We start from the raw sequence: 57671 nt of genomic DNA, 5'->3' as shown, positions 1-57671 counted from the left end.
ATATAACTATTTAACCCGCCATCAGATCAATCAAGAGTTTTCATTTAGCGGCGGTATTGAATGGCTATTAGATGATATTCGGCATACAACCAGTGACTATGCGTTAAAACAGCGAGAGTCGAAAAGTGCGCAAATAGGCTTTAACTATATTGGTGAGCTATGGTTGGCTGATTTAGCGGTACGTTATGATGATATTCAGCGAGTTAATAGTGAAACCAGTGTGAATTTTGGCATCGGTTTTCGCATCGCCGATAACCATTTGCTTAGCATCAATTACGCCGAAGGCTTTAAAGCGCCTACTTTTAATGATTTATATTATCCTTACGGGGGTAATCCTGAATTGAATTTTGAGCTATCTGACAATATCGAACTGGTATATAAAGGCGATATTTTCGGTGGACGCTTAACGGTTAGTGTTTATGAGTCAGAAATTGAAAATTTGATTCAGTGGACACCCGATAGTGAAGGCGCGTGGACACCACAAAATGTTGGGGAAGCTGAAATTTCTGGTGTTGATTTGACCTATAAATTAACACACGGGAATTGGTCACATCAATTGACTGCCAGTCACACAAAAGCAGAAAATACCACTACCAAGCAACAATTATTAAGACGAGCTAAAGAACAGGCGGGTTATCAGTTGAGTTATGCTGAGCAACAGTTGGATTGGTTTGCACAAATTCAATATGTTGGCGAACGTCCTGATAATGATTTCCAGACCTATAGTCCGATGATGCTTGACAGCTATGTTCGCCTGAATTTAGGGGTTGCTTATGAATTGAATACTAATTGGAAATTCCAGTTAAAAGTCAATGATGCATTAGATGAAGCGCCTACTCAGGTATCGGGATATTATCCGGTTGAACGCGAGTTTTATTTTACTGTGAGCTATCAAACGAATTAGTGATTATTGCTGATCGTTTTTGCTTTTTGTTTGTGCTTTAAACTTAGAGCCTTGCCAATTTGATAGTTGGTAGGGTTCTAGGGGATGTTAAATCTAATCAAATTAAAACCGGTAATACCGCTGAAAGGTTTATTGTGAAAATCATTCTTGCGCGCCACGGCGAAACTCAATGGAATAAACTTAAGAAACTTCAAGGACGGCTCGATAGCCCATTGACGGATGAAGGGATTTTGCAAGCCCATTCGCTGGCAGAAAAATTAAAAACAGCTCAGGTAAAGTTAATTATTTCATCTCCGCTAAAACGGGCTGAACATACCGCACAGATCTGTGAAAAAGTTCTTAATGTTGAACGACAACTTGATGCTCAATTAGTTGAGCGGGATTTCGGTTTGTGGCAGGCTGAGTATTTTTCGGAATTAAAAAGTGAAAAATATTTTACAGATGTTTTTTACAAGGTTAATCATCAGGGACCGCCTGATGGAGAAACTGGAATTGCTTGTGCGCAAAGAATTCAACAAGCGTTACTCAACATTGCAAGAACGCAATTGAATGGTATAAAAAGTCATCTGCCTTTATCTAATCGAAGATTGTCTAATCAATTGCAATCTAACGAATTGCCTGTAGAGGGTTGCCTGTTAGTGATTACACATGGAGATGCAATTCGTTGTTTACTTTCTCTGTTAAGCGTACAAGGTCAGGTTGATGCTTATAGCCAGTATGGTAATGGAAAAACTTTTCCATTGTATTATCATGCTGAACTTGATGAGCTTCAAGTTTTGGTTGAATAAAAGCGAGCTTCAACTTGAATGATTGGTTATTAACAAGCCTGGTTTTAATCGGTGCATATGCGATCGACCGTTTGTTTGGTGAACCGGGACGATTTCACCCATTAGTCGGCTTTGGCAATCTTGCTGCACGACTTGAGCGGCAACTGAATAAAAACTTATTTTCTGTACAAACTAGTCGCTTGTTTGGCGCACTGGCATGGGGAGTGATGGTTTTGCCTTTACCTCTAGGTCTTTGGTGGTGGCAAAACCATTGGTTAGGGTGGCCTAATATGGTCGTATGGTGCGATTTATTTCTCGTTTATATTTGTCTGGGTAATCAGAGTCTACGGCAGCATGCATACGCAATTTATCAGCCTTTAACAACGGGGGATATTCAATCAGCTCGCCAAGCTGTACAAATGATAGTGAGTCGGCGTACTGATAGCATGGATGAGTCTCAAATCAATCGTGCCACGGTTGAATCGGTTTTAGAAAATGGTCATGATGCGGTAATTGCCACTTTATTTTGGTACATGATTGGTGGTGCGCCTTTGGTGGTTTTACATCGTCTGGTCAATACTTTAGATGCCATGTGGGGTTATAAAAACGCACGATTTACTCACTTTGGTTGGCTGGCAGCAAAATCTGATGACTGGTTAGGATGGCTGTCGGCAAAAGTGACCGGTGTTTTGTATTGGTTGAGCCAATCCTGGCATCCTCCCTTGGGATGGCAAATGTTAAAAACAGCACTTTATCAAAGTCGTCAATATAAAAGTTTAAATGGTGGTTGGGTGATGGCCATAGGTGCGTTTGTGCTTCAGATAAAACTGGGTGGAAAGGCGCAGTACGAACAACAATGGTTTGTTTCGGTTGAGCTCGGCGAAGGGGAGCCACCAACCGCTCAACACATTGTGCGTGCGGTTAGCTTGGTCAATCGCGCCTTTATGCTTTTCGTTAGCGGGATAGCAATTATTGGCATGATAGAATGGATAGCTGCCAGATAGTGCCTATCAAATCATTGTTTTTATGCTAAATAATGTAATCAGTTATTTTTTAGTAAGTCTGTTTTTAAGTAAGTCCGTTTGTAAGTGAGTCTATGAAAGAAATTACGCTACCTGTTGTTCATGGAGGTCAGTTGAGCCAAGTGGCAGCAAAATTTGGACTGGATGACCAAGGTTGGCTGGATTTATCAACCGGTATTAGTCCAATTAGCTATCCGGTGCCAGAAGTTCCTGTCGAATATTGGCAAAAGTTACCTCATGTCAGTGAGCAGCTGCTGCAACTGGCACAAAGCTATTATCGAGCGGATAATGTGCTGATTAGTCACGGTTCGCAAAGTATTATTCAGTGTTTACCTAAAATTATACAGACTGATTTAACTTTCAACTCAGTGCTTGACGGTAAGCAACCGTTGCGAGTGTGGATTCCTGCCTCGGGTTATCGTGAGCATCGATATTGTTGGCAAAAGCAGCAAGCGAGTATTATTGAATACCAACAACTACCTTTGAATACACAAATAAAGACGGGTGATATTGTGGTTGTCATAAACCCAAATAATCCAACGGGAGAATTATATCAACCGTCGTTCATTCATCAGTTGGCACAGCAATTGGCGCAAAAACAAGGCTGGCTGATTATTGATGAAGCCTTTATGGATGTTTGTGCACCCGAATACTGGTATCGGCCTGCTCAACTAATGACAAGATGCATTGTGTTGCGCTCGACAGGTAAGTTTTTTGGGTTGGCAGGTATTAGAGCGGGATGTGTCATTGCCAATGATAACCTGCTAACTCAAATCGCTACAGAACTTGGACCCTGGCATGTGAATGGCGTAGCCCTTTGGGCAATGGAACAGGCATTGGCCGACACTCAGTGGCAACTTGCTCAGCGCCAGCGGCTTGCTCAATATGCCAATGCGCTACTCACTATGTTAACTCGGCATTTCCCTGGTGAAAAAATATCAGGGACGGACTTATTTAAAACGGTTTATCTAGCAAATTCGCAAGACTGCTTTGAGCAACTTTGTCAGCAAAAAGTTTATGTGCGATTGTGTGATGAAAAGAATGCCTTACGCTTTGGTATTCCCTTGCCTGATGATCTGGACAGGCTGGACCAAGCCTTATTACAGCTTAAAGCGTATCACTAAAAGACAAGTGAGAATCGATGAGTTAAAGTCGATAAACTGAAATCGATAAGTTAAATCATTGAATGTTAATATATGAAAATAAAATGATAAAAAATATAGCATTAAAGTTTGCAACCTATGTTGTGGTTGATGATTTCTCGTGTGAAAAACTTTAACCTTTAACTGCATCTTTAGAATTAGAGAAAGAGCAATGAAAGTATTAGATTACCAATGGCTATCTGAAAAAGGTCTGAATTTGCAGGCATTACTCGATCTTGATTCAATACCAACTGATATTTATCAGACCTTAAAGTCGCCAACTTACGAGCTTGCCGATTATCAACAAATTTTGATTATTGGTCATGCCGGGCGTTTATTGTGGCAACGCCTTCAACAAGCGGTTTCATCGCAAGCTCTTAATCCCTGGTGCCATCAACATCCTATCGATGAATACTCTCATCAAATGCTTGAACGGTTTTTAAACAATCATCAGGTGGAAGACTTTCAACTTATTTATCCTGGCGGTACATTTAGCGGGTTACAGCAATTAGGCAAGGTGATTGGTTGGCACCATAGTGCACCATTTCGTATTGGTATTAATCAGCAGTGGGGGAGCTGGTTTGCTTATCGTGCCGTGGCTTTAATGAAAGGGCGATACGATAAAAAAGGCTCAACTATCATGCCTTCACAAAACCATTCGCCTTGTGATACTTGTGAAACTAAAATCTGTATTCAGGCCTGTCCTGCTAATGCACTGCAAAATGATGCGCTTGACTTGACTCGTTGTCTAACTTATCGACAGCAGCCGGATTCACTATGTGCTGATCGCTGTATTGCTCGAATGAGCTGCCCCGTAGCGCCTGAACATCAATACGATATTTCACAAATCAACTATCATTATATTCAATCGCTACGATTTATTCGGCAGCACGACTAACTTGAGTGAAATGATTTTTAGTCGCTTTTAAGTCGACAATAAAAAAGTTAATCGGCTACTCTTTAAAAAAGGAGTCTGAGCGGCTATGATACGGTCAGATTTTTTTGCGTCATAATTAAGAGATAAAAATGCCAAAAGCAAGCGAATTAAAACGGGGAATGGCAGTCGAGTACAACGGTAAAATGTTGTTAGTGAAACATGTCGATGTGCATAGTCCAAGTGCCAGAGGCGCTGCGACCTTGTACAAAACACGCTTTAATGAAATTCCGTCGCACAGCAAGGTAGAGCATACCTTTAAAGGTGAAGATATGCTGACTCTGGTTGAGTTGAATCGTCGAGCGGTCAGTTTTTCTTATATAGACGGAGATGATTATATTTTTATGGATAGCGAAGATTTCACCCAATATGCATTTAAACTAGCTGATATCGAAGAAGAAATGCTGTTTATTAATGAATCGACAGAGGGACTGATAGTCTTGACCGTTGATGGTAAAACTGTTGGGCTTGAGCTTCCTCAATCTGTTGAAATGGAAATTACCGAGACTGATCCTTCAATTAAAGGTGCTTCGGCTTCTGCCAGAACAAAACCAGCCAGATTTGCTACAGGGCTGACAATTCAAGTACCTGAATATATCTCGCAAGGTGAAAAGGTTAAAATTAATACAGCTGAAAGAAAATTTATGGGGCGGGCGGATTAGTAAATATGGCTTTGGCGACAAGCACAATACCATTTATTCAAACTTTAAAAACGATTTCTGTTGCCGCGGACAATATTCAGATCCTGTCCACCACTAAAGACTTTAAGCAACAACTTTTATCTCTTATTCGAAGTGCACGCCAGCGTATTTATCTGGCGGCACTTTACCTTCAGGACGACGAAGCTGGTAGAGAAATATTAGAAGCCATTTATCAGGCAAAACAAGCAAACCCCCAATTAGATGTAAAAATATTTGTTGATTTTCTCCGTGCTCAACGAGGCTTAATGGGGCAGGCAAAAAGTATTGGCAATGTCAGGCTGTATCGCGAAATGGCGGAAAAATATTCACATTCTATCGATATTTTAGGTGTGCCGGTAAAAAGCAAAGAAGTTTTCGGTGTATTTCATTTAAAAGGTTTTATATTTGATAATACCTTACTTTACAGTGGCGCCAGTATTAATAATGTTTACCTGCACCAGGCTGAAAGATACCGCTATGATCGTTATCATTTAATAAAAAGTCCAATTCTTTGTAACAGCTTTGCTGAATTTTTAAAGCATGAAATTGCAGAGTTTTCTGCCGTAACCCCGCTTACCGGATATGATATTCCAGAGCGAAAAAAGTTACTGCCCATTATTAAGCGATTTAAAAAACTGTTGCGCGCCAGTCGTTATCATTTTGTTCCTTCGGTCGATTGTGCCGCCGAAGGTGAAGTGAGCTTAACGCCGTTACTAGGGTATGGTGGGCGTCGCAACCAATTAAATAATACCATTTTTGATATTATTCGTCAGACACAAAATCATTTGATTGTTTACACCCCATACTTTAATTTTCCTTTAAAAATTAATCGCGCCATTCGCGGGTTGTTACGTCGTGGTGTAAAAGTTGATATTGTCGTTGGTGATAAAACCGCTAATGATTTTTATATTGCTGAACCTGAGGCATTTAATAAAATTGGTATTGTCCCGTATGTTTATGAAATGAATTTACGACGATTTGTTAAAAAGAATCAGCGCTATATTGATAAAGGATTACTTAATTTAAATTTGTGGCTCGATAATGGAAATACATTTCACTTGAAGGGAATTTGTTCAGATTACCAAAGTTATTTAATTACCGGACACAACTTGAATCCTCGCGCTTGTAAACTCGATTTAGAAAATGGCGTGCTCATTCAAGATAATCAAAAGCTGCTTCAAGAAAAATTTGAAAACGAATTTGCAACTATTATTACTCATACAACGCAGATTAAGCATTTTGAAGAGATTGAAGATGTGAATGATTATCCGGAAGCGCCCAAAAAATTGATGCGCTCTGTTCGACGAGCCAAGCTCGATAGTATTTTAAATCGTTTGCTTTGATTTGAAATACTCACAATTAGAAAAATATTTTTATGGCGATAGCCTACTCTGTAAGCAGATCTAATCATAACCACCTGCACTTATCTAATTCTGAACCCGATTAAATATGTCAGGGTTTTCAGAATTAAAGACTTAACTTAAGATCGGCCTATAAAGCCTGAAAGGCTTGTTACAATTTTTTACGAACACTTGCACACTACACGGTAAAGGAATTAGAAAACGAAGCTATTGGAGCATCGATGAGTTCGTTGGTAAGAATGGTGTAAAGAGCTTGAATCTTATGATAGTGACCCGTATTAAATAAGAATAATAAATACTACTAATAGCAAAATAAATTATATTAGCTCAAATTCCATCTGACTGTTATCTTTTATAAATATAAAAATTTTTAAATTTAAGTTGTCCCGGTTCAGTTTATTTTGAATGATAAGAAGATTTTAACTCTGATTTATTTTACGCTCATAAAAGGAAATTAATATTTCCTTTTATGAGACAATTTAAATGAAATATAACAATAAATCTATTTTGTTGATTCTATTTTTAATGTTACATCTGAAGCCGCTTCTGCACCATAAATATCCAAGTACCAAGTTCCTGAATCAGGATAATTAAAAGTACAGAATTCATTACTACCAGTCTTATAAGGTCGGCAGTCAAATACTGAGCCTGTAGATTTTTGAGCTTTAGTTACATAAAGATCAGCATCGCCATTATTACCTGATATAGAAACCGTCATCGAAGCTAATCCAACAGGAAGCTTATAGGTATATCGCAACCATTTGCTTTTTGGCACGTTAATATTTTCTGCACTAGCCGTAACAGTATCAATGCCACCTGTGTAACTTGCTTTTAAGCTAACATCAGAAAATGCATTGTAAGCATTTATTCTGATATAATATGTACCTCTGGTAGAAGTCATATTACAGGTTTCATTATTGCCTTCTTTAAAAGGGCGACAATCCCAAGAAGTACTCGTTGATGGCGTATTAAACTTCACATATAAATCTGCATCACCAGTTCCTCCACTCATTTCAAACTTAATATCTGTTGCTCCGTAAGGCACATCAATTTTGTAAAAATAATCGGTTCCTTTGTTAGGGTTGGATATACCAACCCAAGGCACTCCATTGCTTATAACATTAACGATTGGATCACCTCGAAATGCCGCAATTTTTGCAGCTGTATTGGGCAATACTCTAGCATTGTTGCTTTTTTCTATCGTTCCCATTGCACGTCCATCTCTTCTCTGATATGGATTTGACCACCAGTTAATTCGTGAGCAACTTGGCGAACAGTTGTAGGCCATGATAGTACGCCACTTTTTATCAGTATCTTGATAACCATGCCCATAAGCATAAGGCGTTGTTGTACTATCTCTCTCAGGATTATGTCGTGCGCCAAACAAGTGACCTAACTCATGACCAAAAGAATAATATCCGGTTGCACAACTTTGTATAGTAACCGCAAACCCACTACTAGCCGACGTTGCGCCGATAGCAGCTGCTTTCCCACAATATTGTTCTTTCGGAGTAAGCAGCATCACAACATCAGCACTATATTTATTTCTTAAAGTATGCGCACTATCCATGTAGCCATCATTCGTTGCTTTAAGCCGATCAAGATCTTTAGACACACCAACGGCATCGTAGTTAATACTCGATAAATGAGCCAGTTCTACCTTTAAATTGATATGGCTGTTAATATACCCCTGATTTGTTTCAGCAATAGCTAAATCCACCAATGCAGGAATGTCATTAACTTCTGTGGGAACACCGTTTGAGTAAAGTACTAGAACGCGAATAACCGGTGTTGAGGCCGCCGCTAACAGGCCATTATTTGTCATAAGAGATAAGTCAGAATATTCATGGTGTCCCATTTCTAATCCTGCATGCTCCAATTCCTGCTCTGCCGATCTGTTTTCTGGCTCAGCGTCAATTTCAGACTCCACTTGCTCCATTTCTCCCGGAGGATGATCCGGTTGCATATTATTTTCATCAATTTCAATCACCAAGTGTTGTCCACTGGCTAAAGGTTGAATTTTAAATAAACGTCCATCGACTCTAACTGTCCCTGTAACTCTTCCTTCACGCATAACTAAAATAGCATTGTTACTTGCCAAGTCTATTTCAGAAGTTAAACGATTGTTTGTATTTTTAACAGAGGAGTTGCCTTGCCAAATTAAACTTCCTGATGCGCCTTCATCTACCGTGGTTTTATTAAATTTTACCGAAATATCGGGTGTTAAATTTAAAGTTAGCTTATCTGTATTAGCCGATAATACACCAGGCTTAGTATTATAAATGAAAAAGTTTTTTATACTTTGATCATTTGCTTTTAGTCGCTCAACTTCAGAGATAGACGACTGTTTAACATTTTTAGATGCTGCACTATGATTATCCCAACTAAATAATGACTCAGCATTAACAACACTATTTGAAAGAAAAAAAATGCTTATCGTCGATATTATTTTATATTTAAGTCTCATACTGCTTCTCCTATAACGAATAATAATTTTATTGATTTATATTTTTTGGCCGCTTTGACATTTTTAAAAAGCTGAATGTCAAAGTGATGATATAAGGAACAGTTATAAGTGAAAATGGAATTATTTACATCGTATGCTATTGCTGCTTAAGCTGTTTTTGGTGAAAAAAAATAAAAAAATAAAAAAAAATAAGAAGGTTTGGCAAAAATAAATTAAAAAAATAATGCAAAAGCTTTTATAATTTTTTATTCAGTCAAGAAAGAGTAAAAACAAAGTGGGGTGATAGAATTTTCTTTTTGTTAAGTAGTTGACATATTCTCATTGATTGAACTGAAGAAGCGTCGATTTAGAGTGTCCGTGTTCTTAATTAAGCTGAAATTTTAATAGAAGAAAAGGTTGGGTAAGGAAATCAAGATGAAATACAGTGTCAGCAAAATGTCTTGACTTGTAAGATGAGGATTACAGAAAAATATCAAAATAGTTAAATGAAAGGAAACTCAAAAAAGCTGAGGTAAACAAAAAGATGCAAGCGAATGAGAGCCGCTGTAATTTATGCTAAAATTTTTTAGATTTGACAAAACTATAGGATTTATTTTAGCCGTATGCTTAATAATATTAAATGACCAAACCTGTTTGATATAAATGATAATTTGTCTGTGTAGCGTGAGAACTTGTGGGAAACTTTAAGTTTAAATTTCAATTAAATGAATAAAAATCAAAAAAATTTTGGCAGTCTTACCGAGCCAAAGTTCATCAATGCTTGATGAAAGGTGCGGTTAATAATGTAGATATTAGTTAGGCTAAATAAATGAGCATTTAAAATTGACTCACCGGAAGCGCAAATATGTCTGCTAATCTGCCGGTCGATTGGTTATGTTTATTACTGTACTGGCACTCACTAGTGAGTGCTTTTTTAAGCGGGTAAAAAATTCTAATTCGCTTATTCGTTGGCGATTAATTGAAAGTTAATCTGTGACTGATTTTTCAAGTTGTAATGATGATGATTCTGGCGATCGGCGCTGACAATCTTTTAAGGCATCTTTAAAAAATCCACGCAGATGCTTTTTTAAATGGCGCGCCACTTGACGATATTCAATTGATTTTAAATGACAAAATAATGCTAATGCGTAAGTTGCTTCTTGCTCACTCAAAATAACTTCACGCACAGGTGACTGTCCACCACCACAGCCGCCACAACCACCTGCACGAGCAATAATTGCGCTATTGGCAAACATAATGCCGAATCCCATAAAAATTCCGGTAATTTCTCCTGCCATGGGTAAATAGCTTTCGCCGCCAGGGGGCTGGGTTTTGGCTGTACCTGCCAAATGATGAGATAAACCATGTGCAAAATAGGCAATGATACCTTCTGGACTTTTGAGCTGTTGAGGATGATAGCCAAAAGCAATGTAACTGTTCTGGCTGATTTGTGGCTGTGGAAAGCTACTCATAGGCATAGATGAAAGTGGCATCGCTTGTTGCGTACCGTTTAATAACGGATTCGGCTGTGCAGCGTTGGGAGAAGCTTTTACTTGGGCATTTTTGCCTCGCAGGTCACCGTTGATAAAGACTGTTTGACTGTTATCAATGGCCGGCTGAACCGTTAAATCGAACAGCCGTGTTGGCCAATGTGCCATGCCAGCATAATTTTTAACCTGCTCAAATATTAAATTTGCCATGCCGTTTGCAGTTGTTTCTTTACCGGGAAAATGCTTATTGTCTGGAATAACAAGTTGTGTCTCATTGAAGAAAACGTCTTGGTCAAACTCTTTGAGAGTCCAAGAGAAGCAGGCAAATATCCATTCGATAATTTCTTCATCGAGTAATTGTTTATGGCGATTAAATAAATTTAGCATGCGTATTCTTTTTATGACAGATTAAATTACGTGACGTGTAAAGCCTGTTTTAAAGAGGTTATCTAATAAAATAACGCGATAGATAAATAAGGGTTACTCACCGCAATTAATCAGACTATCTATCGAGTATTATCCAGAATTGTTACACTATTCGCCGAATAATGCTATGGCAAGATTACCTTGTATTAAGGACGTATTATATTAAGGACGTATTATATTGAGGATGTATGGTAAAGAGGAATAAGTATATCAAGGGCGTATTGATTAGTTAGCTGATGTGCGCTTGTCTGATAGCAAGTGCTCTTGATAAAAATGTGACTTGATTAGAGTTGAGGTTATCTACTAAATGTATGAAGTAAAAGCTGTTCTCGTAGGGCAAAAATTATTAGAGAAATCCGTTTAAGGCTAAAGGAGTGTGTGATTAGAAGAAAATACGGTGCCAAATTTTATCGCTGGATAATTTAAGTAAATCGATAAAAATGGCACCCTGACGGTTGGTATTGACTGTTATTATTATTTTTATTTTCTTCTTCTTATTATTGGTTTTCCTCCGAATAATCTCTTACTAAGATGTTTTTATTTTATCTTTATTTTATCTCTGTTATATATCCATATCGCCAAGTGCTAATTTTATTGATATTGGTTTTATTAGTATTTTGCATTAACTAGGCGAATATTTAAGCTCAATGAGAATGGCTTTACTTTATATGCTCATTTATATGCTCAAAATTCCCAATATCCTTATTCATCATTGCATGCGACAATCTGCCGCAAAGGCGTTATATTCGAGTAAAACACATTCAAAAATATTGATCTGAATCAAGTATCGCAGTTGTAATCAGAATATGTTATATATTCTAGCTGGCGGCAAAATGAGCTCGCAATATTTAATCAACATTCATCTACACTTTGCGATACAACAAGGCGATATAAAAAAATATCGCCTTTCAACCAACTATTAAGACAGCTTTATGACTAATAATATTCACAATTCTCCGGCAACTGGCGTACTGCTTACAATGGCCTCTCTGGTAATTGTTATTGCTGGATTAAAAGTTGCTGCACCATTGATTGCACAATTTTTGATGGCGCTGTTTATTGCCGTTGTTTGTACACCGTCAATCCGCTGGATGGAACGCAAAAACATTCCGCGTAGTGTCGCGATAGTTTTAGTTTTGCTGTTTATTTTAGCTTTTGTATATTTAGTTGTTTTATTGGTCGGTGACTCGATACAGTCATTTAAAATGAACAAGGATTTATATGTTCAGCAATTAAAAGTACAGTTAACAGCTTTGACTCAGTGGCTTATCTCAGTTGGCATACCTGCGCAAGGTATGGAAATTTCCTCTTTGATTGAAAAAGCTGATTTAATGTCGTTGGTTACACGTCTGGTTGGTGGTTTAGGTGTTATTTTTGGTGATTTTTTTGTCATATTTTTAAGTGTCATTTTTATTCTGGCTGAAACCACCAGCTTTCCTTCCAAGTTTGAAAAAGCCTTTGTAAACAGCCATGATAAAATGGTGCATATCAATAATATACTTGAAAAAATCCGGCATTATCTGGCAATCAAAACTGCTTCTAGTTTATTAACCGGTGGGCTGGTTTCAGTATTGCTTTTATTCATAGGGGTCGATTATCCATTTTTATGGGGAATGCTTGCATTTTTATTAAATTATATTCCAAATATTGGTTCGATTATTGCGGCAATTCCAGCTTTGATTTTATCGTTAATTCAACTCGGTCCAATGGCTATGTTATGGACTGCGATAAGCTTTTTTGCGGTCAATAACTTTGTGGGTAATTACCTTGAACCCAAGTTTATGGGCAAAATGCTCGGCTTGTCGACTTTTGTGGTATTTATGTCTTTAATCTTTTGGGGATGGATATTTGGATCAGTAGGTATGTTTTTATCGATTCCATTAACAATGACAATTAAAATAATATTAGAGGCAAATGAGAGTAGTCGCTGGCTGGGAATATTATTAGGGCCAGAAGATTAGCCGTGATTATCCACGATTAAAATTGTGACTGTCTGTTAGTTGCAATGTCACATCAGTTGTTACAAAAAGACAAACACTTCAATGTAATTTCAAGATAAACTCGACTTCAAGTTGGCCAAGTGATTGTTACAATCACTTGGGCTAATCGATAATGCCAATGAGAGTATTCTGGATAGTAATATGCGAAAAATAATAATTACCATTGTCGGGTTATTTATAACGTTAGTTGGAGTGGTTCTTTTTATCCTTCCGGGGCCTGCATTTTTATTGATTCCGGTTGGTTTGGCCATACTGGCATTAGAATATCCTTGGGCAAGAAAGTGGCTACGCCAATTTCAAAGGTGGATGACGGCCGCAGCACAAAAAGCCGATTTATTTGTCGCACGAAAATTTAAAAGAAAATCCTCTTAGGCTATTTAATCTAATGATTAAGTGAGGGGAGTCTGATAATAACGCTCATTATATCTGTTATTGCGCCCCTTTTTCATTACTCGCTCGTCTTTCTTAGAGTCGTTCCTGGCTACTTTTTCACGTTTGACTTTTCTACAATCCTATACATTTGACAAACAAAGCTTAGACAATTTCTAGCAGTCTTTATGGTTTGTTTTGGTTACCATTGTTTTATTAAAAAATAAAACAAGGTCAATTGTTAATGGCAACCTTAGCACAAATCAATCAAGTGCTGGCTGATATATTAAGTATCAATACCGACAGTTTTTCTGATGAGACAAGTTTATTGGGAAGCTTGCCCGAACTCGATTCAATGGCTGTCATGATGTTAATTTTGGCGTTAGAAAATCAGTTTCAAATTGTATTTGACAATGATGAAGTTGAAGCTGAAAACTTTGAATCTGTCGGTAAGTTGTTAAAGCTGATAAATGACAAACAGTGTTATTTTTGTTGAATTTGAGTTTGCAATACTGATTGTGATGAATGTGCTGATGAAAGTAATAATAAATGTAGTAATGAATGTTGCCGAGTAATTTCAATAAAGAATAATCATCGTTGTTAGTTTTTAAAAGAAAACATTATGCCTTTTTTTATCCGATTAATTATCAAAACTATCCATTGGTTAAATGAACCGAAACGCATGCAAGTTGCGCAATCAATCATTGGTTTTATATTTAAGCGATCAGGCAAAACTTTTAATCGCACCGTTAATAATATTCAACAAGCGATGCCGGATAGTGTGCATCAACAAGCTGAACAATTGGCAATAAAATCATATCAACAAATTGCTTACGGTGTTTTAGAAATGTTTTGGTTGAACGAGTTGGCTGTCGAAGTAGTCTGCTCATCTGAAGTAAGCGAAATCATACATCAGCAGCGCGGTGCAGTAATTGCAACACTGCATATGAACTGTTATGACGTTGTTCCACTAGCAGTTCAAAAAATTTCTGGACGTTCAACCACTTTGTCAAAAATTCCTCAATTTTATCCACAGGCAATACAAATCTATCAAGACGTTGGTATTCGATGTATTAATAAATCGGATAAAAATGTTATTTTTCAATTGGTCAGTGAAGCAAAAAATGGACAACTCGTTTCGTTGCATGCCGATCATTATGCCACAGATGTCGCTATTGAGTTTTTTAATCGAGCCACTCGAGCGGCTAGCGGGGTTGCGCTAATTTCTGCAATGGCACAGGTGCCGCTACTCTTAGGGTACGCCGTGAAGCAGGGCGAGGGAAAATACCAGGTGATTTTAGAGGTGTTGCAAGCACAACCCCTTGCTCGTGATATTAGCCAAATTGAACAGGCAATAAAGCAAATGTACCAACGCTTTGAAAAAATTATTTTACAGTATCCTGAGCAATGGTACTGGTCATATAATCGATGGCGTTAAGTATGTTATTTTTAGAACCACAGACTTTGCAGGTTGTTAAGCGGCTATGGTGCTATTTTGTGTGCTATAAAGCGGCTATTACTTTAATGATTTTTGCATTAATCGCTTTTAGTCTTATTGATGGCGGGATGCTTTATTTGATAAAACCTTTAATTGATGAAGGGGTTACTGCTAGTAATGGAAAAAATTTGGTTACCGGCGGCTTTATTCTCATTGGATTATTCTTTTTGCGCGGCGTAACCAGCTTCGTTGCTGATTACTTAACTGGCTGGATTAGTTTAAGTGTTATTCAAACATTGCGCCAAACTTTATTTAAGCATTATATTCAGCTGCCTCAAGCTTATTTTGATCAGCAAAAAAGCGGGCGCTTAATTGCTAAAATAACGTTTGATATTGAGCAAATTAGTCAAGCTACCACGGACACCTTGGTTGTTTTGATTCGCGAATCCATTACCTTATTAGTGTTATTGGGTTTAATGCTTTATGCCAGTTGGCAACTGTCTGTTTTACTATTTTTAATTGGGCCGATAATTGCTTTTATTATGACTCAAGTGTCATCTCAGTTCAGACAAAAGAGTCGCAATTTGCAGGATAGTATGGGAGAGGTCACACGCATTGCTGAACAGCTCATGCGAAATCATCGTGATATTTTAACATTAACAACTCAAGATTATGAGCAGTTTCGATTTTCTGAAGCGAACCGTAAAAGCCGTCAGCGTGCGATGAAGCTTACTTTAATTACTGCGGCCTGTAACCCTGTTATTCAAATGATTGCTGCAGTTGCAACAGCCATTATTCTTTGGTTAGCCAGTGTGCCAGAAATTATTAATCAATTGTCAACAGGAGCATTTACTTTAACGCTTGTAGCGATGGGTTCCTTATTAAAACCACTAAAGCAACTTTCAAAAATTAATGAAAAACTGCAACGTGGATTAGCGGCCGCCCAAAGTGTATTTGAGGTGCTTGATTATCCTGTTGAAGCTGATTATGGGATGAAAAACCCTCAAGGAATTCTTGGGAAGATTCAGGTGAATGAGCTGAACTTTGCTTATCTAGATGATCAAAAAAATGTGTTAAAGTCGATTAACTTATCGATTAACCCCGGCGAGTCAGTGGCATTAGTCGGAGAGTCGGGCTGTGGCAAATCGACACTGGTTCATTTGCTTTTAAGGCTTTATGATTGCCCTGTGAATCATGTTTTTATTGATGGCCATGAGATTAACAGTTTATCGTTAAATTCTTTGCGAGGTTGTATTGCCTATGTTTCTCAGCAGGTTCAACTGATTGATGGTAGTATTGCCGAAAATATTGCTTATGGAAATATTAATTATTATCACACAGAAAAAATCAGACATGCAGCAATTGTTGCCGGGTTAAGTAAGCTAATAGATTCATTAGCGCAAGGATTAGATACACCAATTGGTGAAAATGGCTGTCAACTTTCTGGTGGACAACGTCAACGCATTGCGATTGCTCGGGCAATTTATCGAGATGCACCGATTATGATTCTTGATGAAGCAACTTCTGCGCTGGATAATCAAAGTGAACAGATGATTAAACGTACTTTAAATCAATTCAGAGGGAACAAAACGCTTATTGTTATTGCTCATCGTTTATCCGCAATTGAAATGGTTGACCGAATTATTGTACTGAATGCGGGGACAATAGTTGAACAAGGCAGCCATCATGAATTACTCTTGAATAATGGATATTATTCTCAGCTATATCATGGCCAAGCTATTAATCATTAATTTTTACGAGTTGAAATATCGACTGCTTGTATTCCGTGGTCAATTTTATTTTCGTAATGTCAGACCAAATAATTAGTTATGTTTAATGTTATCAATTACAGGTTACAGGTTTGGTAAGCTGTACTATACTAGCCCGCTTTCGTTACGCTGCTTTTTGTGGCATTGATGCTCGATCGACTGCAATAAATTTAATTTATGCTGATGAACTTGAATTAAACTGTTTTTTAATACTATTCATTTTAAGTTTCAGTCGTTATCGACTTTAGTGACTTTAAATTGCGGTAACAATAGTCAATAAACATATAATTTGTGATGGTTGTTTTGATTGCCGTCGTATAAGAAATCAAGTTATCATTTGGTTATTGCCAGATGGAATTCTTAATGAAATCAATCTCATCAGATTTAGTCATCTTCCGGGGAGAGAAATGACTCAGTCGATTGAAACTTTTAAAGGCGGGCCTGATTTAGCTCGATGCCATGAATTATCTGCAAGCTTCGATAAATATCAATTAAATTTTTTGTATCCAAAAATTAAAGTTGAAAAAATTCATGCTGTGGAATTGCAATTTCCAATTTATCAGCGCGGTTGGTTTGAATCTCAGTTAACCCAATATCTACAACACCGATTTGTTCCTGTTGCGGAGTTTTTCTGGGATTATTATTCGGCAACGCAATCAGGTTTTCTTGGACAATTAATGTTGTCTGTTGAGTTAAAACGTACTGTTTTGAATCAACCAATATTGCGCTTAAATCAATTAGGATTTTATTTGTTAAGTGAATATGAGCATCACTTTAATGCGCCTGGATATGATAACTCGGGTAGTTATTATGGTTTTAATAGTCAAATAAACCATGAAGACCATGCTTTAAAATTTGAGCCATTAAGTGGGTATCGATTGCTTGCATTTAAGCAGCATCAATTTGTATTTTATACTGCCAATATTCGACCTGGTAAAGAAGGTTATCAAAATCGGATCTATTGCTTGCCAATTGATAAGTTTTATTTTTTGCAGTTTCGATTTATTTACAATGTTGAATGTCATGATCCTGCATCATTGCTCTGGATGAACCATAGCTATTTAACAGAGAGTGAAATTTTAGACTCTGTTCACCTTTTTACTTGAGCCGTTTTAAGTTGAAGAAATTGTTTGCCTAACTAATGAAAAATTTGTGAGAGAAAAAAATCCCGAAAATTTACGGGATTTTTGAGGGTCTTACGATTACATGTTGCGGCGATATTGCCCACCAACCTGGTAGAGTGTTTGAGAAATAGTACCAAGCGAACAATACTTTGTTGCTTCCATCAAAACTTCAAAAATATTCTGATTTTGTAAAGCCGCCTCTTGAATGGCTTGAGTTTGTTGCTGAATTTGCACCTCATAGCATTGTTTCAATCGGGTTAGCATTTCAATCTGATAGTCCTTTTCTTCTTGAGTTGAACGGATAACTTCACCAGGAATAACCGTAGGTGAGCCTTCTGATGATAAGAATGTATTAACGCCAATAATTGGGTATTCACCAGTATGTTTAAGCATTTCATAGTGCATGGATTCTTCTTGTATCTTTGAGCGTTGATACATGGTCTCCATTGCTCCTAAAACGCCACCTCGCTCACTGATTCGCTCAAATTCGAGTAGCACCGCTTCTTCTACCAAATCGGTTAGCTCTTCAATGATAAATGAACCTTGCAGGGGATTTTGATTTTTATTGAGTCCGAGCTCGCGATTAATAATTAATTGAATCGCCATCGCTCGTCTGACTGATGCTTCTGTTGGTGTTGTGATCGCCTCGTCATAAGCATTAGTATGTAGTGAGTTACAGTTATCATAAATGGCATAAAGCGCTTGTAAGGTAGTACGAATATCATTAAAGTCAATTTCTTGCGCATGCAATGAGCGACCAGAAGTTTGAATGTGGTACTTGAGCATTTGCGCGCGTGGGCTGGCATGATATTTATGCTTTAATGCTTTTGCCCAGATACGTCGAGCCACTCGGCCAATCACTGCGTATTCGGGGTCAACACCATTTGAAAAGAAATAACTGAAGTTTGGTGCAAATTTGTCAATATCCATGCCCCGTGCAAGATAATATTCAACGAAGGTAAATCCATTGGCAAGTGTAAATGCCAGTTGCGAAATCGGGTTAGCGCCTGCCTCAGCGATGTGATAGCCTGAAATTGAAACCGAGTAGAAGTTACGAATATCATTGTTAATAAAATATTCCTGAACATCTCCCATTAAGCGCAATGCAAATTCTGTCGAAAAAATACAGGTATTTTGTGCTTGATCTTCTTTTAAGATGTCTGCTTGTACGGTACCACGAACTTTTTGAATCGTTTCGGCTTTGATTTTTTGATAAGTTTCTGCGGGTAATACCTGATCACCACTGACGCCAAGTAACATTAATCCCAATCCATCGTTACCGTCTGGAATTTCACCTTGGTAAACGGGAACAGGGAGATTTTTAGCGGCAAAAATTTCAGCTATTTTTTGTCTGACGTCACTTTCTAATCCATTTTCCTTGATATAAATTTCACACTCCTGATCGATAGCCGCATTCATAAAAAAGCCAACTAAAATTGGGGCAGGGCCATTGATGGTCATCGATACCGATGTGGTCGGTGCCGTTAAACGAAAGCCAGAATAAAGCTTTTTAGCGTCATCAAGGCAACAGATGGAAACACCAGAGTTTCCAATTTTACCGTAAATATCTGGCCGATAGTCAGGATCGTCTCCATACAAAGTAACCGAGTCGAAGGCTGTTGAAAGTCGTGCGGCGGGCATACCTTTAGAAACATAATGAAAACGGCGATTGGTTCTTTCCGGGCCTCCTTCTCCGGCAAACATTCGTGTTGGGTCTTCTCCTTCACGCTTAAATGGAAATACACCTGCCGTATAAGGAAATTGTCCCGGATAGTTTTCTTGCAATTTCCATTTTAGCCGATCACCCCAACTGCGATATTTGGGAACCGATATTTTGGGGATAGGCTGATTTGATAATGAGTGAGTATAAGTACTTACTTTGATATCTTTATTGCGTACTTGATAAACAAATTCAGGTTGCTGGTATTGTGAAGCCTCTTCATCCCATTGTTCAAGGAGCAGACTATTTTCGCGGTCTAGTTTGAGTTCGACTTGTTGCCGTAATACTTCAAGATTTTGTCTTAGCTGTTCGTCATCGCATAGCGCTAGCGTTTCAACAATGCCTTGCACTTTTTGTGCTTGTTCTGCTTGCTGATTGACCCAACTATCATAATGACGATTGTTTTCTGCTATTTCGGCCAAATAGCGTATGCGTTTGGGCGGAATAATATAAATCTTTTCGGAAATGGTTTCGTCAGATTCAAATTGAGTTTGTAAATCGAGACTGGTTTTATCATTAATTAATAGCATTAAATTACGATAAAGCTGATTGGTTCCTGGGTCATTAAACTGACTGGCAATTGTGCCGTAAACTGGCATTGTATCGGTTGCTTCGTCAAAACGCTTATGATTACGCTGATATTGTTTTTGAACATCGCGCAGTGCGTCAAGCGCGCCGCGTTTATCAAACTTATTGATAGCGATGATATCGGCAAAATCCAGCATATCAATTTTTTCAAGTTGAGTTGCGGCCCCATATTCTGGCGTCATAACATACATGGAAACATCAGAGTGCTCTTCGATTTCTGTATCGGACTGACCGATGCCTGAAGTTTCCAAAATGACCAGATCAAAACCTGCGGCTTTAACAATATTAACCGCATCTTGAATATGTGGTGATAAGGCGAGGTTTGATTGCCGGGTCGCTAATGAACGCATATAAACGCGGTCATTATTAATAGAGTTCATTCTAATTCTATCGCCAAGTAAAGCGCCGCCAGTTTTTCTTTTTGATGGATCAACGGAAATAATTGCAATATTTTTATCGTCAAAATCCAGTAAAAAGCGTCTAACCAATTCATCGACTAAAGACGATTTGCCTGCTCCGCCTGTACCGGTAATACCTAATACTGGAGTACTGGCCTGCTGTGCGGCTTCACGAATTTGTTGAAGTAATGCCTGATTTTTTTCTGAATAATTTTCGGCCGCAGAGATAAGTTGACCGATATGTTTATGATTTTGATATTGAGGCAGTGCTTCAACGGGGGATTCGCCAGTCGTAAAGTCTGACTTTTCGATTAAATCGTTAATCATTCCTTGTAATCCCATTTCTCGTCCGTCATCGGGTGAATATACTCTAGCAACGCCATGCGCATGTAACTGCTCAATTTCTTCTGGCAAAATAACACCTCCACCACCGGCAAAAACACGGATATGGCCACAGCCTCGTTCGTTGAGTAAGTCCACCATATATTTTAAATATTCAACATGTCCGCCCTGATAAGAGGTCATTGCGATGGCTTGTACATCTTCTTGTATGGCGCACTCAACAACTTCTTGAACGCTACGGTTATGGCCTAAATGGATAACTTCACAGCCGCTTGATTGAATAATACGACGCATAATATTAATCGCTGCATCATGTCCATCAAATAATGAGGCGGCGGTAACAATTCTGATCTTGTTTTTGGATTGATAAGGTTTCTGATTTTGTTGAGACATTGTATACCTTCTTTCAATGGCCAGTTTATTGGCACTGTATCCGAACAACCACTATAAATTTTATACGGTGAAATAATTCTATTTTTATAAGTAAAATTTCACACCTTAAAATCTTCGTACCTAAGTTAACTATTTCGCACCTGAATTAACGCTATTGAGTGCATTGCTTTAAACAGATAATTTGTTATTTAATGGCATTTTAGGCGAATTAAATTAAAAAAATTATCAATAATTCATGTGATTTTATTCATTTATTCCGTGAGTGATATTTTTTTTCACGGTAATTTTCGGCGCATATTATAACAAAAAATAATTTACTGGGCGATATTCTCAGACCTTAACACCTATGAGTTAATGATTTATTCATTAAAAATCAGTTTCTTAGTTTCTTAGTTGCGCCAGGCTGCCATAATGTATGAGTCAATATCAGTGTAGTTAAAAATCCGTAGCGTCCGATTCTAATATCTATTATTTGAGCTGGATGATAACGATAGTTAGACTCTTTTCCTCACTTTGTAAAACAACTTGAGATAATTAAGAATATTGAAAGATTGCTCGGATTTTTATCGTGTTATTCAATTGAAATACAACTGAGTCAAAATTATTTTGCATAAAAAAAGCGCGATGTTTATCGCGCTTTTCGGGTTGGACAGGTTAAAGAATTATTTCTTTAAAATATCTTCGGCAGGTGTGTTAGCGTCTGGAAAATCACCTTTTTTGTTCAGTGTTGGAACGGGTAATGATTTTAACTTTTTCTTTAAATAATCAATTGCTGCTTCCAACTGAGCATCTTTACCTTTAAAAGTGGCGTGAGGTAGATTATCAACTTCTATGGTGGGTTCGACACCGTGTCCTTCAACCAGCCAGCGGCCATCTAAAGAATATTGAGGGAACTCGGCAACTCGTGCCATACCACCATCTGAGAGTCGATTGGCATCGCGCAACCACACACCAGCTCCGGCGGTTCTTTTACCGATGACTGGCGCCAGATTAAGGGCTTTGATACCCGCAGTGAACGTTTCTCCGTCAGAGTAGGTAAACTGGTCAGCCAGAACCACTAAGTGTCCTCTAAATGCTTGATGCATATTGGTATAAGCACTATCGCCTCGAGTCTGCCAGAACATCCAGGCGCGCTTCAGTAATTTTTCAAGCAGCCAGGCGTCAATATTGCCTCCGCGATTACGACGAACATCAATAATTAATCCTTGTTTATTAAAGTTAGCGTAAAATTCGCGCGCAAATGCGGCAATATCATTCGGTCCCATTGCGTAAACATGCAAGTAGCCAATATCATCAGAAGACTTCTCAACTTTTTGGCGGTTACTGTGTATCCAGTCATTGTAACGTAAGCCATATTCGTCACGTACCGTACCAGGAACAACAACTGTATCGTGAGTTTTGCTGCCGCGTTTCAGGGTTAACAGAACTTGTTTGCCTGATTGATTCATTAGTGCCATGTTAACCGCGTTAATGGTTGGTGTTTTGATACCGTTAATCGATACAATCACGTCTTTTTCGCGAGCATCTACCCCCGGTTTTCTCAAGGGCGCAGCACTTGATGGTAATTCAAATTCGTGAGAGTAAATATTTTCGATAACCACGCCTTTAGAGGTTTGTTGCAAATTTGCGCCTAGCAAACCTGGTGCAGGTTGATTGTCTGCATGGGCAACATCACCGCCTCTGACTTGAGAGTGAAGGGCATTAAGCTCTCCCATCATTTGTTTGAAAATATCGTTAAGTTCGTAACGATCTGTTATGCGATCTAACAGTGGTTCATACTTTTTCTTAACTTGCTTCCAGTCTAAACCACGCATGTTTGCATCGAACATATAATCTCGGTGCATTAACCACGCATCATGAAATAATTGTTTCCATTCTTGCTTGGGGGATATTGCCATTTGCCAACCTGCGGTGCGAACTTTGTTATCGGTTGTATCTTTTGGAAACGAATCACCTGCCGCAACAATAAACATATTACTGTTATTGCCACCTTGTTTTAATACGTACATATTTTTGCCGTCATTTGATAATGCATAGTAAGCAACACCACTGGCAAAGTCATTAACTTTTGTATTGTGTTTAATTTTTATCGATTTGATAGACGGTGTTGAATTGGGTTCGTTAACACTGTCTTGAACAAAAATATGAGTGTCGTTAACGGCGAGGTTATAGTAGTTGCCAGACGAGACAGGCACTTGCCACAAGCGATTTTGTAAACCATCCCAGTCAACAACATTTTTGTCTTTCTTGTCTTTTTTATCGTCATCCTCATCTTTTTTATTGGCCGCAGCTTGATGAGTTAATTCGGTAGGTGCTTGAAAGGCAAACTCTGCATCTTTGCGCAATGCATATGCATAAATTAGCGCGCGTCGGTCAAACATTGGACCAAAGTTGCGATCTCCCCAAGGTGATCCTGGTGTTGCATTAAAATGTCTTGCCGATAAAAAGTATAACCAGTTGCCATCGGGGCTAAAAGCTGGAGAGTAAGACACATATTTGTCAGAAGTCAGTAGCGTGGTTTTGCCATTATCTAAAGAATATAAACTGATACGACTGCGTTGGTCTGTGTCTCGGTTGCGGGTAATTGCAATCAATTTACTATCGTTTGACCAAACAATATCTTGATAGGGGCTTATTGAGCCATTTTTAGAAAGAATTTTTTTATTTTTGCCAGACTTTAAATTTAATAACCAAAGATTACCCGATTTATCATCATGAGCCAGCCATTTGCCATCGGGTGATGGATGCAGATTCCAGCGGAAAATTTTACCGTCATCGGTTAACTGCTTAGATTGTTTACTTCCATCGGCAGCAAATTGCCAAATTTCCATTTCACCGGTTGAATCGTTCAGCGCATAAACCCATTTGCCATCATGGCTTAAAACGGCATTGCGAGTACGCGAATCCGCTGGAGTTGCTACTTCGACTAAACGTGCTTCATCGGTTCCAGCAATGGCAACTCGGCCACGAGCCGTAATGACAACTTTTTTTCCATCACCTGATAAACTTGAGGCATTTAAATAAGTCAGTGGTTGCTTGACCCATTTATCTCGAAGGTTAGGAAAATCAGAAGTTAATGCAATATTAACAATTTGACTTTTGTTGGTGCTCAAATCGAGTACTTTTAAATCAGCACCTAATTGATAAACAATCTGATTGCCATCAATTTTAGCAGAGCGAATCGGCCAATCTTTATATTGGGTGACTTGCTTGATGTTAGAACCATCAAATGCCATTGACCAGATGTTATCGTTACCGCTGGCATCGCTGATAAAATAAACTTTGCTATTGTTGACCATCGGCATACGTACCGAGCCAGTGTGATTTTTGGTAAGTGGTTGGGCTTCTTTGCTTGAATTCAGTTTATAACGCCACAATTCGCCTTCGGCACCGCCGCGATAAACTTTGGTTGAGTCGGTCGAAACTTGCATCCCAAACTGGACAAAGTATATATATTCTCCCTTACTATCAACCGCACCCTCGACAGCATCTGCCAGTGGAATTGCTTGGGTATTCAAGTTATCGGGATCGACTTGTTTTAGTGTCCAGTTACCTGTTGGTCCCACATGGCTATTGGTACTGAAAAGTACTTGACCATCTTTCGTCCAACCTTGTACACGAATGCTGCTGTTTTCAAAGCTGACTCGCTTGGGCAGGCCACCTGTAATCGGAATGACATAAGCTTCGATGCGGCCTTCGTAATTGGCTGCGTAAGCAACCCATTTGCCGTCGGGAGAAATGGCTGCTTGATATTCTTCTGCTGGGTGAGTGGTCAAACGCTTTGCCTGACCCGAGTTTAATTGCGATAACCAAAGATCACCTTCTGCGGTAAATACCAGGGTATCTTTATTGAGGTCAGGTGAACGATAGTAACCAGGTGCTGCAGACAAGGTTCCACTCAACCCGCATATTAAGGGTATTAATAGTCGAAGTTTCATTGAGATTTCCTGTAATTAGTTTATTGTTTTTGACCGTCGTTAAAGGCTTAAAGTTATTATTACTTGGCAACTACTGGTCAATCGGAAAATATAATCAAATAAGAATACTATAGCTGCAATTCAATTGGTATGCAGAGTAAGATTGAAAAAATACTAAATTGTTTCTTTTTGTAACTGATTGATTGAGATTGAAAAAATGCTGATTGTCACCGATAGCAAGGGGTACAGGTATAACGAATGACGGTTTAAACCCAATCACATATGTCGAATAAATCTATCAATGCGATTTATTCAATGAGTTAAATCCACGGAATAATCGACAGACGAATAATTTTTTAAAAGTACGATGACTCATCGCTATCTATTAAACCGTATCGATTAAGCCGTTTAAATGCGCGACAACACTGCGACCTAATGCATCTAGCGAATAACCTCCTTCTAGCGCCGATAAGATGCGTTGTTGGCAATGCGTGTTGGCAAATTGCACCAATTGCTGAGTGACCCAATAGTAGTCTTTTTCAGTCAAGCAGATTTGTGCCATTTCATCTTCAATGTGCGCATCGAATCCTGCCGAAATAAAAAGCATTTCAGGTTTAAAATCGTGCAGTGCAGGTAACCAGTGTTGTTCAACTAATGCACGAAACTCTGTGCTGCCTTCTCCAGCAGCCAGTGGTGAATTAATGATATTGGCGCTAGTTGGCTCGGTTCCGCTATAAGGATAAAAGGGTGACTGAAAACTGGAACACAAAAGAATGTCTGCGGAATCCTGCACGATATCTTGCGTGCCGTTACCATGATGAACATCAAAGTCTAAAATAGCGACTCGTTTTAAATGATGTTGGGTTTGTGCATAGCGTGCAGCAATAGCGATATTATTGAACAGGCAAAACCCCATTGCCTGACGACGTGTTGCATGGTGGCCCGGTGGTCGGGTAGCACAAAATACCTGCGTAAGGGTCTGTTGCATAATCAAGTCTACACCATTAACAGCGGCGCCTGCTGCAAGTAGGGCGGCAGGCAAGGTGTGTGGTGTCATCAACGTATCACCATCTAAATTATATTGACCGGTGGTTGGTGCATTGTCAAAAATGTGGGCGATATATTCACGGTCATGAGCCAGCTCGAGTAACTCGCGTTTGATCGGTGTTGCTTGGTAATGTTTGAGAACACTTTCCAATCCAGAAATAATAAGATAATCGTTAATCACACTCAGTCGTGCAGGACTTTCGGGGTGGTGTGCGCCCATATCATGCGATTGGCATTGCGGATGGCTGATGATTCCAACGGACATAAATTTCCTCAAGCTGTTGGTAAAATATTCGAAATTTTATACAAAACGAATTTCCCGAGCTAATAATCGATGAGAGTTAATTTATTTTGGCTTAGTTCAGGACTAGTTGCAAACATACATCATCAAAAATTAAAGGATTCGTTTGCGAATTATTCATATCCGGTTTTGCGATTGGTTTGAATCCTTGTTTTGTAAAAACATGATGCATAGAGATGTTATCTGTACGGACTAACGCAAGCATTTTACCGATCTTTCTTTGCCGAGCAATTGTAATCATCTCATTTAGCAGTGCCGTTGCCATGCCTTGACCGCGCTTTGACTCGCGAATAACAAAAGCCACTTCGCAGCTATTATCTGCTGGAATATAATAGTAGCGACCAACAGCTTGAATTTTTTCACCAAGATGATCTTTTTGCGTAAAGCACAATGCCAGATCGCGGTGCTGATTCACGCTGACTAAGTTACACGACTTTTCACGGCTCATTTGGGTAACATAATTGTTGTAACGCGACAGCAGGGTTTCTTTATTATGTGAATAAAAGAATTCCTGAAGCTTGCGTTCATCTGCTGGATTAAGTGGTCTTAATTGATATGCTTCATTTTTAAAAGTAAAAGATTTAAATTCGACGCTGCCAAGTTCGGGAACTGAAGTTGGAGTGTTTTCTTGATATTCGGGCACCCAATAGTGTGCTCTGACTTCTTTAAGTAATTGCGCTCTAAATTTTGGGTGAGCAACTCGAATCAACTCCAGTGCGCGTTCTCGAATACTTTTACCACGCAAGTAAGCAATACCATATTCGGTGACCACATAATGGACATGGCCTCGCGAGGTGACAACGCCACTTCCTTGTGTCAGATGTGGAACAATTTTAGAAATTTTGCCATCTTTGGTGGTGGAAGGGAGCGCAATAATTGGCTTGCCGCCGGGACTGAGTGAAGCGCCGCGAATAAAATCGACCTGGCCGCCAATACCGCTAAAAAATCGATAGCCTATTGAGTCGGCAACCACTTGACCAGTTAAATCGACTTCTATTGCGCTATTAATTGAAATCATATTGTTGTTTCGTGCGATATTAATAGGTGAGTTAACATGTTTTGATGGATAAAACTCAACATGTGGATTGCCATTGACAAAATCGTATAGTCGTTTTGTGCCCATACAAAAAGTGGTGATTGTTTTACCTCGGTGAAATGTTTTCTGGCGATTATTAATGACACCTTTAAGCATTAAATCGATAATACCGTCAGAAATCATTTCACTGTGAACCCCCAAATCTTTGTGATTAATCAAATAACGCAAAACAGCGTCAGGAATTTTGCCGATACCTAATTGCAGGGTCGCACCATTTTCAACTAGCATGGCCACATACTGTCCAATTTGTTCTGTAACTTTATCCAGCTCTGGCACCGGTAGTTCAGGTAGTGGTTCTTCTGCTTGCATAAAAGCATAAATCTGATTGATGTGAATAAAACTGTGTCCATTAGTTTTTGGCATTGCCGGATTAATTTGTGCGACAACATAGCGTGCGTTTTCAACGGCGCTTGAAACGATATCGACACTTACGCCCAATGAGCAATACCCGTATTCATCGGGCGGACTAACCATAATTACCGCAACATTTAGCGGTAAAATATTTTCTTCAAATAAGGTGGGGATTTCCGATAAAAAACAGGGCGTATAGTCGGCGCGCCCTTCGGCAATGGCTTCTCTGACATTTTTTCCGCCGATAAATAAGGCGTTTACTTTAAAGCGGGATTGATACGCTGGAGCAGCCCAGAGATTATCGGACAAGGTTAAAATATGCACGGTTTCAATGTCTTTAAAAGACTCACTATTGGCAATAAGATGATTCATGAGTCGATTAGGAACCGCGGCATTAGAGCCAATAAAAATTCGGTCGCCCGACTTTAAGAAATCTTGCCATTGAATGGGGTGATTATTTTCTCGTTGAATCAGCGTCATCTTACTCATTACCGGTTCCTTTGTTTGTCGCCTTATTGGGTATGTCGGCTTTTTCACTTTGCCAGATACGTTTATGGAAGACATAATTATTCTACACTGAGGTTATAAAGTCTTTATGTTAAGTTTTGATGATTTGATCGAAATCAATTGAGATATAAGCAGTGATGTTGAATCTGATGATATTTAACGCCGAATGATTCAAACGTGATTTCAGTAAGTGATTCACGATGAGTGTAGATTTTGCTGAAAAAATTAAATGATAAATTAAATGATAAATTTAAATATCGATTAAAGTTATCAATAAGCCGCTCACATATGATTGAGCATTAAGGTAATCAGATTTTCTTTGGGCAACGGTTCGGCAAATAAATAACCTTGGCCAAATTTACAATTTAATGCTTTTGCCAACTGCTTTTGTTGTTCCGTTTCGATCCCTTCAACCACCACATCAATCCCCAGATTGGTGGCCATAAAGACAATCGATTCGATCAGCGTTACATTACTACTGTTGTCTGATGTTGATTGAATAAACGATTTATCCAGTTTGATTAAATCAAATGGAAACTGGTGCAGGTAGCTCAGTGATGAGTAACCCGTACCAAAATCATCTAAAATAATTTTCATACCGATAGCTTTGAGTTCTTGCACAAAGTGAGTTGCTGCCTTAAAGTCTTCGATTAAAATGCTCTCGGTAATTTCGGCATTTAACCGATTTGGATTGACATCGTATTTTATAATTTGTTTGCGAATATATTCATCCAGCGAACGGGATAAAATCTGCATTGCTGAAACATTAATATTAATGTACAGATCGGTTAGTTCCGGATAAGCCGAAAAGACTTTTAATGTTGTACAAGCCATATCGACCACAGACTCTCCAATATCTTGAATTAATCCGGTTTCTTCGGCTATTGGAATAAATTCTGCTGGGCTGATATAACCTTTTTGTGGGTGTCGCCAGCGCAGCAGTGCTTCAGTGCCAACCACTTGGTTGGCGTGAATATCGAAGATGGGCTGATAATATAAAGTAATCTGATTCGTTCCAATGGCTGCTCGCAAATCTTGTTCTAGCTGGAGTCGCTGCGAGACGATTTTTTTGATATTTGCATCAAACAAGCAAAAACGATTTTTACCATTGTTTTTGGCTTGATACATTGCCGAGTCCGCATCACCAATGACTTGTACCGCATCATCCACACCTACTTTTGCTAAGCGTACACCAATACTGGCACTGGTAATCAATGAGTGTTGCTCTACCAGCACTGGTTTGCGTAATTGAAATAACACCCTTTCTGCTAATCTAACGGCGATACTTTCATTGTCAACTTGAAACATTAAAATACAAAACTCATCGCCACCCAGTCTTACAACGATATCTTCATTGCGCATACACGAGAGTAATCGTTTAGAGACTTCGATTAAAAATAAATCACCAATATGGTGGCCTAAGCTGTCATTAATAATTTTAAATCGATCCAAATCTAAAAACAGTAAGGCAATATCACAACCACGATTGGATTTGCTGCCATTGAGTACCAGTTTCAACTGTTCTGCCAGAAATTTACGATTAGGTAATTTTGTGAGTGAGTCGTGAAGTGATTCATGCTCTAGCTGTTTTTCAATTTTGCGTCGTTTGATAATCGTTTTTTCTAAAACGGAGGTTCTTTCTTTGACTCGATGCTCGAGATATTCATGCGCTTGTTTGAGTGCATCGGCATCTTCTTTGCGTAAAATTGCGGTTGAAATTTGACTGGCTATGGTTTTTAATATCGACAAATCTCGCTCATAGTGAATATGATTAATATCGTAACTTTGAATGACAAATACGCCGAAGGTTTTGTCTTTATCTTTTAAGGGAACACCGAGCCAGGAAATTGCCTTGGTACCCACGGTTTTTCGCGCCAGCTCTGCTTTATTATTGATTAAAATGGGATTACCTGTTGCTAAAACCTTCATGGTTAAAAAAGGGTATTCATGAAATTGCTCTGGATCAAGCTTATAAGATTCTGGAGCGGTATCAAACTCATCAACAAAATAAGGAAAGTCTAATTGCTTTCGATCGTCAGACAGAATGGCAATAATTGCATTTTTGGCATACATCAGTTCAGAAATAACCTGGTGAACGCCTTCAAACAGACTGTTTAAGTTAGAAGACGTACTGACTAAATCGGTAATTTCATACAGCGCTTTTTGAACCTTTTCACTGTTACGTCTTTCTTGAACTTCCTTGGCTAATTGGCGGTTAATCTGCTTGAGCTCTTCAGTACGTTCTGACACTCGTGCTTCAAGTTCCTGATTAATCACTTTTAACTGCCGATGTGCCTGCTTTAAAGCTGCTGAATCTTGCTTGCGTCTAAGACTGGTTGCGATATGTTGTGACACATAAATTAGCAGATTTTCATCGCGACTGCTATATTTAAAGTCTTTTTCATAGCTTTGTACCACTAACGCACCGATCACCTCTTTTTTCTGTATTAATGGTACGCCTATCCAGTCTTCGGGTAATTTGCCATGAAAGGCAAACTGAGCAAATTGTTGTTGGTGGATGTGTTGTATTTTGCCCGAGTTGATGACCGCCATGGTTGGACTACCACGATAGTCTTCAAATGAATAAATTTTCTGGGGGGTAACACTGCCTGTTGGGTCATCTTCATCGACAAAATAAGGAAAGGTCAATGTCTGAGTGGGTTGATTAGTTAATGCAATAAAGAAGTTTTTCGCTTCAGTTAAATCTCTAACGATAAGGTGTAACTGGTGGAAGTAGGTGTCAAGATCTTCAGATGAGTTGGTAATATCAACAATTTTGTATAGCGCATCCTGTAATTTTTTGGTCTCGGCATATTGTTTTGCCTGTGCCACTAAACGTGTGTTTTGGGCACGTAACAGCTTGATTTCATTGGTAAGCTCAGTTAGCTTTTTATCAAAATCGTTATTCAAACAGATGGATTTTATTGGAGTTACTAATTACTAAAGTATATACCCATATCTGGATTTTGTTTGGCAATTCTTCGCAAAATTAGCAAAAAAATCAATAAAATTAAAAACATAGCCTAAACAATATGATAGTGTTATGAGTTTGGGTGTCGTCTGAGTAAGCGGTAGCTTGCAAGGATTTTAGCGTCTCAAATGCGCTTAATAATATTTTTGTGATGTTGGTCAATAAATTTATTAATAGTTGAGTAAATTATATACCTAAAAGTTTGTTCAAATAGAGTCGGGAATTAGGTAACAATGTTAAACCTCGTTCTTTCACAAAGCTTTTAAATAGAAAACCCTTAAATAGAGGATAAAGTCGTGTCTCAAATCACCGGTATCGTGCAAGATCCGCAATTCTTGCGCTCTCAAGTTGTTGCTCAACAGTCGTCTCGAGCAATCACAGTACATCCATCTACAATGTCATCACACCATTTTATTTCTGTATTTTTTGCCAGCCTGTCTTATTACTTTTCTTATTTTTCCTTTCGATATCGTCATTTTTTCTGATTGTGCATTAAAAATTGTGCATTGGCACTTTGCTGAATTTCGATTGATTTAAACCTGATTAATTTGTACTGCATTGTATGTTGAGTTGATGACTCACATGAGATTATCAGATGAGTTTTACTACCAACGTAACCGTTTGTTATCGGATTAACTTTGTTAGTACAAGCAAACACAAAATGTTAAAGAGTATTTACCATGTTAAATAAAAAAATAGCTGACAATGAACATTTAAAACGAGTCGTTAATGTTAATATCAATGCTGAAAAAGTCATTATAACCCCAGATGAAATCAAACAGCGATTACCGGTGAGTGAACAAGCGGTTGATTTTATCGCCCAATCCCGCGCAACGATTGCCGATATAGTTACCGGAAAAGATCCACGTAAACTGGCTATCGTTGGACCTTGCTCTATACATGATATTGATGCCGCAAAGGCGTTTGCACTTGGCTTACGCCAATTAAGTGAAACGTTAAATGATGAATTGTTTATTGTAATGCGGGTCTATTTTGAGAAACCGCGTACTACCGTTGGTTGGAAAGGACTGATTAATGATCCTTATTTGAATAATAGCTTTGAAGTTGAAGACGGATTACTTTTAGCACGTGAATTATTGATTTGGATGGCTGAAATGGAAATTCCTGTTGCAACTGAAGTGCTCGATCCCATTTCACCGCAATACCTATCTGAATTGATTAGTTGGGCGGCCATAGGCGCGCGTACCAGTGAGTCGCAAACTCATCGAGAAATGGCCAGTGGTTTATCGATGCCGGTTGGCTTTAAAAATGGTACCGATGGATCTGCATCGGCAGCAATTAATGCAATGAAAGCCGCTGCTAGTGGTCACAGTTTTTTAGGAATTAATCAGTTGGGACAAGTCACACTAATGGAAACCAAAGGCAATCCACATGGACACGTTATTTTAAGGGGAGGCACTACACCAAATTATCAAGCTGCTGATGTCGCCCAATATGAGAAGAAACTCAATGCTGCGGGATTAAATCCGTATATGGTGGTGGATTGTAGTCATGGTAATTCAAATAAAGATCATATGCGCCAACCTCTAGTGTTAGCCGATATTGTTCAGCAGATTGTTGCGGGTAACGAATCAATTGTTGGTTTTATGCTGGAAAGTCATCTTCATGCCGGAAACCAACCGGTTCCTGATGATTTGCAAACATTAAAGTATGGCGTTTCTATTACCGATGCTTGTATTGATTGGCCTACAACTGAACAATGTTTAGTTGAAGCCGCAAATCAGTTGCGCGAGCGAGATAAAGTACTGTCTTCAATTCGTAATGGTGTTACCTTTTAGTCCGTTTATTAGTCTTGTCGTTTAAACAAGATGAGTCTATGCTTGGCAGAGTTACCGAAAGGTAACTTTGTTTACTCATACTACCAATAAAATCAGTTTCATTGGTGACGCACAAGTGTTTAATTTGAAAAGGTAGAATCGTGAAGGTTTTTGCTCATCGTGGTGCCAGTGGACATGCACCTGAAAATACATTATTAGCTATTGAAATGGCTATTAATATGCAAGTCGATGCGATAGAAATTGATGTGCACAAAGTCGAACAAGAACTGGTCGTTATTCATAATCGTCATTTACACCACACCACAAATGGTCAAGGTCGTATTGCGGAAAAACAATTTTACGAAATACGAACACTTGATGCGGGTGGCGGACAGCAGATTCCGACTTTATGGGAAGTCTTGGCATTGGTTAATGGGCAATGTGGTTTAAATATCGAATTGAAAACGGAAAATATTGTTGAGTCGGTATTCAGGCAACTCCAAAAAGCTGTCAGTGAATTAAATTTTCAGCGTGAACAATTTCTTATATCTTCCTTCAATCATCATTTATTAAATGAATTTAAATTAAAGCATCCTGATTGGCAAATTGGCGCATTAACTGCGAGCTTGCCGCTTGAATATGCCATGTTTGCAGAAAAACTATCGGCATACAGTGTGCATATTGATGTGGATTTTGTTAATCAGACATTTGTTGATGATGCCCATGCAAGAGGACTAAAAGTTTTTGTTTATACTGTCGATGATGAAGATGATATCGAAGATTTACTGCATATGGGCGTTGATGGGATTTTTAGTAACTTTCCAACTCGTTCAATGATACGTATTGCCCATTTAAAACTAAATGAAAAGCCTGCACAATAGTATGAGCAGGCTGATTAAAATTCAAGCGAGCACTTTGGGGTTTTACTATTTGGATTGATAAAGTTTTTCTAGCAGATCGAGTGTATCTTGCCAGCCTATACAAGCATCTGTGATACTCTGACCAAATACTTCGGCTTTATTATTCACTAGCTTCTGATTGCCTTCTTCAAGAAAACTCTCAACCATCACTCCAAAAATATTTTCTTCGCCCGCGTTGATTTGCTGACAAATATCTTCACAAACCAATAACTGATTTTTAAAGACTTTGTTACTGTTGGCATGACTAAAATCAACCATGACTTTAGTTGGTAACTTGGCATCTGTTAATTTTTTAACAACTTGCTGAATATGTTGGCTTGAATAGTTGGGTTCTTTACCACCACGCAAAATAATATGACAGTCTTTGTTGCCAGCAGTTTGCACGATGGCAGAGTGACCATACTTGGTAACCGATAAAAAATGATGTGGTGAACTGGCTGCACCAATTGCATCAATTGCAATTTTTATATTCCCATCAGTGCCATTTTTAAAACCAACTGGGCAAGATAAGCCCGAAGCCAGTTCTCGATGTACCTGTGATTCTGTTGTGCGAGCGCCAATTGCTCCCCAGCTCATTAAATCTGCCAGATACTGTGGGGTAATCATATCTAGGTATTCACCTGCGGTCGGCAAACCCATTTGATTTATTTCTAATAACAGCTTACGAGCGATGCGTAATCCATCATTAATTTTAAAACTGTTATCCAGACATGGATCATTAATTAAGCCTTTCCAGCCTACAGTTGTGCGTGGCTTTTCAAAGTAGACGCGCATAACAATTTCGAGTTTATCTTTGTATTTTTCACGGAGCGGTTTTAAACGACGTGCATATTCAATCGCTGCTTGTGGATCATGAATAGAGCAAGGCCCAATTATGACTAATAATTTATTGCTTTGGCCACTGAGTATTTCTTGAATATTCGTTCGACCCTCTACGACGGTCTGAATGGCATTGTCGTCAATAGGAAATTTTTCCAACAGGGCGATAGGTGGCAGTAATTCTTTGATTTTATCAATACGGACATCATCGGTTTGGTAGTGCATATTCAACTGTCTTTTCCATAGGTTTATTGCTTGGCTTTATTATCACAGATTATTGGTTAAGCCGCACATGAATTTAAACTGAAAAAGACTTTGGAACAATTAGTTATAATAATTTATTTGCAATACCAGCAAATAATGTTGCACTTTCAAGTAAGTGTTTGATGCATTGTTATAGTCATTTGATTTTTGAAAAAAAATCCTGTGCATTCAATGAATAGAAGCAAAAGCCATTATCACTTATCACTTATCACTTATCGCTATCGATATTATTGAGTCAGTTACTCGGTCGAACTATCGGTCAGACCTTCGATTGAATATGTCTTGATACTTTGTTCGATACCTTTCCCCAAACTGAGCTTTTTACTTTGGATTGATGTACTTTAAACGAACTGGCGCAGGTAAACACTTCATGAACATGGAATCGATTTTTATCTGATGGATCTTGCATGACTTCAAAAAATAAATGTCCGTTTTCTTGCTTTTCAAAGCAATATGGTTGGGGAGTTCTTTGAGTACTTGAAAGCGATTTATCTGGAACAATGATGTAACCTTTTGAAATTTCTATTCAGCTAATTAAGTTTTTTGATAATTATCAGGTATGATATTCGAAATCCTAGTAATTAAAATAAAGAAATTTTTTCTGAAAATATTTTTTATTAAGTTTAAAGAAAAAAATTTAATTAATTTTCTTGCTTGCATGAATAAAAGTCTCTTCTTAAAGAAATTGTCTCTCGTTCACGCCAAATAACTTTTTATGGGCGTCTAAGAATATATTGACAGACTGGTTTGAACGCGTTAGATTTTTTTCGGTGATTAAAAAATAATAGATTAAATTTAAATATTAGTATGATTTTTGACAACATACCTTGAGCTCTATAGATTTTATAAAAAGTTAAACGCAATAATATGTAGATTGATTAATCTATTGATTCTTCTCTTAACCTCTGTTTTTTATTTGGCATATAGAACAATAAAAAGGGATTATTATGAATAAAATAATACTGTGCTTTCTAATCATATCGATGTCTGCTTATTCTATAGCTGATGAAAAAAAAGAACTTTCAACAAAAAATGATTATCAAGAGGTGCTATTGGAAGTTAATAAAGTTGGCGCCGAAATCAATAAAAATATTCAAGGAAAAAATATTGTTGAAAAGATCAATTATCTAGAAATGCTTTTAGATAAATATGCTGATAATTCGCTGCTTTTAGATTTCATTAAGCAAAATATTAGTTTTTATTATTCTTTGGCTGGTTTGCATCAAAAGGTTTTAGAAAATGAATATAGAGATTGGGAAGGAAAGTCGCCTCCTGACAAGTTAGTTGGTTACAAAACTAAGGATGCAGTAAACGAAATTCTAAAACATGCCAAAGACCATCGAATTGTTATGGTTAATGAAGCACATCATATCGCGCAGCACCGAGTGCTAACTTATCGATTACTCCCTAAGCTTTGGGAGCAGGGGTATCGTTACTTTGCCGCAGAAGCTTTTGGCAAATCGGCGGCAATGGAACTTGAGAAAGGTTATGTTAGTCATGAGGTGGGTTATTATACTGTTGAATCTCTCTATGCCAACCTCGTACTTAAAGCAAAAGAAATTGGCTTTGAAATAATTTCATATGACATGCATAAGCCAAGTAAACTTAACACAACCGATGAGCGAGAAACCGATTCGGCACTAATCATCAAAGAAAAAGTTTTTGATAAAGATCCAAAAGCTAAAATTATTATCCATGTTGGATTTGCTCATATTAATGAAGAGACGTGGTTAGCAAGTAAGCTTAAAGAAATGACTGGTTTGGAAACGTTTACCATTGACCAAACAACACGAACTGAAAAAATCAACGTTAAATATGAACATTCAAGCTATACAAAAGCGGTAGAAGATACAAAATTAAAGTATCCTTTTGTTTTTGTAAAAGATGATAAAATTTGGAGTTCAGGTGAAAATAAATCGGATATTACTGCTTTTTGGCCAAGAACAATCTATGTAGATGGAAGACCCGAGTGGGCTTCTTTAGGAAGAAAAAAATATAATATAAGTTCAAAGGACTGTGAAAATTCATACCCTTGTATTATCGAAGTTTTTAAATTTAAACATAAAGATGAAGTTCCATTAGATAAAATAGTCATTTTATCTCCTCAAGATAATAAGGCCGTATTTTTATCACCTGGGAAAAACACACTAGTAATAACAAATGCAAATAATAAACAAGTTGAAAAAGTTGTTATGCATAATGAAAGTTAGCTAAAGGATTGAGTTGGTATTGCTATTATTTAAAATGCACCGGGATGGTGCATTTTTTCTTTGTGGCTTATAGTTAGTTGACATTAAAAAAATATGAAAAATGGGTGTCCTGATCTAGTTTCAATTATTTTCATGATAAAGATAATTTACTGACTTATTTTAAATCCAAATAAATAGTAGGTTTGTTAGCTTGTTCATTGAATCAGTAAAGTTGTTTAAAGCTTAATCTTGTCAATTCAGAGGAATAAAGTGAATGTTTATAAAGATTGAGTTAAAGTCTAAAAAAAGATTGCTAAAAATTATTAGAGATAATAAAATCTCGCGAAATTAACAAGGCAACTTAATGTATCTACGGAACTGGGAAGGACTTTTACAATGCAATTACCTAAATTGGTAATTGATATTTATGGAAAACAAGGGAAATAAGCCTATTCATCGATAATCTCCTCTACGTCAAGGATTGATGAACTTTTTCCTATTCTAGTCGAATTTTCTTAATCAAAAAAATTGAATTAGATTTGAGAGCTGCTCTCAATTAATACTTTTCCTAGTATTTGAAATTTTTAAGTCTCAATAGCGATTATATTAAGTTACTAAGCTATTTAAATAAATTAATGGATAAAAAGATGAAATATTTACTTGGTATTTTTCTGATTGCTTACACTTTTCTGTTTGATGTAAAAGCAGATACGCCACCAGTTACTTATAATAGTAACCACCAAGTTTCTGAGAATATTTCATCTTCAATTAGAGTTAATGCTGAGGATGTTGATGGAGACTATATGACCTTCCATCTTGTCGTCAGTCCTGAAAATGGTGAATTGTCTGGGTGGGGGCCAACATATACTTATACACCAAATAATGGGTTTATTGGTACTGATACTTTCGAGTTTGTTGTCAGTGCGTCAAATGTCTTTTCAAATCGAGCTTTGGTAACAATTACCGTGGGGGAAGGAACAACACCAAATGTTGCACCTGTAATTCAAAGCGCTCCATTGATTGAAATTAATGAAAGACAAATCTATGAATATCAACTATCCGTTACCGATGAAAATATTAATGATGAATTAACTTTTCAATTAACCCAAATGCCGACTGGTATGCTACTTGATGAACTGATTGGGAAGATAAGTTGGACCCCAGATAATAGTCAAGTTGGTGAACATCTTGTGACAATTGTTGTGAGCGACAATCATGGTGCTTCTGACACACAGTCTTATACATTAACCGTTAATGATATTGATGATGCCCCCCAAATAACTAGTCAACCACTAACTGAAATTAATGAAGACTCAATATATAGTTACCAAGTTATAGCTATAGATTTAGATTTACAAGATGTACTAACATTTGAACTTACTCAAGCACCTTCATTGATGACGATTGATAGTGCGACGGGAAACATTGATTGGATACCGACCCAGTCAAATATTGGGGTGAATAATGTTTCCGTTCGAGTTGTTGATTTGCAAGGCTTAAGCGACGTACAAAATTTTATTATCAATGTAAATAATGTAAATGACGCACCTAATATTAGCAGTTCTCCCGTTGTTAATGCAGTGGAAATGCAACAATATGAGTATCAATTAAATGTCTTAGATTCAGATGAAAATGAAACCTTTAGTTTTCAGCTAACTCAGTTTCCACAAGGTATGAGTATTGATTCTCAGACAGGTTTAATTCAATGGCTACCTAGTTTTGAACAATCTGGTACGCATTCTGTTTTGGTAACTGTCTCTGATTCTGGAAATTTAACGGATAGTCAAAGTTTTGAAATTGAAGTGACTAATACCAACCAGTCTCCAGTTATATCATCGTCTCCAGTAATGATAGGACAAGAGTTAATTAATTATTCATATCAAGTAGAAGCAACTGATGCTGATAGTGACCCGATCAGTTTCGCGATCAATGTATCACCACCGAACAATACAATTAACATCAATAATAGCGGCTTGGTTTCTTGGACTCCGGCAATTGGTGAGGCTGGTGATTATCAAGTCAGTATTGTGGTGTCTGATACCAATAATGAATCTGCTACACAAAACTATAGTTTATCTATTTCAAGTCAATCTTCTGATGATGATAACGATGGCGTAGTTAATATCGAAGATTTGTGTCCCGATACGCCTATTGGTGTTGATGTGGACAGTAATGGTTGTCCATTAGCACTTGAGGAAATTATTATTGACAATGGTGATGCTCAAACGAGTTTTGTCGGTAGTTGGAGTAATTCAACTGCAACCAAATATTATGAGTCAGTGTCATTATACGCGACTTCTGGCGGACAAATTGATCGGTATCGTTATACGCCAACTTTAAAGCAAAGCTTTTATCAAGTTTATATTTGGGGAGCATGTCATGATAATCGAGCAAAAAATACGCCGCACACTGTCTATCACGCCAATGGTCAAAGTTTATTTGAAATTGATCAAACCTGCGTATCGGGTATTTATGGAAAATGGTACTTATTGGGCGCTTTTGAGTTTGATGCAGGTACAAGTGGATACCTTGAAATAACCGATGAAGTAACTGGAAGTGTCTATGTTGGGGCTGATGCAGTTCGCTTCGTTCAAATTAATGATCCCCGTAGTGATGATGATAATGATGGTGTGACTAATGACAAAGATTATTGCACAAATACTCCCCAAGGAATTCTTGTAGATGATACCGGTTGTGAGTTTCCAAATGAAATTATTATCGATAATGGCGATCCTGAAACAAGTTATACTGGAACATGGAGTGTATCTGGTGCAAGTAATTTTTATGGTGTCGACTCACTTTATGCACAAGTAATCAGCAATAATATTAATCGCTATCGCTATACACCTAATTTACGACAAGGCCAATACGATGTTTCTATTTGGACCGCATGTCTTGATAACCGATCGACTCAAACCCCTTATGCTATTCAACATGCTAATGGAAATGACAGTTTTACAATTGATCAAACCTGTACTAGTGGAACTTCGGGAGAATGGATCCTTTTAGGTCGTTTTGATTTTAATGCTGGAGAAAGCGGATTTGTTGAAATATCGGATGAAGGACTTTCTAATGGTTATGTCGGTGCTGATGCGGTTAGATTTAATTTTGTTATTCAGGGTAATAGTGCGCCCAATATAACAACACAAACATTAGATATTGCTTTTGCTAACACGTCATATCAATTCCAAATTTCAGCTAGTGATCCTGATGCAGATGATTCGTTATCTTTTAGTTTAATCAATAGCCCGACAACAATGTCAATCGATGTTACTACTGGAATAATAAATTGGCAGCCAACACAAGCTGATATTGGTAGTCATCCAGTTGAGGTTTTAGTTACTGATAATGAAGGATTATCTAATGCTAAAACATTCAATCTAATTGTTAATCAAACGAATCTGCCGCCAACAATAAATATCATATCTAATACACAAATTAACGAAAATGAGGTATTCCAGTATTCTGTTGTCGCAACGGATCCAAATAACGATGATAGTTTACATTTTACTCTGGATTCAAATATTACCGGTATGTCGATTAATCCCGATAACGGTACAATCTACTGGACACCAACTAGTGCTCAAGTTGGTACAAATTCTGTAATAGTCCGCGTAACTGACTCTGGGGGGTTAAGTGATACGACAAGTTTTGAAATATTAGTCGTTGATGTTAATCAAAGCCCCGTAATAACCTCTTCAGCAGTAATTCAAGCTCAAGAATTAGTTGTATATCAATATCAAGTTTTAGCCAATGACCCAGATAATGATAGTTTTACATTCAGCCTTGATGTAGTCCCTGAAATTCCTGGGTTAGACATTGATGCAAACGGATTAATTGAGTGGACTCCACAAGTTGGTGATGCCGGTGTATATGTTGTAAAAATATCTGTTATTGACTTAGGGGATGCTCGAGATAGCCAGGAATTTACTTTAACTGTTGATCCAAGCTCCAATGATGATGATGGAGATGGTGTCATTAATATTGAAGATAATTGTCCCGATACTCCTCTCGGAAGTAATGTTGATGGGAATGGTTGCCCTATTAACGAAAATGCAGTTATTTTAGATAATGGTAGTCTAGGTACAAGTAGTATTGGATATTGGAATAACTCAACAGCAAGTAACCAATATCAAACAAATTCTTTATATGCAAACGCAGGTAATCAACTTGATCGTTATCGATTTGCGCCTACCTTAGAGCAAGGTTTTTACCAAGTGTTCATATGGAATGCTTGTCATGATAACCGCGCAACTAATACGCCTCACTTAATTCAACATGCTAATGGACAGAGCTTGTTTGAAGTAGATCAGACCTGCGCTACTGGAATATATGGGCAATGGCAACCGTTAGGTACCTTTTATTTTATTGCTGGTAGTGGTGGTTATCTAGAAATAAGTGATATAGGTTTAACTGAAGGGTATATTGGCGCTGATGCGGTCAAGTTTGCACTCGCAGGTTCCCCAGATAGTGATGATGATAATGATGGCGTTATTAACTCAATTGATCGCTGTACAAATACGCCCGAAAATGAAGTTGTTAGCGAACATGGTTGTTCTGCTAGTCAACTTGATAACGACACAGATGGTGATGGCGTAAAAGATACCTTTGACTATTGTCCAAGTACTCCACTCGGAACAACCGTTTACTCAGCGTTTGATGATCGTGGATATTCTGGCTGCGCGGTTAATAATGATTGGGATACAGATGGTATATCAAATTTCAATGATGATTGTCCTAATACTGATATAGGTGTTTCCGTAGATGAAAATGGATGTGCTCCATATCAGTTGGATGACGATAATGACGGCGTTTCGAATGTGGATGATTTGTGTCCTGGTACGTACAGCAATCAGACGGTCAATGCTAACGGATGTTCTCAATCACAATTAGATGATGATAATGATGGAGTAGCTAATGGAAACGATAGTTGCCCCGATACGCCATCTAGTGAACAAGTGAATAGTAACGGATGTGCTGCCTCTCAGCTTGATGGCGATAATGATGGAGTAAGTAATAATTTGGATTTATGTCCAAATACGCCAAGCGGCGAGAGCGTGAATAGTGATGGGTGTGCTCAGTCGCAATTTGATGATGATAGTGATGGTATACAAAATGGAACCGATCAATGTCCGAATACTCCTGTAGGAGAAAATGTTAATAGTGATGGATGTGCTGAGTCTCAACTGGATAATGATAGTGACGGTATCTTTAATAACTTAGATTTGTGTCACTATACCGCTCCCAATGTGGTAGTTGATACAAAGGGCTGTTCGGAAGAGCAAAATAACGTGTTATTAAGGTTTAAGAGTTCCACTATACCTAAAACTGGTTCTGATAAAATATATCACCATTATGACGATAGCTTTTTGACTTGGGGAAGAGAAAGACGTTATACCAGAGATAATACAACCGAAATTGTTACTGATAATATTACAGACCTGAAGTGGCAAGATTCTTTGGATAATCAAACCTTATTATTAAACTGGACAGATGCTTTCTCTTATTGTGAGTCATTAAATCTTCTAGGTGTGTCTGGATGGCGACTACCCACTAATTTAGAACTGTCCTATTTGATAAATTTTTCAAGTACACTAAAAAATGGCGATGCAAAAATTTCTTCTGTATTTATAAATGCTATTGCAGATGATTATTGGACCTCAGACACAGATAATATTTCTGGTAAAGATTATGGTTTGTTTCTCGACTTTAATACAGGAATCATGCATCAATCAGTTGCTAGCTTTAATAAAGCGGTAAGGTGTGTCAATGGGAGTGAGAAATATAATGTTAACTTTTCTAAAGACCTGGGATATTTATCTGAAATTAATGTTGTTGTTGATACCAATAATCGCTTAATGTGGCAGGATAATGCTGAAGTTACTTCAAATACTTATACTTATGAAGGGGCGATTTCATATTGTGAAAATCTTGAGTTAGATAATTCTAAAGATTGGAGAATTCCTAATATTAATGAGTTGCTTTCTCTTTTTAATAAAATAATTTCCCGTCATCCTTATACAGCATTTGATTATGTGCCGGGATCAAATCAAAACCTATGGACCTCAACCACTGATCAAAATGATAATTCAAGAGTTCATTCTTTGCGGATGAATTCAGGGAGTGGTAAGCATGAAACTATTCGTAAAAGTAGCTTGAGTGGAACTGACAAAAATCATGTTAGATGCGTTAGAGATTATAGTGCGCCAATTCCATTTGTAGGTGAAGATCGCACTGTATCTGTTGGTTCTACTGTAGTATTGGATGCCAGTGGAAGTGTTGATCCAGATGGAGAAATAGTGACTTATCGCTGGTTTAGAATTAGCGGTTTGCAGAAGCAGTTTCTTAGTGCGACTCAGGTTTATACAACGAGTTCATTAGGTATAGGAGAACATACTATTGAACTTCATATCACGGATAATAATGGGTTATATTCGACAGATACAATAATTATTAATGTCGTCGCTCAAGCTAATGTTGCCCCTGTCGCTACTGATAAAGTAGTTAATGTCAATGAAGATGAATATGTTGATTTTACGCTGGATGCAACAGATTCGGATAATGATACTTTAACTTATGAAATAGTAACTGGGCCTATGAATGGACAGGCGGTTATAGTAGGGGATAATCAGGTAAACTATGTACCAAACTTTGATTATTTTGGAGAAGATACTCTCACTTATAAAGCTAGTGATGGTATTTTAGATTCAAATATTGCAACAATAACGATTAAAATTCTTCCCATTAATGCAAGTTCACCGGTTGCTAATGCTGGTGTCGATCACTTTATTACCTTAGGTGAAAGTGTCTTTCTTGATGCTAGTGATAGTTATGATGATGAACCTATTACTGCGTATGAGTGGAAAGAAGGTAGTACATTATTAAGTAATAGTGCCAGTTTTACCCGAGATGATTTTTCAGTTGGAAAGCATATTATCACTTTAGTCGTAACTGATTCAAAAGGATTAACTGCCAGTGACGAAGTTATTGTCTATGTTCACTATTCTTTTGAACAATGTATAGCACAAGATATTGAAGATGATAGCCAGTTTGTTGATCGCTATCCTGCTGAAAATATTCAATGGACTGGTGTTAATGCAATGGATATTAGCGAAATAGAAAAAGCATTTAATTATGCAAGGCAAATAGATACTACCGTATCAAAGTATTTAAAAATGCCTAGTCAAACTGAATGGGATTCTTTGACATTGAATCAGAAAGGACTCTTTTTAATTAATAGTGAAAGAGAGGCTAGAGGAATTAAACCTCTTGAAGGCGTTGCCCCAGAAATAATTAATGTTGCTCAGTCATTTGCTGATTACTTATTAACAAATAATGAAGTAATTAATCATGTTAGAAGCAGTGATGGTGCGAGCCTTATTGATAGGATGGAAGAAAATGAAAAAATTAAAAATAATCGAGATGGAAGTCAGATGGGGGAAAGTCTTTTTTCACTATATGATGATTCGATTATATCTAATACACATGAAACATTAGTTAAAGCTATTTTTGTTTGGATCTATGCGGATAAATATCCTTTAAGTGGCCCTAGTTGGGGTCATAGAAGTCATATGTTATTAACTAACTATAATGAAAATAGTGGTTCGAGCCTATTTAAGGAAGGTCTCATTGGATTTGGTGTGGCAAAAGGTAACTATGATCCACAAAATACTAATCCTGGACAACAAGGAGCAGTTGTAGTTGTCAATACATTCGATCCTTCTTCAACCTGGGACTATGGTACAACTCAATCGATTAATACCGACAATGCTCATCAATGCAGCGGTATTGTTTTAGATATCGATCAAGATACTGCGCCAATTAGTGAATTAAGTTCAATTTCAATTAGTCCCAGTCGCCTAACTTTAAATCCTGGTGATAATCAACCAATTGAGGTTATCGGAAATTATAGTGATGGCAGTACACAAGACCTTACTGCCTATGCAAGCTTTACCGCCGATAGTCAATCAGTAGTATCTGTAAGTTCTGGTGTATTAACGGCACTAAATATTGGACAAGCAAGTTTATACACAACGATTAATGGCATCATGTCTAATCGCATATTGGTTTATGTCGATGAAGCGACTGATATTTCTAATTTATCAAATACATTTGCGCAAGATTATTTAAATTATATTCCTGAAAATGCGACAATCAACCAATATGATCCTAAAGTATTTACCTTATTCACAGGTTCTGTCCGAGATAAAAATGGTTTAGCGTTGTCTGGCGTTAATATCCGTTTTCATCAACACCCAGAATATGGCAGTGTTACCACCGATAGTGAAGGGCGTTTCATAATTGCGGGAGAAGCAGGCGAAAGAACACTAGTTTATTCTAAAGGAAATTATTTAACTGTACACCGCAAGAAAAACAGTGCAAGTAACACTTGGAATGTTCTGGATGATGTAGTGCTGTTGCAAGCTGACAATAAAGTCACGCCGATTGATTTATCATCAGGACAAACTCAAGTGCATACCTCCACCGTTGTCACTGACGCTTTTGGTACTCGCTCTACGACATTAGTTTTTGATGGCATTTCATCTGCAACCATTGAATCAGCTGATGGTTCAACCAGAAACCTAACGGAGTTTTTTGTCCGCGCAACAGAATATGAATTGCCAGAATCAATGCCCGGTGACTTACCGCTTGAATCAGCATTTACTTATTGTTCCGAATTAGAAATTCCCGGAGTGGGAGATGATGAAACCGTCACCTTTAATAATCCCGTCGTTATGTACGTTGAAAACTTTTTAGGCTTCACTGTGGGTGAAATTGTTCCTGTCGGTTATTACGATCGTAAACTAGCCGATTGGGTCGCGTCAGATAATGGCGTTGTGGTTAAATTACTCGATGATAACTCAGATGGACAAGTCGATGGTGTTGACTATAACGGAGATGATATCGCCGACGATATCGATGGTGATGGCGATACTTTAGATGAAGTTAAAGGTATTTCTGAATTTTCTCCTGGTGCAACTTATTGGAGAGCCTCATTTAATCACTTTACACCGTTTGATAAAAACTGGCCATATGGCCCACCTATTGATGCGATTAGACCTTACGATCCGAATGTTGATGGAGACAAAGAAAATAAAGATTGTGATAAATGTCAAACTGGTTCCTATGTCACCGTAAAACAGCGCTCACTCCACGAAGATATTGAGGTAACTGGTACTGGTATCGTACTGCATTATTCTAGTCATCGAACCCATGGTTATCACCATCAAATTAGTGCTAAATTGAGTGGTGATACTTTACCTGCATCAGTCGAAGGTATAACAGCCATACTCGAGGTGGGTGGACATCGCTTCGTTAAAGATTATCCAGCGTTAACTAATAAAGATGTTGAGTTTATCTGGGATGGTCGCGATCCTAATGGTAATTTGCTAACTGGTCCGATAGATGCTCAAATTAGTATTGGTTATCGATATCGCTTAGAATATTTTAGTGCTGGTAATCTTGCTACTTCAGGTCAAAGCCTTGATGAATTTGATACTGCTTGGGCTAAAGTGGGTAATGATACAACGGCTGTTCGTGGTAGACAGGACTTTATTAGCTGGAATCGACAATGGGTTACTTTAACGCCGCCGCTTGACAGTCATATAGCCAATGGTTGGTCTTTCTCGAATCATCATACTCAATCATTTGCTTCAACTTTAAATCGTGGGAAAAAGTTGATCCATAAAGGTGATGGCAGCATTACCGAGGTGTTTGTTCATGCAGATATTTTAAAAACTGGAGTGACTGAAAGTGTATATGCTGGTGATGATGCAAGCTATTTTGATTCAGGTAAAGATTATTCTTATAGCGTTAAAGATGGAATATTAACTGATCATGTAACCGGACTGGAATGGCAATATATTACTTCAGGTTTATCTAGATACAGTCAGAAGTCTGATGCGGTACTATATTGTTCAAATTTAACCTTAGGAGAAGATAATACCGCTAATTCATGGCGTTTACCTACCGAAAAAGAATATTCTTATTCAATTGATAAATCCGGCAACAGACACTTTTTTCCTATTTATAATTCCGTTCAGGGAGAAAAGTTCTGGACAAATAAAATGATTAACCAAGCTGGTAAGTATCCTGTACTTTGTGTCAGAGGCCCTGAAATTGATGAGCAGTATGTTGAGGGACTCAATGCAATTACGATAGATGAAGTAGTTGTTGATAATCAAGCTGGATTAATGTGGCAAGATGCATTAATCAATAAAACTGAAACACGAACTTGGCAGCAAAGTATTGATTATTGTGAAGCCTTAACACATGCCGGATATGATGATTGGCGACTACCTAACATCAATGAACTTTTATATGCGTTACCTAATACTACTTTTAATCACCAAACTGATTTGAGTGATGCTAATGGTGAACCATGGAATTCGGAGGTTCCATATAGAAAACCTTATTGGAGCTCAACTCCAAGCCATTGGGATACCAGCAGAGCTTGGACAAGTGAAAGTCTGGCATTTACTCATAATGGTTATTCTCAAGACGAACAATATTATGCTAGATGTGTGAGAGAAACTGACACTCGTAATCGGAGTCCCTTTATATTTGATAAAGCTGGAAAGCACATAAGTACGATAGATATTAATTCTGGATTAACTTTAACCACATTCGGATATGATAGTGAAAATCAACTTGTTACTATTGAAGATCGTTTTACCAATCGAATTAATATTGACCGCAGTGTTGAAAATGAAATAACCATTACTTCACCGGATGGTTATGAAACGATATTAACGATTGATGCTAATAATGATTTAACCAATGTGGCTTATGTCGATGGTAGTAATTATACCTTTGAATACACTAATTCATTACTCACTGACAAAACGGATCGTCGCGGTAAATTGTTTAGTCGTCAATTTACCCCAACTGGTCGTGTTGACTTTACCACCGATGAAGAGCAGGGGCGCTGGACTTTTACCACAGAAAAAGATCAAGCCACCNATGATGTGTTAGGTAACTTAATGCAGGTCATCATTCCTGGTGATTCATCTAATACGACTATTGATTATATTATTGATGGCTCTGATAGACGTATTGGTAAAAAAGTAAACGGCACATTAGTGCAAGGCTTTTTATATGCTGACCAACTCAATCTTATCGCGGAGTTAGATAGCAATAATAATGTGGTGAGTCGATTTGTTTACGGTAGCAAAATTAATGTACCGGACTACTTTATTAAAGGCAGTAAAACTTATCGAATTATTTCTAATCATTTAGGCAGTCCATTATTGGTGGTTGATATTGCTAATGGTGACGTAGTTCAACAAATGGATTATGATGAGTTTGGTAATGTCACGTTGGATACTAATCCTGGATTTCAACCGTTTGGTTTTGCCGGTGGTATTTATGATAGAGATACTGGGCTGACTCGGTTTGGGGCTAGGGATTATGATGCGAGTATTGGACGGTGGACCAGTAAGGACCCGATTCGGTTTGCTGGTGGGGATTCAAATATTTATGGGTATGTGTTTAGTGACCCGATAAATTTAATTGATCCAAATGGGTTGTGTATTTCTCGTTTTTGTCCTATGCCACGGTCAACTACTCCGCCATTGGCACCTAATCCTAGTTATGATGCTCAACCATCGTTGCCTCCATTACCGGGGTATCCGATTGGGCCTCATTTACCTATTACCTATGATAATCCTGAGGTAACTTGGCTTGATATTGCGATATATCTTCCTAATTTGATTCCTGAATTATTATGGGATTACGTCATGCAGGAAGAAGGTGATGAATGTGGTAATTTACCGACAGGCTCTTTACCGATAGACCGAACTGAATGGTCAGGAGATCATCAAGATATTAAACATGGAATTGGTGCTGGTGCTGCAGATCATACTAGAATAGACCGAGATGGAAATGTATGGTTGCAAAACCCTGATGGTTCTTGGTCAAATTTTGGTTATGCCGGAGATTACACTGGTTCTGGAAAACCTTCAGGCCGAAGAGGTAAAGATAGAAAGAAAAAGTGGAGATAAACTATGGGAACTTCTAAATTAATTTGTATGATTTCTCACCCTACAATTGCCCCCGAAAACATTACTGAGAACTTAAAACTTAAGCCATATTTGACACAAAAATTTGGAAGTTTTATTGTTACTCCAAAAGGTAATAAACCAGGTGGTAAATATAAAGTTAGTAAATGGGCTTATAGTATTGAAGTTGTTGATTCCGAAAAGTTAAATAACTATTTGTGTGAGCTAGTTGAAAAAATAAGTCGAGAAAAATTATTTATCGATAAAATTATAGATGAAAAAGGTGAGGTGAATTTGATTTTTAGTATTGCTGGAGTTGATAATTTAGGTTTTAATATTTCAGCAGGAGTACTAGAAAAAATAGCAAAAATGAAAATAAACATAGGTTTTGAGTTTTTCTCTTGTTGATTCTATATTGGATATTTATATTGATAGAGACGGAAATATTTGGACTTTGCCTAAGAACGCAAGAGGTATACCTCCTGAATGGCAAGGGCATTTAGACCACTATAGAGATTAAAAATATATGAAGATATTGCATTGGGAAAAAAATATTGAAGGTAGTGCTTATATCAAAGAAAATAAGAAAAATACTCTCACTCCATCTAGACAAAAGCAAAAAGTTATTTGTATGATGAAAGATGTATCCCTAATTAGCGCTCAGTTTAATGGGGTAAAAAAAGTATTTGAACCATATGTAAATATAGTTGCAGATAATGGAAATAAAGTAGAGTTTATTGGAGTATATTTACCTTCATTTTCTGAAAGTTGTAATAAAGAAATTTGTATTAGAAGAGCAACTTGGTATAAAAAGCAGATATTGAAAAGTGAGTTTACTATTAATACTAATTTTTTTGCTATTGTAGAACAGATAAAGTTACTAAATATATGTAAGTCAATAATCAAGTATGTTTCTAAAGGTGATTTTCATCGGTATAACCAAAAGCCTATTGATGAGTATTGCTTTTTAAATGTTTCAATCTATGATGATGGTTTTCGATGTGAAGTAGACTACTCTCCCAGAGCAGTCGAATATAAACTATTAGAATATAGTGTGAAAAAATTATTCATAATGTTTGATAGTTTAAATAATAAAGGATTAATTCCAGAAAAAGACACCCATAGAATTAGTTATAGAAAAAGTTTGTTTGAATATGAAAGTTAAAGTTGAATAATAATAGACACTCTATCAAAAGAAAGGCTTTAAAGTAGAAAGTGTTGAGTCTTTCTGCTTTAGATGCTTTTGATTGGAAACTATTTGGTTTTTAAAATGAAAATACTTACTCTTATTTTATTATTCATGATTTCTTCATGCAAATATGATGCTGAACTTATCTCGGATGAAATTCTTATTGATAACTTTAATAAGCAAATATCACTCTTCGATGAAATGGTTTATACATTAAATATGAATAGATATATTTTAAGGTTGACTGATTCTTATGTTGTTTTGGATGAAAGAAAAAGTTTAATACTATCTGAAGATTTAAAAAAGGAAATTTTAGATAAGCTAATAAAATTAAAAGTAAAAAATGGAATTTCAAGAAATGAAGACTTTCCTGGAGTTTTCTTGCATGTTCAATCCAGTGGATATGTTACGGGAGGTATATCAAAAGGGTATTACTACTCAAGAAATCCTCCAAGTAATATTGTTGATTCCTTAAATAACTATAAAGTTTGGAAAAAGAATGATACTGCTTTTTATAGGTTGCAGCATGGGTGGTATATGTTTTTGCAATATAGTGGCTAGTTTTTAAAAACTCAATAATAGACAGTCAACTTAAGATAAATATTAAAGTAGAAAGTCTCATCAACTTTCTACTTTATTTTTCGATTAGTAAGTGATGATTGGGCTTTTATAGTTATAAAAATGAATATAAGGGGTCGGGTGTATTTTACAATATATAAACACTTTATCATCAAGCTGGAAGGTATATCTATGGATTAAATTTAGGAGAAAAAGATCAAGCAACCAATGCGGTGACTTATGGTTATTCAACAGCGGAGTCAAATCGTTTTACCACAGTTGAGTCAGAACTAGAAAATGGTGATAGGCAATATATCACTACAGGGAGAAGCAATGTTGCTTCAACGTTGATTAAGCAAAAAGATGAACTGAAAACCACGACTACTCGTTTTGGTGTCACCACAGTGATTGATAAAATCATTGACCCTAAAACGCTGTTGGAAATCCCGCAAACGATTACATCGACTTACTCCGATGATGTGATTAATCGTATTACGATTAACAAGCAATATGCAGCCAATAATACGGATATGCGGGAGTTAACTACTAGCTTGACTNGAAATTCCCAAAACCATTACATCAACCTATTCAGATGATGTGATTAGTCGTATTACGATTGATAAGCAGTATGCAGCAAATAATACGGATATGCGGGAGCTTACTACCAGCGTGACGCAAAATGGAAATACCGCAACAGTCCACACTAATTATGTGACAGGACTGAGTACCGTCACTTCCGCTGAAAATCGTGTGGTGACACAACAGGTCGACCCATTAACGGGATTATTAGATTCAGCTGAGGTGACAGGTCTTTCCCCTGTGAGTTTTGACTACGATAATCGAGGGCGTATTAAAACGGTTACTGCTGGAGACAGAATAACAACCTATATTTATGAAGCGGCAGGTAAAGGTAAAGTAACATCCATTGTTAATGCTGAAAATCAAACAACAGCATTTGCCTATGACGATTTGGGTCGAGTGAATCAAATTACCTATCATGATAACAGTGTGTTAAATCAAAAATTTGATGCCAATGGTAATTTAGAATGGCTCCAGCCGCCGGGCCAACCTAAGCATTATTTTAACTACAATAGTGTTAACAATGCCGATAAATATACGCCGCCAGTGGTTGATGGTATTACCGAGCCGCAAACGGTTTATCAATATGATAAAGATCGCAAGCTGAATAAAATTATCAGGCCTGATTTACAGGAGTTAACTTTTAACTATCAGCCCAATAATAGTCGTTTAGATAACTTAGTGATTCCGCGCGGCACTTATACCTATGGTTACAATGCATTGGGCCAGGTCAATTCAATTACTGCACCCGATGATGGTGTATTAACACTGGGATATTTAGGTGATTTACCAGCATCACAAACCTGGTCTGGTGATATCACGGGTAGCGTGAGCCAACAATACAATAACCATTTATTAGTCAAAGCGCAGTGTGTCAATACAACGGATTGTTTCAATTATTTTTATGATAAAGATAATTTACTGACTAATGCCGGTGATTTAATTATTGGTCATGAACTCCAAAAAGGCGGATTAATTAGTGGTACGACACTCGGCAAGTTAACCACAGATAGAGAATACACCACCTTTGGTGAGCTTTGGACAAATAGTGCCAGTTATGATTCTAATTCACTTTATGATGTGACTTACACCCACGATAAACTTGGAAGAATTACCAACAAGTCGGAAATTATTTTAGGTGTGACAACCAATATTGAATATCAATATGATAATGCTGGACGACTGGATAAAGTGATTCAAGGCGGTGAGACCATCGATTATGATTACGATGATAACGGTAATCGAACTTTTAAAAAGGTTGATAATGTTATTGTTGAAAGTGGCAGCTATGATGAGCAAGACCGATTAACAGGTTATGCCGGTTACACTTATCAATATAGCAAGAATGGTGAGCTGGAAAGTAAAACCCATACCGATACCAGTAAAACCACTAGCTATCAATATGATGTGTTAGGTAATTTGATGCAAGTGGTTATTCCTGGTGATTCATCCAATACCACTATTGATTACATAATTGATGCCTCTGATAGACGTATTGGTAAAAAAGTAAACGGTACATTAGTTCAAGGCTATTTATATGCTGACCAACTCAATCCTATCGCAGAGTTAGATAGCAATAATAATGTCATTAGTCGATTTGTTTACGGCAGTAAAATCAATGTACCGGATTACTTTATTAAAGGTACTAAGACTTATCGAATTATTTCGAATCATTTAGGCAGTCCATTATTAGTAGTTGATATTGCTAATGGTGACGTGGTTCAACAAATGGATTATGATGAGTTTGGTAATGTCACGTTGGATACGAATCCAGGATTTCAGCCGTTTGGTTTTGCCGGTGGTATTTATGATAGAGATACTGGGCTGACTCGGTTTGGGGCTAGGGATTATGATCCACAAGCTGGGCGGTGGACGAGTAAGGACCCGATTAGGTTTGCTGGCGGGGACTCAAATATTTATGGGTATGTGTTTAGTGACCCGATAAATTTAATTGATCCAAATGGGTTATGTTCTTGCCCATCTGCTTCTGAGCTGGTCATTAATGCGTTATTACTTTCATTATATATGAATGAGTTATGGTCATATGATGCAATAAGAGGTGAGTTTCCTGCAAAATCTAATAAGTGTAATTTGTTTATTCATGAGTTAATAAACATGTCGGGCGGAACACTACCTTCTCCTAATGGATATTTTAATGATAATCCATTAGTTGCTGGACAGTGGGCAGATAAAAATTATCAAATTGAAGGTTGGACTCCTGTTACGGGGCCTCCTAAACCTGGAGATATAATTGCTGAAGCAAGTACTGGGTTTAGTGATGCAACAGGTCATGTGGCAGTTGTTACTGGAGAGAGAGAATCGACTTCCGCATCATATTATGGTGTTATAACAAACGACTATGGGTTTAGGTCGGGGCAAAACCCGACAATACGACGATGTTCGTGTTAATGATATTGGAGGATTTAACTATGAAAAAAGTAATAATGTTATTTATATTATTTGTATATGGTTTAACTTTACAAGCTAAAAGTAATATCTGTGAGTTTTCTTTAAGTGAACAGCTTAACAAAGTATCTGCAATAAATTTTGAAGAAAATTTTTATGATGTGTTAATGAATGATAAAGTATTTCTAAGAATATCTATATGTGCTCCTATAAACTTTAAGAATTATTTAGATGAAATTGAAAAACAGAATAAAACTAATCAATTAATCTTAATTTATTCACTACAAGTTCTAACTGGAGAAAGTTATTCTAAGTTTGTTAAACATCTAGTGAATATCTATTCTAGTGATAAAATTAACATAGATACTTTTGAAAGAGGTGTTTTTCCTGGATGGATATGGAGTACATACTTAGTTGAAAATTATAAAGACAAAAATGTTATTGAAACTATTGACTACTTAAGGAAAGTGTATGGTAGTAATGATTCTAAGTTAAATGATATCTTAACTGGAAAATCATTAGATACGCTCATTAAATCTCGGTTTAACTCTATAAGTCCTATTCATAGTAAAAGGTGGGTTTTTCGAAAATGAGTGAAAAAATATTTTTAGGTAGTAAAGTAAATCAAGTAATTAAATGAATCTAAAAATCATAATGAATAAATTCTCTATAACTCAACTGTGCTGAAGCTGGGCTCTATTGATTAGTGGTTTTATCTAGGGGAGTAATGAAAGTCAAAATCTTACTAGTTTCGGGAGGGGGCTTTTAGAAAATATTTTTTCTAAGGAATCTAATGACTACTTAAATCAGATAAAATATTTGAAGGTTAAAGAGCGTGAATATACAGGTGTAGGAAAATCAATGGGGTCAGAGTGATTGATTTTGTGATGTCGAACAAAAGTGAAAGGGGGCAACCATAATTTAGATTGGAGCGGGAAAGAATAAGGGGTCAATCCTATTTTACAATATATAAAACCTAAGCTATATTATTGTCATGCCAAGACCCACTCGAATAGAATATAAAGGCGCATTTCATCATGTGATGAATCGCGGCCGAGGCCGTCAAACGATTTTTCACCATGAAAAAGACTATCAGGCGTTTTTATCGGTCCTTCAAGAATCGCATGAGCAATTTGATGCGATGATTCATTGTTATTGTTTAATGGGGAATCATTACCATTTGCTGATAGAAACGCCCAAAGCTAATTTAAGCCGAATAATGCGCCATATTAATGGGGTATACACCCAGCGGTATAATCGACTGCACCGAACGGATGGGCCTTTATTCAGGGGACGATATAAGTCAATTCTGGTTGATGAAGATCCCTACTTGCTTCAATTAAGCCGCTATATTCATCGAAATCCGGTGGACATGAAACGTCCATTAGTCGCTCAGCTAAGTGACTATCGATGGTCGAGCTATCCTGCTTATATTAACCAAGCTGAAGCACCATCTTGGCTGTTTCGTGACAGAATCTATCAGATGCAGGGGCAGCGGCAAAAATACGTTGGTTATCGAAATTATGTTGCACAAGGTGTTGATGAAGATATCTCTCGTTTTTATAATCGAGGCAATTATTTGACCGTGCTTGGAGATAAAGCGTTTAAAGAATCTGTCAGGGAAGAGACAAAAGAGCAAAATATTGAACAACTAAGAAAAGTCTTGGAAGATAGACCAAGTGGACAAAGAATTCTTGAGCTGGTAGCAGTTATATTTAAAGTAAAGAGCCGCGATATTAAAAGCTGTCCAGGAGGTAAACGAGTGAGCAATCCCGCACGAGCGTTTGCAATGTATTCTTGTCAGCGATATGGAGCACTGAGTCTCAAGCAAATTGCAGTGTTATTTAACTTAAGTCATAGTGGAAGTGTGTCATTTTCTGTGAATAAGGTTAAGCGTGAGTTAGTTGAAGGCCAATGGTTGAGTGAGGTAAAGCAATTGGAAAGGGGGTTATATATTGTAAAATAGGCTTGACCCCTTGTTTTTTGGCGCTACAGGTAAAAATAAAAATGGGGAAATTACAGAGGAAGTATAAAATGACCTGATTCCTGGAATAAATTCATGGATTTCTGGCTAACCTCTAAGAGAGGTTGAATTTGCTCTAGGAGGAACACCTGATTCAAATACCCAAACCAAAAAATCTTGTCCTAGGGGGGGGAGTTAGTAGGTTCAGTCTTACCAAGAGGCCTCTCATTTGTTATGGGGTTGATAACACGTGTAGTAACAGAGGTTGATCCATACGATGCACAAGAAAACTTATCACCTGATGTTGTTGATTCTCTGAGCTCAGCTATTCGTCTGGGTTATGATACACCTGAAAAATTGAGATTTTCGCTTTCCAACCCTTCGATTCTATCTCGCGTTGGAGTGCATCAAGCGTATTCTCAAGAAAATGGCTTGAACGAATAGCTGGCGGTATTGATCTTGAAGATTGTAAATTGTCAATGTCCGTTTCAGGCCGGAAGTAAGGAATGCCGCATTTGACACTCTGGAAATAACGTCTTCAAGTAATATTTTTGTGTATGAACCGTCTTGTGTGAAGGCGCTTTCGGCATATCGGGATGCAGCACATGTTTTTGGTAGTACATTTAGTCATGATATATAAGTTGCAAAAAATCGAAATAGCAAAGATGTACCGATAGAATTCATTATTCAAAAAGTGACTGTTTCTTTTTATTTCTTCTAAATTAATCAGTCGATGGTAATGCCTAAAATAGTCGAGAACTTTTCTTGAATAAGCTCAAAGTCTTTTTTGGTAAAATAGTAGCTGTTAAATCCAAAGCCTTTGCCATTTTTATCATAAACTCTAAATTGACCTGTTATACGTTGATAAAGATTTCTTTTTAAACTACGTTTTTTATCTAAACTTTGTTCGGATATAAATTGCTTTTTACCATTTTTAATTACACCTAAAGTTTCACCGCCTATCATTGTTTGATCTTCTGTAATTTCAATGTGCCAATTACTACTTAATGTATAAATAGTACAGATGAAAAGGTTGATGGTTAGCATAATTATTAGAGTGTTTTGTAGTGAAGAAGAATGTAAAAAAAAATAAATTATTGGTACTGAAAAAAATAAGTTGTGCGTAAATAAGTGAATGAACGCTAGATGTTTTGCTGCTTTTATTTTCATAGTATTGAACCATATAAAAGTTTAGCTAAGAAGTCAAATTTGTATAGTCTAACAAGCTATCTAATAAATAAGGATATATTGCTTCTCTATTGTAAAAATGGGTGCTTAATAAAATATTCACTAAGCGTATCTTTGTAATATTGCTCAACTAGCTCTGGAGTTGAAGTATCAAGTCCGGGCAATCCTAACTGTTGTCTTGTTTTAAGTATACTCTGATAAAAAAGGTAATTGCTCAAAAAGCGGGGGCATTATGTAAGCAATCGATCACAAGAAAATCAGAAAAAGATCAATTTAATTGGCGAAAATCGATCACATTTAAAAGATTCAGTTAATG

34 protein-coding genes (1 of these 34 running past the window's edge) are annotated in these 57671 nt (G+C 37.4%); 25 read left to right on the top strand and 9 right to left on the bottom strand.

The genetic code is table 11. The features are described from left to right. The 7 genes from ABVT42_RS14055 to pssA form a co-directional block, all read left to right on the top strand. On the top strand, window positions 1-904 hold the end of the coding sequence (locus ABVT42_RS14055) for a TonB-dependent receptor domain-containing protein (RefSeq protein WP_353896790.1). 935 nt of this gene lie to the left of the window's left edge; 904 of the gene's 1839 nt are visible here — the last part of the coding sequence; its start codon lies off the left edge, out of view; the stop codon is at window positions 902-904. Window positions 905-1038: 134 nt separating this feature from the next. Then, complete coding sequence (locus ABVT42_RS14050; RefSeq protein ID WP_353896789.1) at window positions 1039-1692, top strand: histidine phosphatase family protein; 654 nt, start codon at window positions 1039-1041, stop codon at window positions 1690-1692. A gap of 14 nt (window positions 1693-1706) precedes the next feature. Next, window positions 1707-2675 (top strand): adenosylcobinamide-phosphate synthase CbiB, encoded by a 969-nt coding sequence (gene cbiB / locus ABVT42_RS14045; protein WP_353896788.1) that lies wholly within the window; start codon window positions 1707-1709, stop codon window positions 2673-2675. 92 nt (window positions 2676-2767) lie between these two features. Beyond that, on the top strand, window positions 2768-3817 hold the full coding sequence (locus ABVT42_RS14040; RefSeq protein WP_353896787.1) for a threonine-phosphate decarboxylase: 1050 nt from the start codon (window positions 2768-2770) through the stop codon (window positions 3815-3817). Between the two features lie 190 nt (window positions 3818-4007). Continuing rightward, the gene (locus ABVT42_RS14035) at window positions 4008-4733 is read left to right on the top strand and encodes a 4Fe-4S dicluster domain-containing protein (protein WP_353896786.1); all 726 of its coding nucleotides are present in this window, start codon (window positions 4008-4010) and stop codon (window positions 4731-4733) included. Between the two features lie 128 nt (window positions 4734-4861). Continuing rightward, window positions 4862-5431 (top strand): elongation factor P-like protein EfpL, encoded by a 570-nt coding sequence (gene efpL / locus ABVT42_RS14030; RefSeq protein WP_353896785.1) that lies wholly within the window; start codon window positions 4862-4864, stop codon window positions 5429-5431. 5 nt (window positions 5432-5436) lie between these two features. Next, the gene (gene pssA / locus ABVT42_RS14025) at window positions 5437-6792 is read left to right on the top strand and encodes a CDP-diacylglycerol--serine O-phosphatidyltransferase (RefSeq protein ID WP_353896784.1); all 1356 of its coding nucleotides are present in this window, start codon (window positions 5437-5439) and stop codon (window positions 6790-6792) included. A gap of 520 nt (window positions 6793-7312) precedes the next feature. Here pssA and ABVT42_RS14020 read toward each other — a convergent pair. Beyond that, the gene (locus ABVT42_RS14020) at window positions 7313-9277 is read right to left on the bottom strand and encodes a pre-peptidase C-terminal domain-containing protein (protein ID WP_353896783.1); all 1965 of its coding nucleotides are present in this window, start codon (window positions 9275-9277) and stop codon (window positions 7313-7315) included. 965 nt (window positions 9278-10242) lie between these two features. Then, complete coding sequence (locus ABVT42_RS14015) at window positions 10243-11133, bottom strand: hypothetical protein (RefSeq protein WP_353896782.1); 891 nt, start codon at window positions 11131-11133, stop codon at window positions 10243-10245. A gap of 971 nt (window positions 11134-12104) precedes the next feature. On the opposite strand from ABVT42_RS14015, the gene ABVT42_RS14010 reads away from it, so the two are divergent. The 6 genes from ABVT42_RS14010 to ABVT42_RS13985 all read left to right on the top strand — a co-directional run bounded on the left by ABVT42_RS14010 (window position 12105) and on the right by ABVT42_RS13985 (window position 17854). Continuing rightward, on the top strand, window positions 12105-13133 hold the full coding sequence (locus ABVT42_RS14010) for an AI-2E family transporter (RefSeq protein WP_353896781.1): 1029 nt from the start codon (window positions 12105-12107) through the stop codon (window positions 13131-13133). Between the two features lie 123 nt (window positions 13134-13256). Next, window positions 13257-13544: a PGPGW domain-containing protein gene (locus ABVT42_RS14005; protein ID WP_353896780.1), complete on the top strand. Its 288-nt coding sequence runs from the start codon at window positions 13257-13259 to the stop codon at window positions 13542-13544. 241 nt (window positions 13545-13785) lie between these two features. Continuing rightward, the gene (locus tag ABVT42_RS14000; RefSeq protein WP_353896779.1) at window positions 13786-14037 is read left to right on the top strand and encodes an acyl carrier protein; all 252 of its coding nucleotides are present in this window, start codon (window positions 13786-13788) and stop codon (window positions 14035-14037) included. 126 nt (window positions 14038-14163) lie between these two features. Continuing rightward, the gene (locus ABVT42_RS13995) at window positions 14164-14979 is read left to right on the top strand and encodes a lysophospholipid acyltransferase family protein (protein ID WP_353896778.1); all 816 of its coding nucleotides are present in this window, start codon (window positions 14164-14166) and stop codon (window positions 14977-14979) included. Between the two features lie 2 nt (window positions 14980-14981). Continuing rightward, window positions 14982-16730 carry a lipid A export permease/ATP-binding protein MsbA gene (gene msbA / locus ABVT42_RS13990; RefSeq protein ID WP_353896777.1) on the top strand — a complete coding sequence of 583 codons (1749 nt, stop codon included), beginning with the start codon at window positions 14982-14984 and terminating at the stop codon, window positions 16728-16730. Window positions 16731-17155: 425 nt separating this feature from the next. Then, window positions 17156-17854, top strand: a complete 699-nt coding sequence (locus tag ABVT42_RS13985) for a hypothetical protein (RefSeq protein ID WP_353896776.1) — start codon at window positions 17156-17158, stop codon at window positions 17852-17854. A 96-nt stretch (window positions 17855-17950) separates the two neighbouring features. Here the strand turns inward: ABVT42_RS13985 and ABVT42_RS13980 are convergent, their stop codons facing one another. From ABVT42_RS13980 to ABVT42_RS13960, 5 genes are all read right to left on the bottom strand, one after another. Further along, window positions 17951-21313, bottom strand: coding sequence for a methylmalonyl-CoA mutase family protein (locus ABVT42_RS13980; protein ID WP_353896775.1), 3363 nt, complete (start codon window positions 21311-21313; stop codon window positions 17951-17953). A 662-nt stretch (window positions 21314-21975) separates the two neighbouring features. After that, a complete protein-coding gene (locus ABVT42_RS13975) occupies window positions 21976-25251 on the bottom strand; it encodes a S41 family peptidase (RefSeq protein WP_353896774.1) in 3276 nt (1091 codons plus the stop codon). A 364-nt stretch (window positions 25252-25615) separates the two neighbouring features. Next, on the bottom strand, window positions 25616-26542 hold the full coding sequence (locus tag ABVT42_RS13970) for a histone deacetylase family protein (RefSeq protein WP_353896773.1): 927 nt from the start codon (window positions 26540-26542) through the stop codon (window positions 25616-25618). A 91-nt stretch (window positions 26543-26633) separates the two neighbouring features. Then, entirely contained in the window at window positions 26634-28514 is a 1881-nt protein-coding gene (locus ABVT42_RS13965; RefSeq protein ID WP_353896772.1) for a GNAT family N-acetyltransferase, read from the bottom strand. Window positions 28515-28814: 300 nt separating this feature from the next. Beyond that, window positions 28815-31442, bottom strand: a complete 2628-nt coding sequence (locus ABVT42_RS13960) for a bifunctional diguanylate cyclase/phosphodiesterase (RefSeq protein ID WP_353896771.1) — start codon at window positions 31440-31442, stop codon at window positions 28815-28817. A gap of 357 nt (window positions 31443-31799) precedes the next feature. Here ABVT42_RS13960 and ABVT42_RS13955 point away from each other — a divergent pair, with 357 nt between their 5' ends. The 3 genes from ABVT42_RS13955 to ABVT42_RS13945 all read left to right on the top strand — a co-directional run bounded on the left by ABVT42_RS13955 (window position 31800) and on the right by ABVT42_RS13945 (window position 34162). Beyond that, window positions 31800-31988 carry a hypothetical protein gene (locus ABVT42_RS13955; RefSeq protein ID WP_353896770.1) on the top strand — a complete coding sequence of 63 codons (189 nt, stop codon included), beginning with the start codon at window positions 31800-31802 and terminating at the stop codon, window positions 31986-31988. Window positions 31989-32183: 195 nt separating this feature from the next. Next, complete coding sequence (locus ABVT42_RS13950; RefSeq protein ID WP_353896769.1) at window positions 32184-33302, top strand: 3-deoxy-7-phosphoheptulonate synthase; 1119 nt, start codon at window positions 32184-32186, stop codon at window positions 33300-33302. Between the two features lie 140 nt (window positions 33303-33442). Further along, window positions 33443-34162, top strand: a complete 720-nt coding sequence (locus ABVT42_RS13945) for a glycerophosphodiester phosphodiesterase (protein WP_353896768.1) — start codon at window positions 33443-33445, stop codon at window positions 34160-34162. Window positions 34163-34207: 45 nt separating this feature from the next. Here ABVT42_RS13945 and aroG read toward each other — a convergent pair whose 3' ends face one another. Beyond that, window positions 34208-35245: a 3-deoxy-7-phosphoheptulonate synthase AroG gene (aroG, locus tag ABVT42_RS13940; protein WP_353896767.1), complete on the bottom strand. Its 1038-nt coding sequence runs from the start codon at window positions 35243-35245 to the stop codon at window positions 34208-34210. 986 nt (window positions 35246-36231) lie between these two features. Between aroG and ABVT42_RS13935 the strand changes: the two genes are divergently transcribed. The 9 genes from ABVT42_RS13935 (at window position 36232) to ABVT42_RS13895 (ending at window position 56611) form a co-directional block, all read left to right on the top strand. Then, window positions 36232-37494, top strand: coding sequence for a hypothetical protein (locus ABVT42_RS13935; protein WP_353896766.1), 1263 nt, complete (start codon window positions 36232-36234; stop codon window positions 37492-37494). Between the two features lie 614 nt (window positions 37495-38108). Then, window positions 38109-49475 carry a golvesin C-terminal-like domain-containing protein gene (locus ABVT42_RS13930; RefSeq protein WP_465251082.1) on the top strand — a complete coding sequence of 3789 codons (11367 nt, stop codon included), beginning with the start codon at window positions 38109-38111 and terminating at the stop codon, window positions 49473-49475. Window positions 49476-49478: 3 nt separating this feature from the next. Beyond that, window positions 49479-49880, top strand: coding sequence for a DUF4279 domain-containing protein (locus tag ABVT42_RS13925; protein ID WP_353898053.1), 402 nt, complete (start codon window positions 49479-49481; stop codon window positions 49878-49880). Window positions 49881-49998: 118 nt separating this feature from the next. Then, entirely contained in the window at window positions 49999-50637 is a 639-nt protein-coding gene (locus tag ABVT42_RS13920; protein ID WP_353898054.1) for a hypothetical protein, read from the top strand. 105 nt (window positions 50638-50742) lie between these two features. After that, entirely contained in the window at window positions 50743-51222 is a 480-nt protein-coding gene (locus ABVT42_RS13915; RefSeq protein WP_353898055.1) for a hypothetical protein, read from the top strand. 594 nt (window positions 51223-51816) lie between these two features. After that, window positions 51817-54207, top strand: a complete 2391-nt coding sequence (locus ABVT42_RS13910) for an RHS repeat-associated core domain-containing protein (protein ID WP_367023953.1) — start codon at window positions 51817-51819, stop codon at window positions 54205-54207. Between the two features lie 20 nt (window positions 54208-54227). Continuing rightward, window positions 54228-54797 carry a hypothetical protein gene (locus tag ABVT42_RS13905; protein WP_353898123.1) on the top strand — a complete coding sequence of 190 codons (570 nt, stop codon included), beginning with the start codon at window positions 54228-54230 and terminating at the stop codon, window positions 54795-54797. Window positions 54798-55198: 401 nt separating this feature from the next. Further along, on the top strand, window positions 55199-56170 hold the full coding sequence (locus ABVT42_RS13900; protein WP_367023951.1) for a transposase: 972 nt from the start codon (window positions 55199-55201) through the stop codon (window positions 56168-56170). 231 nt (window positions 56171-56401) lie between these two features. Then, the gene (locus ABVT42_RS13895; RefSeq protein ID WP_353898160.1) at window positions 56402-56611 is read left to right on the top strand and encodes a hypothetical protein; all 210 of its coding nucleotides are present in this window, start codon (window positions 56402-56404) and stop codon (window positions 56609-56611) included. A gap of 282 nt (window positions 56612-56893) precedes the next feature. Here ABVT42_RS13895 and ABVT42_RS13890 read toward each other — a convergent pair whose 3' ends face one another. Next, complete coding sequence (locus ABVT42_RS13890; protein WP_353898161.1) at window positions 56894-57337, bottom strand: hypothetical protein; 444 nt, start codon at window positions 57335-57337, stop codon at window positions 56894-56896. Window positions 57338-57671 lie beyond the last annotated feature (334 nt).

The organism is Aliikangiella maris, from assembly GCF_040719265.1.
Classification (GTDB): Bacteria; Pseudomonadota; Gammaproteobacteria; order Enterobacterales; family Kangiellaceae; genus Aliikangiella; species Aliikangiella maris.
This window is presented reverse-complemented; position numbering and strand designations above follow the sequence as displayed.

Bases quoted from the DNA above. Each gene is read 5' to 3' on its own strand.
- ABVT42_RS13950 (WP_353896769.1), top strand. From the start codon at position 32,184: ATGTTAAATAAAAAAATAGCTGACAATGAACATTTAAAACGAGTCGTT.
- ABVT42_RS13915 (WP_353898055.1), top strand. From the start codon at position 50,743: ATGAAAATACTTACTCTTATTTTATTATTCATGATTTCTTCATGCAAA.
- ABVT42_RS13985 (WP_353896776.1), top strand. From the start codon at position 17,156: ATGACTCAGTCGATTGAAACTTTTAAAGGCGGGCCTGATTTAGCTCGA.
- ABVT42_RS13995 (WP_353896778.1), top strand. From the start codon at position 14,164: ATGCCTTTTTTTATCCGATTAATTATCAAAACTATCCATTGGTTAAAT.
- ABVT42_RS14015 (WP_353896782.1), bottom strand. From the start codon at position 11,133: ATGCTAAATTTATTTAATCGCCATAAACAATTACTCGATGAAGAAATT.
- ABVT42_RS14040 (WP_353896787.1), top strand. From the start codon at position 2,768: ATGAAAGAAATTACGCTACCTGTTGTTCATGGAGGTCAGTTGAGCCAA.
- ABVT42_RS13895 (WP_353898160.1), top strand. From the start codon at position 56,402: ATGGGGTTGATAACACGTGTAGTAACAGAGGTTGATCCATACGATGCA.
- ABVT42_RS14035 (WP_353896786.1), top strand. From the start codon at position 4,008: ATGAAAGTATTAGATTACCAATGGCTATCTGAAAAAGGTCTGAATTTG.
- ABVT42_RS14010 (WP_353896781.1), top strand. From the start codon at position 12,105: ATGACTAATAATATTCACAATTCTCCGGCAACTGGCGTACTGCTTACA.
- ABVT42_RS14020 (WP_353896783.1), bottom strand. From the start codon at position 9,277: ATGAGACTTAAATATAAAATAATATCGACGATAAGCATTTTTTTTCTT.
- pssA (WP_353896784.1), top strand. From the start codon at position 5,437: ATGGCTTTGGCGACAAGCACAATACCATTTATTCAAACTTTAAAAACG.
- ABVT42_RS13975 (WP_353896774.1), bottom strand. From the start codon at position 25,251: ATGAAACTTCGACTATTAATACCCTTAATATGCGGGTTGAGTGGAACC.
- msbA (WP_353896777.1), top strand. From the start codon at position 14,982: ATGTTATTTTTAGAACCACAGACTTTGCAGGTTGTTAAGCGGCTATGG.
- ABVT42_RS13900 (WP_367023951.1), top strand. From the start codon at position 55,199: ATGCCAAGACCCACTCGAATAGAATATAAAGGCGCATTTCATCATGTG.
- ABVT42_RS13890 (WP_353898161.1), bottom strand. From the start codon at position 57,337: ATGAAAATAAAAGCAGCAAAACATCTAGCGTTCATTCACTTATTTACG.
- ABVT42_RS13920 (WP_353898054.1), top strand. From the start codon at position 49,999: ATGAAGATATTGCATTGGGAAAAAAATATTGAAGGTAGTGCTTATATC.
- ABVT42_RS13970 (WP_353896773.1), bottom strand. From the start codon at position 26,542: ATGTCCGTTGGAATCATCAGCCATCCGCAATGCCAATCGCATGATATG.
- ABVT42_RS13965 (WP_353896772.1), bottom strand. From the start codon at position 28,514: ATGAGTAAGATGACGCTGATTCAACGAGAAAATAATCACCCCATTCAA.
- ABVT42_RS13935 (WP_353896766.1), top strand. From the start codon at position 36,232: ATGAATAAAATAATACTGTGCTTTCTAATCATATCGATGTCTGCTTAT.
- ABVT42_RS13980 (WP_353896775.1), bottom strand. From the start codon at position 21,313: ATGTCTCAACAAAATCAGAAACCTTATCAATCCAAAAACAAGATCAGA.
- aroG (WP_353896767.1), bottom strand. From the start codon at position 35,245: ATGCACTACCAAACCGATGATGTCCGTATTGATAAAATCAAAGAATTA.
- efpL (WP_353896785.1), top strand. From the start codon at position 4,862: ATGCCAAAAGCAAGCGAATTAAAACGGGGAATGGCAGTCGAGTACAAC.
- ABVT42_RS14000 (WP_353896779.1), top strand. From the start codon at position 13,786: ATGGCAACCTTAGCACAAATCAATCAAGTGCTGGCTGATATATTAAGT.
- ABVT42_RS13905 (WP_353898123.1), top strand. From the start codon at position 54,228: ATGAAAAAAGTAATAATGTTATTTATATTATTTGTATATGGTTTAACT.
- ABVT42_RS13925 (WP_353898053.1), top strand. From the start codon at position 49,479: ATGGGAACTTCTAAATTAATTTGTATGATTTCTCACCCTACAATTGCC.